This window comes from Enterobacter sp. RIT418 (genome assembly GCF_003057745.1).
Lineage (GTDB): Bacteria > Pseudomonadota > Gammaproteobacteria > Enterobacterales > Enterobacteriaceae > Enterobacter.
On the sequence record NZ_QBJD02000005.1, the window covers coordinates 57,672 to 115,342 of the forward strand.

A 57,671-nucleotide genomic window follows, 5' to 3' on the forward strand; every position below is an offset into this window, starting at 1 on the left:
ACGGCGGACAGCATCATCAACTACGTCAATACCAACCTTTCCACCCTGGTGCTGGCGCGTATTCTTGGGGCGAGCGTCGCGGGGGGCTACAACCTGGCCTATAACGTCGCCGTTGTGCCGCCGATGAAGCTGAACCCGATTATCACCCGCGTGCTGTTCCCGGCGTTCGCCAAGATCCAGGACGACACCGAGAAGCTGCGCGTGAACTTCTACAAGCTGCTCTCGGTGGTGGGGATTATCAACTTCCCGGTGCTGCTGGGGCTGATGGTCGTCTCCAGTAATTTCGTGCCGCTGGTGTTTGGCGAGAAGTGGAACAGCATCATTCCGATCCTGCAGCTGCTGTGCGTGGTGGGGCTGCTGCGCTCCGTGGGTAACCCGATCGGCTCGCTGCTGATGGCGAAGGCCCGCGTGGATATCAGCTTCAAGTTTAACGTCTTTAAAACCTTCCTGTTCATTCCGGCGATTATCGTCGGCGGGCATACGGCGGGCGCCATCGGGGTAACGATCGGCTTCCTGCTGGTGCAAATCATCAATACCGTGCTGAGCTACTTCGTGATGATCAAACCGGTGCTGGGCTCCAGCTACCGGCAGTACATCCTGAGCCTGTGGCTGCCGTTTTATCTTTCGCTGCCCACGCTTGCGGTGAGCTTTGGCCTGGGCATCGTGCTCAACGGCCATCTGCCGCTGGCCGCGCTGCTGGCGGTGCAGGTCGCCGCGGGCGCGCTGGCGTTCGGCGTGATGATTGTGCTCTCGCGCAACGCGCTGGTGGTAGAGATGAAGCGCCAGTTTTGCCGTAACGAAAAAATGAAAACGCTGCTTCGCGCAGGCTAGTTCTTTAAGAGGCCATTATGAAATTACTGATTCTTGGCAACCATACCTGCGGCAACCGTGGCGACAGCGCCATTCTGCGCGGTTTACTGGATGCGATTAACACACTCAATCCTGACACCGAAGTGGACGTGATGAGCCGTTATCCGGTCAGCTCGTCCTGGCTGCTGAACCGCCCGGTGATGGGCGATCCGCTGTACGGCCAGATGAAGCAGCACAACAATGCCGCGGGCGTGATGGGGCGCGTCAAAAAAGTGCTGCGCCGCCGCTACCAGCACCAGGTGCTGCTCTCCCGCGTGACCGACACCGGCAGGCTGCGCAACATCGCGATTGCCCAGGGCTTTACCGACTTCGTTCGCCTGCTGTCCGGCTACGACGCCATTATTCAGGTAGGCGGATCGTTCTTCGTCGACCTCTACGGCGTGCCGCAGTTCGAACACGCGCTCTGCACCTTTATGGCGAAAAAGCCGCTGTTTATGATTGGCCACAGCGTCGGGCCGTTCCAGGACCCGCAGTTTAACCAGCTGGCGAACTACGTGTTTGGCCACTGCGACGCGCTGATCCTGCGCGAGTCCGTGAGCCTCGATCTGATGAAGCGCAGCGACATCGACACCTCCAAAGTGGAGCACGGCGTCGACACGGCGTGGCTGGTGGACCATCAGGACGACAGCTTCCAGGCGAGCTACGCGGTGCAGCACTGGCTGGACGTGGCGGCGAAGCAGAAAACCGTGGCGATTACCCTGCGCGAGCTGGCTCCGTTCGACAAGCGTCTCGGTACCACTCAGGCTGCCTACGAGAAAGCGTTCGCCGAGGTGGTAAACCGCGTGCTGGACAGCGGCTACCAGGTGCTGGCGCTCTCTACCTGCACCGGCATCGACAGCTACAACAAGGATGACCGCATGGTGGCGCTCAACCTTCGCGGCCTGGTCAACGACCCGTCCCGCTATCACGTGGTGATGGACGAGCTGAACGATCTGGAGATGGGCAAGCTGCTTGCAGCCTGCGACCTGACCGTGGGCACGCGCCTGCACTCGGCGATTATCTCCATGAACTTTGGCACCCCCGCCATTGCTATCAACTACGAACACAAGTCTGCGGGCATCATGCAGCAGCTCGGCATGCCGGAAATGGCGGTGGATATTCGCCACCTGCTGGACGGCTCCCTCGGGGCGATGGTCGGCGATACGCTCGGCCAGCTGCCTGCCATCAACGAGCGCCTGGCCGCGGCGGTGAAAGCCGAGCGCGAAAAGGGCATCGCGATGGTGAAATCCGTGCTGGATCGCGTCGGGGAGGGGAAATGAAGGTTGGCTTTTTCCTGCTGAAATTCCCCCTGTCGTCCGAGACCTTCGTGCTGAACCAGATCACCGCGTTTATCGATATGGGATACGACGTGGAGATTGTCGCCCTGCAGAAGGGCGACACGCAAAACACCCATGCGGCGTATACCCAGTATGGGCTGGAGGCGAAAACCCGCTGGCTGCAGGACGAGCCGAGCGGGCGGATAAAGAAGCTGCGCTATCGCGCCGGCCAGACGCTGCGCGGCATCCATCGCCCTTCGACCTGGCGGGCGCTTAACGTCTCTCGCTACGGGGCGGAATCCCGCAACCTTATTCTTTCTGCCATTTGCGGGCAAACCCAGACGCCGTACCGCGCGGACGTGTTTATCGCCCACTTTGGCCCGGCGGGGGTTACGGCGGCCAAGCTGCGCGAGCTGGGCGTGATCGAAGGCAAAATCGCAACCATTTTCCACGGCATCGACATCTCCAGCCGTGAGGTGCTGAACCACTACACGCCGGAGTACCAGCAGCTGTTTCGCCGCGGCGACATGATGCTGCCGATCAGCGACCTGTGGGCCGGACGCCTGAAGACCATGGGCTGCCCGAGCGAGAAGATCGCCGTCTCGAGAATGGGCGTGGATATGGAACGCTTTACCCAGCGTCCGGTGAAGGTGCCGGGCAAGCCGCTGCAGATTATCTCCGTGGCGCGCCTCACTGAGAAAAAGGGGCTGCACGTGGCGATTGAGGCCTGCCGCCAGCTTAAGGCGCGCGGCGTTGATTTTCGCTACCGCATCCTCGGCATTGGCCCGTGGGAACGCCGGCTGCGCACGCTGATCGAGCAGTATCAGCTGGACGACCTGGTCGAGATGCCCGGCTTTAAGCCGAGCCACGAGGTGAAGGCAATGCTTGACGAGGCGGACGTGTTCCTGCTGCCCTCCGTCACGGGAACCGATGGCGATATGGAAGGGATACCGGTGGCGCTGATGGAGGCGATGGCGGTAGGCATTCCGGTGGTGTCGACGCTGCACAGCGGCATTCCCGAGCTGATCACGTCCGAGCATTCCGGCTGGCTGGTGCCTGAAAACAACGCGCTGGCGCTCGCCGACCGCCTGGCCGCATTCAGTGATATTGACCAGCAGACGCTGGTACCCGTGCTGCGCAATGCCCGACAAAAGGTCGAGGCTGATTTTAACCAGCAGGCGATCAATCGCCGGCTCGCGAGCCTGCTTCAAACGCTGTAACGCCGAGGTTGTATGCTGAAAAAGATTACCCGACGCCATTTTGTATCAACGCTGTCCGTTCTTGCAGCCATGCCGCTCCTGCCGCTTCGCACCGCGCGGGCGGCAGGCGGAAAGACCGTCTCCGTTAATCAGTACAATAACAACGACTGGATCGCCGCCTTTAAGCAGGCGTTTAGCGAAGGCGATACCGTTGTTGTCCCCGCCGGGGTGACCTGTGAAAACATCAACACCGGCATTTTTATTCCTGACGGCAAAACGCTGCTGATCCGCGGCGCGCTGACCGGCAACGGCCGCGGACGGTTCGTGCTGCAGGAAGGGAGTAAGGTTATCGGTGAAGGGAAGGGGCGTACCGAGAACATTACGCTCGACGTGCGCGGCTCTGACTGCGTAATAAAGGGGCTGGCGATGAGCGGTTTTGGCCCGGTTACGCAGATTTATATCGGCGGTAAAAAGCCGAAAGTCATGCGCAACCTGCTCATTGATGACATCCACGTAAGCCAGGCCAACTACGCCATCCTGCGCCAGGGGTTTCACAATCAGGTGGACGGCGCACGGATCACCAACAGTACGTTTAGCCACCTGCAGGGCGATGCCATCGAGTGGAACGTCGCCATTAACGATCGCAACATTCTGATTTCCGACCACGTAATCGACAACATTAACTGCACTAACGGCAAGATAAACTGGGGGATTGGCATCGGCCTCGCGGGCAGCACCTACGATAACGACTACCCTGAAAAGCAAACCGTAAAAAACTTTGTGGTGGCAAATATCACGGGAAGTAACTGTCGACAGCTTGTTCACGTTGAGAACGGGAAACATTTTATTATCCGTAATATAAAGGCCGTCAATATCACACCTGACTTCAGTAAAAAAGCGGGAATAGATAACGCAACCGTCGCGATATATGGCTGTGATAATTTCGTTATTGATAATGTGGATATGGTAAACAGCGCCGGAATGCTCATTGGTTATGGCGTCATCAAAGGCGATTACCTGTCGATACCCCAGAACTTTAGGCTCAACGGTATTCGTCTGGACAACCGCAGGCTTGCCTATAAGCTGCGCGGGATACAGATTTCCTCCGGGAACGCGACCTCGTTTGTCGCCATCACCAACGTGGATATGCAGCGCGCAACGCTTGAGCTGCACAACAAGCCGCAGCACCTTTTCTTACGCAATATCAATGTGATGCAGGAGGCTGCGGTAGGCCCTGCGCTGAAGATCAATTTCGATCTGCGTAAGGACGTGCGCGGTAAGTTTATGGCCAAAGACGAGACGCTGCTGTCGCTTGCGAACATCCATGCGGTGAATGAGAAGGGGCAAAGCTCGGTGGATATCGACCGGGTGGACCAGCAGGTGGTGAATACGGAGCGGCTGAATTTTGCGCTTCCGTCCAGCAGAAAATGATGCTTTAGACTTATGGGATCGCGGAACTTTCTGCTATCCCTAAATTTTGTTACTGAACTCAGTGATGTTAGGGTTTATAATCCGTAGCAATATTCTGCCGGATTTGTTTAATCAATAGCTCTACCTCAGGGAAGATCGTGAATACCAGAGGTGTGACAAACACATATAACGCATTGAGTGGTGTATGAACGATAAAGTTTTGTTTATTGGCGCGTCTGGTTTTGTTGGGACCCGTTTGATCGAGATTTCTCAGGCTGAGTTTGATGTCACTAACTTCGACAAACAGCAAAGTCACTTTTACCCAGACATCACCGTTTCAGGTGACGTGCGTAATCAGGACCAACTCGATCGGGCTCTGGCTGGTTTCGATACCGTTGTGTTGCTTGCGGCTGAACACCGAGATGACGTAAGCCCAACGTCTTTGTACTACGATGTAAACGTGCAGGGAACGCGTAACGTTTTGGCTGCAATGGAAAAAAATAATGTGCAAAACATTATTTTTACCAGTTCGGTTGCCGTATATGGCCTCAATAAAGTCAATCCTGATGAAACTCATCCGCATGACCCATTCAACCATTACGGGAAAAGCAAGTGGCAGGCTGAAGAGGTTTTGCGAGAGTGGTACAACAAAGCCCCAGAAGCGCGCTCTTTGACGATCGTTCGACCCACTGTCATTTTCGGTGAGCGCAACCGCGGAAATGTATACAACCTGCTTAAACAGATAGCGGGGGGTAAGTTTGCGATGGTAGGGGCAGGTACTAACTACAAGTCCATGGCGTACGTTGGCAACATCGTTGAGTTTATCAAGTTCAAACTCAGTAACGTCAAGCCCGGTTATGATGTGTACAACTACGTTGATAAACCGGATTTGAACATGAATCAGCTGGTGTCGGAAGTTGAGAAAAGCCTCAATAAGAAGATCCCGTCCGTTCATCTTCCCTATCCTCTCGGCATGTTAGGCGGTTACTGCTTTGATATTCTCAGCAAGGTCACGGGCAAAAAATATGCAATCAGCTCGGTCCGCGTGAAAAAATTCTGTGCCACAACCCAGTTTGACGCCACCAAAGTGCATAGTTCCGGCTTTACGGCTCCTTATACCCTCTCACAGGGGCTGGACCGTACGCTTAAGTATGAATTTGTGCATGAAAAACAGGACGACATTACGTTTGTATCGGAATGACCGCTGGCCGGCTGCGATTTGTCGGAAACAGAGCCTAAATCAGTTTTTAAGTGGGGTTTCCGACAATTCTGGGTCACGCAAACCACGTTTTGCGGTTAAGTTGTATCAGTTACAGCTAAAAACGTGATTTGCATATGGCGCAGTAGAGTTCATTCACCTGTTAATTCGCGGGATCGAGGCTATACTTCGTCAACCATTTTAAGGTGGAAGATATAATGATTAATTTGAAAGCAGTCATTCCGGTAGCGGGTTTAGGTATGCATATGCTGCCAGCCACGAAGGCAATCCCAAAAGAGATGCTGCCGATCGTCGACAAGCCGATGATTCAGTACATTGTCGACGAGATTGTTGCTGCAGGGATCAAAGAAATCGTCCTGGTTACACACTCTTCCAAAAATGCGGTAGAGAACCACTTCGACACCTCTTACGAACTTGAAGCGCTACTTGAGCAGCGCGTCAAACGTCAGCTGCTGGCAGAAGTTCAGTCTATCTGCCCGCCAGGCGTGACCATCATGAACGTGCGTCAGGCGCAGCCGCTGGGTCTGGGCCACTCGATTTTGTGCGCGCGCCCGGTAGTGGGCGATAATCCGTTCATTGTTGTTCTGCCCGATATCATTATTGATACCGCCTCTGCCGATCCACTGCGTTATAACCTGGCGGCAATGGTGGCGCGTTTCAACGAAACGGGCCGCAGCCAGGTGTTGGCGAAACGTATGAAGGGCGACCTTTCCGAGTACTCTGTAATCCAGACGAAAGAAGCGCTGGAGACGGAAGGGCAGGTGAGCCGCATCGTCGAGTTCATTGAAAAACCAGATCAGCCGCAGACGCTGGATTCTGACCTGATGGCAGTAGGCCGCTATGTGCTGAACGCCGACATCTGGGCCGAGCTGGAAAAAACCGAGCCTGGCGCCTGGGATCGTATTCAGCTGACGGATGCTATTGCCGAGCTGGCGAAGAAGCAGTCCGTTGATGCGATGCTGATGACGGGGGACAGCTACGATTGCGGTAAGAAGATGGGATATATGCAGGCGTTTGTGAACTATGGCCTGCGTAACCATAAGGAAGGGGCGAAGTTCAGAAGCAGGATTGAGAAGCTATTGGCTAACGGCTGATACGCACTTACCACCGAAAGCGGCAAACGATCGGTCAGAGCATGCAAGTGATGCCTGATTGGCCTTTGCCGCTTTTGCGTTTTAAAATGGCAATCATAACAATGGGTTATGTACCGTTTTTTGGTAGTCGCGTTTGAAGATTTATGCTTGTTTCTGAAGGCGTTTAGGACGACAATTGGTAGCTGCTTCTGGCGAACGTTTGCTCAAAGATTAACGCATTTTAACTTTACCCAGTGCACTGGTAGCTGTTAAGCCAGGGGCGGTAGCATGGGTTTTTAAAAAGTATTTTGATTTATCTCAGATAAGTTATCTTGAATGGTGCTAAATGAAAACTAAGCTGGTCATTATAGGCGCTGGTGGATTCGCAAAGGCAGTCATTGATAGCCTAGATCACAATCAATATGAGATTATCGGGTTCCTTGATAGTATAAAATCTGGACATCATCAAGGTTATCCAATCCTTGGTGGTTCATTAGATGATCTTACAGTGCCGAATAGTTTTAAATACTTTATAGCAATTGGAGATCCAGATGATAGAGCTTCGTGGTTCGAAAAAATAAAAAATGCCAATTTAAATACTATTAATGTTATTGATAAAACGGCTATTGTTTCATCGCGTGCTACTCTGGGCTCCTGTATATATGTCGGCAAGATGGCAATAATAAACTGCGATTCCTCTCTAGCAGATGGTGTTGTGATTAATACAAGAGCATTAATTGAACACGGGAATCGGATTTCATATTGTTCTAATATTTCAACGAATGTTGTGTTGAATGGAGATGTGGTTGTTGGTGAAAAGACTTTCGTTGGGAGTTGTACCGTTGTAAATGGGCAATTGACTATTGGTAATTCAAGCATCGTGGGTTCAGGTTCAGTTGTTATCCGTGATATACCTGATTGTGTTGTAGTGGCTGGTTCACCTACTAGATTATTGAGAAAGAGAAAAGAAAATGCCTAACGTGTATATTGTTGCAGAAATTGGTTGTAATCACAATGGTGATTTCAAATTAGCTAAACAAATGGTTGATGAGGCAAAAAAAGCAGGCGTTGATGCTGTAAAGTTTCAAACGTTTAAAGCGGACCAATTGATTTCTCGGTATGCACCGAAAGCTGAATATCAAATCAAAGTTACAGGTAATACCGAATCACAGCTAGAAATGACACGTAAACTTGAACTTCCATATGATGAGTTCATAAAATTGGAAGATTATGCAAAAACACTGGGATTGGATGTTTTTTCAACGCCTTTTGATTTCGATTCAATTGATTTTTTAGCATCCAGAAATCAAAAGGTATGGAAAATACCATCTGGTGAGTTGCTCAATCTACCATATTTAGAAAAAATAGCTCAATTACCAATTAATGATAAAAAAATTGTTATTTCAACTGGGATGGCGACAATTGAAGAAATTCAACTGGCATTGAATGTCCTTAGTGATAATGGCATTAACTCTTCTGCAATTACAATTCTTCATTGCAATACAGAATATCCCACTCCTTTCGAAGATGTTAATTTAAACACTATATCAGGTTTTAAAAAGATCTTCAGTGAATATAATATAGGATTTTCCGATCATTCTCCTGGTTATTTTTGCGGTATAGCATCAATACCATTCGGAATTACTTTCATCGAAAAGCATTTCACCTTAAATAAAGACTTTGAGGGGCCTGATCATAAGGCTTCGGTTACTCCAGATGAGCTAGCATTACTATGTGAAGGTATTCGGGCAGTAGAAAAATCTTTAGGTAGTTTTGATAAAAAAGTTACGCCATCAGAACGAAAAAATAAAATTGTGGCAAGAAAATCAATTGTAGCAAAGTGCAACATTAATAAAGGTGATAAGTTTACAATAGATAACATCACAACTAAGCGGCCTGGGAATGGAATTAGTCCAATGTCATGGTATGATATTTTGGGTAAAGAAGCAGAAATGGACTTTGAAGAAGATCAGTTAATCATTCATTCTGGGTTTGTTGGACAAGAGGTTTAAATGGTTAATCGGATCGCGATAATTCCGGCGAGGTCAGGTTCCAAGGGGTTGAAGAACAAAAATATTTTAATGCTCGGAAACAAACCTTTGATAGCCTATACCATAGAAGCCGCATTGGTATCTCAATGCTTTTCGAAGGTCATAGTCTCAACAGACTCTCTTGAATATAAAAATATCGCCGAACAATATGGAGCTCAAGTTGTAATGCGAAGCAAGGAACTTGCATCTGATACAGCAAGTTCTTTCATGGTTGTTGAGGATGTATTGAAGCAGTTCAAACGGTGTGACTATTTTGTTTTATTACAACCCACATCCCCGTTCCGTGATGCAAGACATATTCAGGAATCAATTGATTTATTTGAAGCTTCTGACAACACTAATTTCTTAGTGTCTGTTACAGAAAGTAGTAAAAGTTCTGAATTAGTTAAGCCATTAGATGCATCATTGAAGTTAACAAATTTCAGTTTTGATTTTAGTAATTATAGAAGGCAGGACGCAAAAGAATATAGCCCAAATGGTGCTATATTTATCGGTAAAAAAGATGAGTATCTTCATAAAAAACATTTTTTTGGGGCTGATAGCGTAGCATATATTATGAGTAAAGCAGATTCTATTGATATAGATGATAGATTAGATTTTGAATTTGCTATATCTCAACTTTTGAAAAGAAAAAGAAAAGAAACCATGAGGTTTAGTATTAAAAAAAGGATTAAAGAAAAGTTTGCAAATGAAATTGATAAGAAACCGATTACATTAATAGGTCATTCGATATTTGATGACTGGGATTTGGAAAGACTAAATGATAAAGATGTAAATAATTTTGGTATCTCCGGTATCACAAGTGAAGAATACTATGAACTTATCTTATCGAAAAATTTAATTGATAAAATTGGTGATGCAGTACTGTTGATATCAGGTACAAATGATATTGTTCTTGAAAATTGGACTGCTGAATATACAGTCTTTTGGTCGAAGAAAATAATTGAAAAAATAAAATCAATAAATTCGAATGTAGTAATTTATTTTCTTTCCGTACCACCAGTGTTGGGTAGGCTAGAACGTGATAATTCAGTTATTGAGTATTTGAATAAGGTATTAGAAAAAGAGATAAAAAAGATTCATAATGTAAACTGGGTTCCAATTAATGAGTCTTTTTATGACCAATTCGGGAATCTAAAAGCTGCATACACTTATGATGGTTTACATTTCACTCAAGAAGCGTATGAGCAACTTGAATGTGATTTGAGGGAATTGATCTTATGAAAAAAATTGTTTTCGTTACTGGGTCTCGTGCTGAATACGGTATAATGAAGCGATTGTTATTGCGACTTGCTGAAGAAAAAGAGATTGAACTAACCATTATCGCAACTGGTATGCATTGTGATGAGAGATATGGATTTACATACAAAAATATTGAGAATGATGGCCTTGTTATTGACAAATTAATTGACATTGAAATCAATAATGATACCAATGCGGGTATTCTCGCAACAATGGCTAGATGTCAAACTGAATTTGGCGAATATTTTGAAGATCATAAGTTTGATGCAGTAATGATTCTTGGCGATCGATATGAAATTTTTTCAGTTGCTATTGCAGCAGCTATGCATAATTTGCCTATTATTCATTTGCATGGCGGTGAAAAAACATTAGGTAACTATGATGAATTCATTCGTCATGCAATTACTAAAATGAGCCGCTTACATTTAGCATCAACTGCAGAATATCAGAAACGCATCATTCAAATGGGAGAGAATCCAGAAACTGTTTTTGATGTTGGTGCATTGGGTGCAGAAAATGCGATGCTAATGGATATTCCCACTAAACAAGAAATTGAGAAAAAGTACGGAGCATTGGAGCGTCCATATTTTGTAGTAGTATTTCATCCTGAAACGATGAGTCATAATGATCCAATTCAACAAACAGCGTCTCTCTTATTAGCCTTACGTCAGTTTATCCAAAAGTATGATTTTGTCTTCATTGGTTCCAATTCTGATACTGGCTCAGATGAAATTACTATAAAAATAAAACAGTTCTGTAAGGAGTATGGTTCTAAATTTTTCACGTCACTCCTTCCTGAGGAATATCTTGCACTTAATAAATATTCACAGGGCCTGATTGGTAACTCGTCATCTGGTTTAATAGAAATACCTTCTCTGGCTATTCCAACTATAAATATCGGTGATCGGCAGAAAGGGAGAGTGCGAGGACCCTCTGTTATCGATTGTATTTGTGAAACTGAGAGCATATTCTTAGCAATTGAGAAAAGCCAAACTAATTTTTTCGACAAAAAAAATCAACAAACATTAAATCCTTATTTCAAAAGAAAGGTACTTGATAATATCGTTGGCATAATTAAGAGCTTTTTGGAGAAAAACTCAACTGGCTATAAAGATTTTTATGATCTTAATATCAAGGCTTGAGAAAGTTGATTTTTATTTGGAATTTGAATAAAAAGCTATTAAGGTTCAGGCATGAAAGATAATGCACTGCATGTTTGTATTACACTCAGACAGTTATTAATATCAATTTGTGATGCAGTAATAACAAAAAGAAAAACCACGATCATATTCCTTCTTGATTATCAAGACCTTTCTTTTGAAAGGCAAGAACGATTGATAACTAATTTTGAAACGATTGAATTTTTCTTTATCAAAGAATACGAGTTAATTAACGACTTTTGCCCTATTCAGAAAAATATACCTGGAATTATCAGGCGAAATTTTTCCATTAAAGATGGCCGATTTTATTTCGGTTGTGGTAAATGGGTCCCTCATTTTTTAGCTAAACGAAAATACAATACCACATACATCTATCATTCTGGACCCTTCACATCTAAAGTAGTAAGAAGTGTCAGTCAAAAGATTATACTTAGAGAGGATGGATTATCTAATTATGTTATACAACCCTTACATCCCTTAAAAGCCGCTGTCCGGTTATTTTGGGGGTTATCTCCCTTTGGCCAGGTTTGGGGGGAAGAAAAATGGGTTGCATCCCTTGAAGTAGAATCACCGGAGTTATTACCGAAAAGGGTTAGGAAGAAAGCAGATAAATTAACTATATCTTCGTTACTTATATCGTTGGATGTCACTAATAGAGCGCGGTTGATAGATAGCTTCGAACTTCAGGGGCTTTCATCATTTGACAATAGCAGGTCATGTTTGATTTTAACTCAGCCTATTGATGATGTTGGAATATGTTGTACGAAAGATAAAGTTGAGCTTTATAGTAAGCTTGCGCTGAAGTTTCTGAATAAAGGTTATGAGGTTTATATCAAATTTCACCCTAAAGAGAAAGAATATAAAATTCCTAATGCGCGCGTTATTTCGAAAGATTTTCCTGTTGAATTACTCAAGTATGTTTTGGATGGGCAGTTTATTTATTGTGTTGCCCTTTGTTCGAGTTCAATAAATTCTGAAGAGCATTCTTTAGCATTAAGGCAAAAACAATTAATCCCATTGGAATATTTTAACAAAAGCTACTTCGATGGTTGGGAAGATTTTGTTGAGGCATTTCAAATTGAAGATTAATAAGGCTATTTTAAAGCATACAGGGACATATCTTTTTTTCGATATTATTAATAAGGCTATACCATTTCTGTTTTTGCCCTATCTTACACATATGTTGTCCGTAGTAGATCTTGGTAACTTAGAACTTTTTAATACTTATGTTGGATTGCTTACCCTCCTCATTTTGTTTGGTTTAGATGGTTGGTGTGCTTCTATGTACAATGGTCTGGAGAGGAATGAGTTTTCAAGAAAACTAATATTAGGTATTAAAATATCAGCTATAATTAGTTTGATTGCATTCTTTATTTTAATTCTTTTGAATCAATCTCTCTGGCTTGCAATTGCACCAATATATGCATTCTCAATGTGTATTATTCAAATAAGAACACTAACATTTAGATTGCAACTAAAAACGGTGACCGCATCAATAATATTATTTTTGAATATTTCATTAAGCGTGTTACTCACCATTGGAGCTTTTACGTTTAATGAAAAAAATTTAACTAATCGATTAATTGCCTTACTTTTACCTGCATTAATGCTTTGTTTATGGTCCCTTCGTTCTTTATTAAAAGAGTTTAAATCGGATGCTACTATTTCGAAGCATGAATTTTCTACATTCATTCGGTTTACCATTCCATTACTCCCTAATGGATTGATGAATTTTGTACGATTCGGTGCTGACAGATTTTATGTTGCTCACTTCTTTGGAGTTTCAAGTCTTGCATTATTCGGTGTAAGCTATCAATTCGCAATGATTGCAAACATATTTATGCTTTCGCTAAATCAAGCTATTATGCCTTTTACGATGCGCTTACTAAATGAAAATAAAATAAGGCAATTCCTTAAATTTACTTTGTCAGTGGTTTTATTTTTCACATTTGTTATTGTGATTCTTTCAATTGCGACACCATATATTTTGAATGTCTTTTTTGATTCAAGATATATTTCAGCTCAATATATGTCCAGAATTTACTTCTTTAGCTATCCGCTAGTGTTTTTGAGTATTTTATTGATGAACATAGCTTTTATTAGAGGAAGAACAAAATTAATTCTCTTAATGACAAGTATATCATCGCTTACACATTTGACTTTTTTGTGGTGCATTCTAAATACAAATTCGGCACTATTCAACGTCCCTTATGCACTTATGATTTCGTCTATAGTATCAGTGATTCTTTCAATTTTGACTTTTAGTAGGCTAACTCGCGATGCATAACGAAAGTACCATACATTCATCAAAGTCGAAATATGGTGTGATAATTTTATTTTATTTATTTTTTGCATGCCAGTTTTCCTATGTTTATTCAGGATTGATTGCGTTTCAATTCTTAAATATGCTTTTGGGAGCATTTTCAATTTTCTATATTTATCCATATTTAAGTCGTAACGGTTGGTTTTTTATTATATTATTAGCTGTGTTTTCTACACTAACGACTCTACTAAGTTTAAAGTTTAAATTCGGTGATATCGCTTTTGCTGTGACAATGCCACTCTTTGCTGGACTTATTAGTTTACATAGGCATGAATTAAAATGGCCGGCACTAGCATTTTGTACATTTTCTGTTTGCTACTGTGGTTATGCTATAATCATGGGATGGGATTTAAATACAGCACTTTTTTTATCATCCAGCCGAAACTATATTTCTGTTCTTGGTATTTTCTCTTTTTATTGCGTAGTTATATCTACCGCCAGTAACAAATTAAAAGTAATGTTTCTGGTCCTAGTTTCATTGATTATACTCTTTAGCAATAGTCGTTCAGCATTTATTTCATTTTCTTTGGTTTTAATGTTCTATATATGTTGTAATGCAAACAAGTATAGAAAAACATCTTTCGTACTGGTATCTGGAGTTTTAATTATATTACCTATTGTAATATTAAATTATACTACAGAAATATATGACTATCTGTATAATTCACTCGGGGTTGTTCGTCGTTTATCGGCAGGTGAGTTATCGGACACTGGTCGTTTTGATGTCATCAAATGCTATTATGACAAATTCGATTCTTTTTCTCTATTATTAGGTCTAGATTATTTCGCAAGTAATACTTGTAGTTTTTTAGCTAATGGTACGGATAATCCACATAATAGTTTCATTCGTCTTTATTCAAATTTGGGGCTTTTTTCATTAATAATTTTTTATTTTCTTCTTTGGGCGCTAATAAGACTATTTTGCATGCGAGAATATCTACTTTTCAGTTTTCTACTATGCTTTATCGCCAGAGGTGGTACTGATATTTTATTCTTTTTCCAGTCATGGGATGCATATTTGTACTCTTTAATCTTTTTATCTTTACCTGTGTTTTTTTTCAATGCCAAAGGGCAAGAGAAATCTAAAATTTTCAATATTTAGGAATGTTAATGGACAGCATACAAATTTTAATGGCAACCATGCACAGAAAATCTGTGAGTGAAATTGATTGGGATTATAAAAACACAAATCTACCTGTTCTTTTAATTAATCAAAGTGATTTTATTGGGAAGGAAATTTACAACAACGTCACGATGCTTTCGTGTAATGAAAGAGGCTCTTCTAATAGTCGAAATATGGCTATTGAAAATGCGACGGGCGATATTTGTGTTATCGCGGATGATGACGTTGGCTACGTTGATAATGCTGAAGAGATCATCAGAAATGCATTCCATGAAAACCCTGAGGCCGATATAATTACATTCCAAATAAAAACACCAGACGGAGCATTGTTTAATGATGGATACCTTAAAAATAAACAATGGCATAACTGGCGCTCAATTCTTCGGTGTGCTTCGATAGAAATTGTTTTCAAACGTGATTCGATTCTCAAAAATAACTTGCGGTTAGATACCAATTTTGGGCTCGGTAGTAAGTATAGAGTGCATGATGAAATTATTTTTTTAAAAGATGCTTTAGATAAAGGATTGAAAATACTTTATATTCCAATACCAATTGTTATACATCCGAAGGAAAGTTCCGGTTCTGATTTTAATGATAGCTTAATCAGTTCCAAAGGTGCTGCTTTTGTTAGATTGTTTGGGGTCAAAGGTATGTTTTTAAACCTTGTATTTGCCATGAAAAAAAGAAAAGAATATATTTCTAAATACAGCATTCCAAAATTCACATCAAAGATGTTTACTGGCTCTATAAAGTTTATTCGAGAGGATATGAAATGAAAGTTACAAGCTGTGATTATCTCGTTTTAGGCGGGGGTGTTTCAGGTTTAATGTTTGCTAATAAACATAAGAATGATGATACGTTAATCATTGAAAAAGAGAATGAATTAGGAGGATATTGTAGAACGATTTATCAGGATGGATATATTTGGGATTATGCTGGGCACTTTTTTCACTTTGCAAATTCAGAAATTAAAAAATTCTTTGAAGAAAAAATCTCGGCAGAACAATTAGTAATAAAAGAGAAATGCACGAAAATTTTCTATAAAAAAAATGTACTGGATTTTCCGTTCCAAGCAAACATACATCAATTAGAAAAGCAGGATTTTATTAATTGTCTTTATGATCTCTATTTTAGAGAAGATAAAGATGAATACAATTCTTTTTTAGATATGCTTTATGGTAAGTTTGGGAAGTCGATTACAGATATGTTCCTCAAACCTTACAACGAGAAGTTATATGCATGCAATTTGAATAAATTAGACCAAAATGCAATGGGGCGTTTCTTTCCCTATGCAAACTTTGAACAAATTGTTAAAGGTTTTAAAGAGAATTATCAGGGGAGTTACAATTCTCATTTCTTGTATCCTAAAAAAGGTGCTAAAGTATTTATTGATGCACTAACCCAAGAATTACCAGAAGATATAATCCACCTTGAGGAAAAAGTTCTTTCAATATGTGTCAATGAAAAATATATAATAACTAATAAACGGAGAGTGAATTTTAAGTATCTAATTAATTCAATCCCTTTTAATAAGTTTCTCAGTATGATTACTGATGTTGATTATAGTGGGGTTGTTGCACGGCTTTCATGGAATAAAGTACTGGTGCTTAATCTTGGATTCGACAAGAATACTGATTTCACAGATATTCATTGGGCATACTTCCCTGAAAAAGATTATAACTTTTACCGAGTTGGTTTCTATAACAACATTCTTAACGATGAACGCCTTAGTTTATACGTTGAGATTGGTTATGCAGATCAAGATAAATTCGATGTTGAAGAACAACTTGAAAAAACCCTAGCAGGTTTAAGAGCATCTGGCATAATCAGTGACCATAAGTTAATATCTTATATTCCTATAATGATGAATCCTGCATACGTTCACATTGATAGCGATTTAAATGAAACGAAGCAGGTGATTAAAGAAGAACTTGCAAAAAGTGATATATTTACAATTGGTCGTTATGGCGACTGGAAATATTGTTCTATCGAAGATTCTATGATTGATGCGATTAATCTCGCCGAAAAAATATAATTGGATTTATTATGGATGGATGTGTTTCGGTTATAATGCCTGCATATAATTCAGGCGATTACATTGCTAAATCAATTGATTCAGTATTAGCACAGACCTATGAAAACTTCGAGTTGATCGTTATCAATGATTGTTCCACTGATAATACTTTAAATATTATCAGAACTTACGATGATCATCGAATTATCGCTATTAATATGACTCACAACTCAGGAGTTGCGGAGGCTCGGAACGAAGGAATAAGACGTGCATCTGGCCAGTTTATTGCTTTTTTAGATAGCGACGATATGTGGAAGCCAACGAAGCTGCAGACGCAAATTGATACACTATTGAGGTCGAATTGTCATTGCTGTCACACTGCTTATAACAGGATAACCGAAGATGGTAACATAATCTCAACAGTCAATTGTAAAAAACTAGTTTCGTTAAAAGACATGCTAAAACATAACGAAATTGGAAATTTAACTGGGCTGTATGATGTTTATGCTTTAGGGAAAATATATCAAGAAACAATTGGCCATGAGGATTATTTGATGTGGCTAAATATTATGTCAAATACAGACTCGGTTGGGATTCAGTTACCTCTTGCAGAATATAGGGTGAGAAAGTCTTCTTTATCATCAAATAAATTTAAGTCTTTACGCTGGCATTATGAAATCCTTAAGAAAATAATTGGCTTTAAGCCTGTTAAATTGTCTTATTTGATGATGAGTTATGTTTTTCTTACTATTAATAAAAGATATTAATTTTCAGTGGGTTTGAATGTGGTTTTATTGGAGAAAATATGATTTTGATCACTGGAGGGGCCGGTTATATCGGCTCGCATACTGCAGTTGAACTTTTATCCTCTGGCTATGAAGTTGTTATTATAGATAACTTTGCAAATTCATCATCTGACGTAATTGATAAAATAAAATACTTATCAGGGCAAGATTTTCATTTTTATGAAGGTGATGTGAATAATAAAGATTTGCTTAGAAAAATCTTTTCAAAACACTTAATCTCAGATGTGATTCATTTCGCGGGGTTAAAGTCCGTTAGTGAATCCATCGAAAAGCCAATTGACTATTACACTAACAATGTCATAGGAACTTTGACTCTAGTCGAAGCTATGCTTTGTGCTGGTGTCAATAATATTATATTTAGTTCTTCAGCTACAGTTTATGGAGAGCCTGAAAGCATACCTTTAACAGAAAAATGTACTGTTGGAGGGACAACTAACCCTTATGGAACATCTAAATTTTTTGCTGAGCGTATATTACAGGATATTGCATTTTCTAATAAGGACTTCAATGTTACGCTGTTAAGATATTTTAATCCTGTTGGTGCTCATCCATCCGGATTGATAGGAGAGGCGCCTCAGGGAATACCCAATAATTTAGTTCCATATTTGACTCGTGTTGCATGTGGAGAGTTGAAGGTGTTATCCATCTTTGGTAATGACTACGCAACAAAAGATGGCACAGGTGTCCGTGATTTTATTCACGTAATGGATTTGGCTGATGGACATCTTGCCGCTTTAAAAAACTCTACAACAAAAACGAATATGCGCGTGTATAATTTGGGTACTGGCAATGGCTATTCAGTATTAGAACTAATAAGAACCTTTGAAAAAGTTACCAAGAAAAGTGTCAATTATATAATCTGTGACCGGAGAGCAGGTGATATAGGTGAATGTTGGGCTGATGTTTCTTTAGCCGAGCAAGAGCTAAAATGGAAAGCAAAAAGAACTCTTGAGGATATGATGACTGATGCCTGGAATTGGCAGCTCAAAAAATAACTAATATACTTACAGTACTATTTTCAATAGATGCTTTTATAACGCATCTTCCACTATCCATTAAGCTTCAGACTAGGTTACCATTACAGCAACATTTCAAGCCGCGCACAGTCGCGGCGACCACACCTGACAGGAGTATGTAATGTCCAAGCAACAGATCGGCGTTGTCGGTATGGCAGTGATGGGGCGCAACCTGGCGCTCAACATCGAAAGCCGCGGTTATACCGTCTCCGTTTTCAACCGCTCCCGTGAAAAAACCGAAGAAGTGATTGCTGAGAATCCGGGCAAGAAGCTGGTTCCATTCTACACGGTGAAAGAGTTCGTTGAGTCTCTGGAAACGCCACGCCGTATCCTGTTAATGGTGAAAGCGGGCGCAGGCACCGATGCAGCTATCGACTCCCTGAAGCCTTACCTCGATAAAGGCGACATCATCATCGATGGTGGTAACACCTTCTTCCAGGACACCATTCGTCGTAACCGCGAACTTTCTGCTGAAGGCTTCAACTTCATCGGTACCGGCGTCTCCGGTGGTGAAGAGGGGGCGCTGAAAGGCCCATCCATTATGCCTGGTGGTCAGAAAGAAGCGTATGAGCTGGTCGCACCAATTTTGACCAAAATCGCAGCCGTTGCGGAAGATGGTGAACCTTGTGTGACCTATATCGGTGCTGACGGTGCGGGCCACTACGTGAAGATGGTTCATAACGGTATCGAATACGGCGACATGCAGCTGATCGCTGAAGCGTACTCACTGCTGAAAGGCGGGCTGAACCTCTCCAACGAAGAGCTGGCTGAAACCTTCACCGAGTGGAACAAGGGCGAGCTGAATAGCTACCTGATCGACATCACCAAAGACATCTTCACCAAGAAAGATGAAGACGGTAAATACCTGGTAGATGTGATTCTGGACGAAGCGGCGAACAAAGGCACCGGTAAGTGGACCAGCCAGAGCTCTCTGGATCTGGGGGAGCCGCTGTCTCTGATCACCGAATCCGTATTCGCTCGCTACATCTCTTCCCTGAAAGAGCAGCGCGTTGCGGCCTCCAAAGTGCTCTCCGGCCCGCAGGCTAAACCTGCTGGTGAAAAAGCGGAGTTCGTTGAGAAAGTCCGTCGCGCACTGTACCTGGGTAAAATCGTCTCTTATGCGCAGGGCTTCTCTCAGCTGCGTGCCGCATCAGACGAGAACAACTGGGACCTGAACTACGGCGAAATCGCGAAAATCTTCCGTGCGGGCTGTATCATTCGCGCTCAGTTCCTGCAGAAAATTACCGATGCTTACGCTGAAAACGCAGGCATCGCAAACCTGCTGCTGGCACCGTACTTCAAGAAAATTGCCGACGAATACCAGCAGGCGCTGCGTGATGTGGTAGCTTACGCTGTACAAAATGGTATTCCGGTTCCGACCTTCTCCGCAGCCGTGGCGTACTACGACAGCTACCGTGCTGCCGTTCTGCCTGCCAACCTGATTCAGGCGCAGCGCGACTACTTCGGTGCCCATACCTACAAGCGCACTGATAAAGAAGGCGTGTTCCACACCGAATGGCTGGATTAATCTGATTCTGCCATTCCATAAAGCCCGGTAGCGATACCGGGCTTTTTTATCTTGTAAAATCCACTCAACTCACTTTAACGGAATAGACTGCGTGAAAATTCTAGTTACTGGCGGTGCCGGTTTTATTGGCTCCGCGGTTATACGACATATTATTAGCAATACTCAGGATAGCGTTGTTAACGTTGATAAATTGACCTATGCCGGTAATTTGGAATCATTGAGTGAGGTGAGCGCCAGCGAACGCTATTTTTTTGAACACGCTGATATCTGCGATAAAGCCGCGATGGAACGTATTTTCGCGACGCATCAGCCAGATGCGGTGATGCATCTGGCCGCAGAAAGTCACGTTGATCGATCTATCACTGGCCCCGCAGCGTTTATCGAAACCAATATTGTTGGCACCTATGTTCTTGTGGAGACTAGCCGTGCGTACTGGTCTGCGCTGGACGATGTTGCTAAAGGCGCGTTCCGTTTCCATCATATTTCAACCGATGAAGTCTATGGTGATTTACCTCATCCAGATGACTCCGACGGGACGGAAGCGCTCCCCCTCTTTACGGAGGACACGGCTTATGCGCCAAGCAGCCCATATTCAGCGTCAAAAGCGTCTAGCGACCATTTAGTGCGAGCCTGGATTCGAACATATGGGCTACCGGGCATGGTGACCAACTGTTCAAATAATTACGGGCCTTATCACTTCCCTGAAAAGCTTATTCCGCTTGTCATCTTAAACGCGCTTGATGACAAGCCGCTGCCAATATACGGCAAAGGGGACCAGATCCGCGACTGGCTCTATGTGGAAGATCATGCTCGTGCGCTATATACCGTGTTAACAACGGGCCAGGTTGGCGAAACCTATAATATCGGCGGGTATAATGAGAAAAAGAACATTGAAGTTGTTCACACCATCTGCGATTTGCTTGATGAGATTGTGCCTAAAGCCGGTTCCTATCGAGAACAAATTACCTTTGTGGCCGACAGGCCCGGTCACGATCGCCGCTATGCAATAGATTCCCATAAGATCGGTAGCGAGTTGGGGTGGACGCCGCAGGAAACCTTCGAGAGTGGAATACGTAAAACCGTGGAGTGGTATTTGAACCATTCGGAATGGGTTTCTAATGTCAAAAGTGGCGCCTATAAAAGTTGGATTGAGCAGAATTATGGGGAGCGTGATAAATGACCAAGCGTAAGGGGATTATACTGGCCGGGGGCTCAGGAACGCGGCTCTACCCCGTCACGATGGCGGTCAGCAAGCAGCTGCTGCCAATCTATGACAAGCCCATGATCTATTATCCGCTCTCAACCCTAATGCTTGCTGGGATTCGGGATATCCTGATCATCAGCACGCCGCAGGACACCCCTCGCTTTGAGCAGCTGCTTGGTGATGGCTCCCAGTGGGGGCTGCGCCTGCAGTATAAAGTGCAGCCAAGTCCTGACGGGCTGGCACAGGCCTTTATTCTCGGGGAAGAGTTCATCGGTGAGGACAACTGTGCCCTGGTGCTTGGCGATAACATTTTCTATGGACACGACTTGCCGAGGCTGCTTGAGAGCGCTGCCTGTCAGGAAGAGGGCGCGACGGTTTTCGCTTACCACGTGAGCGATCCTGAACGCTACGGCGTCGTTGAGTTCGACAAAGAAGGCACGGCGATTGGGCTTGAAGAAAAACCAAAGCAGCCCAAAAGCAACTATGCCATTACCGGCCTCTATTTTTATGATAACGACGTGATCGAGATGGCGAAAAGCCTGCGCCCATCAGAACGCGGAGAGCTGGAAATTACCGATATAAACCGCCTCTATATGCAACAGGGCCGATTGTCCGTTGCAATGATGAGGCGCGGCTACGCGTGGCTTGATACCGGGACGCACCAGAGCATGATTGAGGCGAGCAATTTTATTGCTACCATTGAAGAACGTCAGGGCTTAAAGGTCTCTTGTCCCGAAGAGATTGCTTACCGCCGAGGCTTTATTGATGCGGATCAGCTTCGTAAGCTTGCAGAGCCTCTTAGCAAGACGGGATATGGACAATACCTGTTAAATCTGACCAAGGGATTAGTCTGATTTGAACTACAGCAGTGCTATTTCTTTTCGGGGCTACGCTTATTTGCAGAAGCCCCGTAAGACCGCATGGTAGCTTGGTTCGCGCAATCGCTATCGAGTCCGGCAGGTTTATCTTATTAAGTTAAACCACAACTTCGCTTACGGTATTCATCTTGACACCCAATCCTTATAAGCGATAAAAAACCTGCAGTTAATTCTTATGGTGATCTTGTCGGGATCGCCAGACTCTCAAACTCGAAGAAGTTGAACGAATGAAAATAACCATCTCCGGAACGGGCTACGTTGGCCTATCAAACGGCATTCTGATTGCGCAGAACCATGAAGTCGTTGCGCTCGATATCGTGCAGGCCAAAGTGGACATGCTCAACCAGAAGCAATCCCCGATTATTGACAAAGAGATTCAGGAATATCTTTCGAACAAGCCGCTGAATTTCCGCGCAACTACCGATAAAGAAGATGCCTATCGCGATGCGGACTACGTCATCATCGCCACGCCGACCGATTACGACCCGAAAACCAACTACTTCAATACCTCGACCGTTGAAGCGGTTATCAAAGACGTCGTGGCGATCAATCCAAACGCGGTAATGGTGATCAAGTCTACGATTCCCGTCGGTTTCACCAAATCGATCAAAGAAGAGCTGGGTATTGACAATGTCTTCTTCTCGCCGGAGTTTCTGCGCGAGGGCAGGGCGTTATACGATAACCTGCACCCTTCCCGCATCGTAATTGGCGAACGCTCGGCGCGCGCCGAGCGTTTTGCCGCGCTGCTCCAGGAAGGCGCCATCAAGCAGGACATTCCCGTGCTGTTTACGGATTCCACCGAGGCCGAGGCGATTAAGCTTTTCGCCAACACCTATCTGGCCATGCGCGTCGCATACTTTAACGAGCTGGACAGCTATGCGGAAAGCCTGGGCCTGAACACGCGCCAGATCATTGAAGGCGTATGCCTCGATCCGCGCATCGGCAATCACTACAACAACCCGTCCTTCGGCTACGGCGGCTACTGCCTGCCAAAAGACACCAAGCAGCTGCTGGCCAACTATCAGGCGGTGCCAAACAACCTGATCTCCGCGATTGTGGATGCTAACCGCACGCGTAAAGATTTTATCTCCGACTCGATTCTCGCGCGCCAGCCGAAGGTCGTGGGCGTGTACCGTCTGATCATGAAGAGCGGTTCAGATAACTTCCGCGCCTCCTCCATTCAGGGGATCATGAAGCGTATTAAGGCGAAGGGCGTGCAGGTCATCATTTTTGAACCGGCGATGCAGGAAGATGAGTTCTTCCATTCCCGCGTGATTCGCGACCTGGATGCGTTCAAGAAAGAGGCGGACGTCATCATTTCTAACCGCATGGCGGAAGAGCTGGCGGACGTGGCGGACAAAGTGTATACCCGCGATCTGTTTGGCAGCGATTGATACTCGGTTTTAAGTTCATAAAAAACCCGGCTCATTTGCCGGGTTTTTTGTTTTATACCTTGTAGAAATCGCGGTACCAGTCCACGAAGTTCTTCACTCCGTCCTTCACGGTAGTTTGCGGTTTAAACCCGATCACCTCGTAAAGCGCTGACGTATCAGCACTGGTTTCCAGCACGTCGCCCGGCTGAACAGGCATCATATTTTTCTCGGCCTTTTTGCCAAGCGCCTCTTCCAGGGCGGTGATGTAATCCATCAGTTCGACAGGCGAGCTGTTGCCGATGTTGTACACGCGGTACGGCGCAGAGCTGGCAGCGGGTGACCCCGTTTCCACGGTCCAGCTGGCATCCGTCTGGGGAATAACATCCTGCAGGCGAATAATTGCCTCTGCGATATCGTCGATGTAGGTGAAGTCGCGCTTCATCTTGCCGTAGTTATAGACGTCGATGCGCTTGCCTTCAATCATCGCTTTGGTGAATTTAAAAAGCGCCATATCCGGGCGGCCCCACGGACCATACACGGTGAAGAATCGCAGGCCGGTGGTCGGCAGGTTGTAAAGGTGCGAGTAAGTGTGCGACATCAGCTCGTTGGCTTTTTTGGTCGCAGCGTAAAGTGAAACCGGGTGGTCTACGGCGTCATCCGTCGAGAACGGCATCTTGCGGTTCAGGCCGTACACGGAGCTGGAAGAGGCGTACAGCAGGTGCTGAACCTTATTGTGGCGGCAGCCTTCCAGCACGTTGAGGTGACCCACCAAGTTGGCGTCGGCATAGGCATGGGGGTTTTCCAGCGAGTAGCGAACCCCCGCCTGTGCGGCAAGGTGGATCACGCGGTCAAACTTCTCTTCAGCAAACAGCGCGGCCATCCCCTCGCGGTCGGCGAGATCCAGCTTGTGGAAGGTGAAATTGTCGGATTTAAGCAGATCCAGACGTGCCAGCTTAAGATTGACGTCGTAGTAGTCATTCAGATTATCAATCCCAACAACCCTGTGTCCGGCCTCGAGAAGCCGTTTACTAACCTGAGAGCCGATAAAGCCCGCTGCACCTGTAACCAAAAATTTCATATTAATCCTTATCAAATTCTTGCGGGTGCCTCTGCGCACCAGACTGCGTCCATGATAGCGCGACGCGCAACGGTTGCCTAACCCATCTTTCCGATACAACTAATCGGATTCTTATAGAAAAATCCCCAGTAAACGATAAACTGTGCAGATAAATTTTTTTTGCGCTTTTTTTGCTGTTAAGGATTGTATGACGCAGAACGACAATAGCCCGGTCACGCGAAGCAATGACCCGGAGCAGATTGATTTACTTGATTTAGTGCTGCAGCTGTGGCGTGGGAAGTGGGTAATCGGTGCATTTGTCGCCGTGTTTATTGTTCTTGCGGTCGCATACCTGGCGGTTGCCAAAGAGAAGTGGACGTCAACGGCCATCATCGCCCAGCCGGATGCCGCGCAGGTTGCAACGTACAGCAACGCGCTAAATATTTTGTACGGCACTGCTGCGCCGGGCATGCTGGATATTCAAAACCGCGTAATCGGTCGTTTTAATGCGTCGTTCTCGGCGTTATCGCAGGCGCTAGAAAATCAGGACGTTCCGGAAAAGCTGGTGATTGAACCTGCCGTTAAGGGGCAGCCGCTGCCGCTTAACGTCTCCTATACCAGTGAGTCCGCGGAAGCGGCGCAGAAACAGCTCGCGCAATACATTCAGCAGGTTGATGAACAAACGGCAAAAGAGCTGATCGTTGACCTGAAGGACAACATCAAGCAGCAGATAAAGACTCTCGATGACTCGCTGGAAAACCAGGAGAAAGTCGCGCAGGAGCAGAAAGATCTGCGCATCAAGCAAATCACCGAAGCGCTGAAAAATGCCGAGGCTGCGAAAATTACCTCTCCGCGGCTTCAGCAGACGCAGGACGTCACTCAGGAAACCCTGTTCCTGCTCGGAAGCGAAGCGTTGAAATCGATGATTGACAACGAAGCGTCTCGCCCGCTGGTTTTCTCCCCGGCCTATTACCAGACCAAGCAGTCTTTGCTGGATATTCAGAATTTAAACGTTGAGCCCGATACGCTTCACGTTTATCGCTACGTGATGAAGCCGGATTTACCTATTCGTCGCGACAGCCCGAAAAAGGCCATTACGCTGATCCTGGCCGCGCTGCTTGGCGGGATTATCGGTTCTGGCGTCATTCTGGGGCGTAACGCTTTGCGCAACTACACGCCAAAAGCGTAATGCTTAAATAAAAAAAGGGCCGGGTCTCCCCGGCCTTTTTTATTGGTGACGTTTTCGCAAATTCTCAATTACCGCCGTCAGGTCCAGCTCCTGATCCTGCAGCAGCACCAGCAGGTGGTACATCAAATCGGATGCCTCATTCGTCAGCTCTTCCCGGTCGTGCACGGTGGCGGCCAGGGCGGTTTCAACGCCTTCCTCACCCACTTTCTGCGCAATACGCTTGGTGCCGCTGGCGTAAAGCTTCGCCGTATAAGAGCTGGCGGGATCTGCGGTTTTACGCTCGGCCAGCAGCTGTTCCAGCTGATACAGGAACAGCCACTGGTGGCCCGCTTCGCCAAAGCAGCTGCTGGTGCCCTTATGGCACGTTGGGCCAACAGGATTTGCCAGCACGAGCAGGGTGTCGTTATCGCAGTCTGGCGTAATACTGACCGCGTTGAGGAAATGGCCCGAGGTTTCGCCCTTGGTCCACAGGCGCTGCTTCGTGCGTGAGAAGAACGTCACTTTTCCGCTATCAAGGGTTTTCGCCAGCGCGTCCTGATTCATATATCCCAGCATCAGCACCTCGCCGGAAACGGCGTGCTGTACGACCACCGGCAGCAATCCGTCCGTTTTTTCCCAGTCCAGCTGCGCCCGTTGTTGCTCTGTTAACATACCCTGATCTCCACGCCCTGGTCGGCCAGGAACGTTTTTAACTCACCAATATTGATAATCTGCTTGTGGAACACGGACGCCGCCAGCGCGCCGTCAACGTTCGCGTCCCGGAAGGCTTCAAGAAAGTGTTCCATCGTGCCCGCGCCGCCGGAGGCAATCAGCGGCACGCTGCACGCCGCGCGCACCTTCTTCAACTGTTCGAGATCGTAGCCATTACGCACGCCGTCCTGGTTCATCATGTTCAATACGATCTCCCCCGCGCCGCGCTTTTGCACTTCTTTTACCCAGTCCAGCGTTTCCCACTGGGTGACGCGGGTACGGCTCTCATCGCCGGTGTACTGATTGACGTGGTATTTGCCGGTTGCGTCGTCAAACCAGGTGTCGATACCGACCACGATGCACTGTACGCCGAAGCGATCCGCCAGACGGGTAATCAGCTCCGGGTCGGCGAGGGCGGGCGAGTTGATGGAAATTTTGTCAGCGCCAAATGAGAGTATTTTGGCCGCGTCTTCGGCGGATTTGATCCCGCCCGCCACGCAGAAGGGAATATCAATCACCTCGGCGACGCGCGCCACCCAGCTTTTGTCCACCACGCGCCCGTCGCTGGAGGCGGTGATATCATAAAATACCAGCTCGTCTGCGCCCTCATCGGCATAGCGCTTTGCCAGCGGAACGATGTCGCCGATGATTTCATGGTTGCGGAACTGCACGCCTTTCACCACCTGGCCGTCACGCACGTCCAGACACGGGATTATCCGTTTTGCCAGCATTGAATCGCCTCCGTCACCGTAAATTTTTCTTCAAGTAAAGCGCGCCCAACGATCACGCCGCGCACGCCGGTTCCGCGCAGGGCGGCAATATCCGCCAGTCCGCCGATGCCCCCGGACGACTGAAACGACACCTGCGGATAGCGCGCGCAGACTTCTTCATATAACGAAACGTTCGAACCGGCCAGCGTCCCGTCTCGCGAAATATCGGTGCACAGCACGTGCTTCAGGCCAACCGGCAGGTAAATATCAACCAGCGCCTCAAGGGTTACGCCGGAGTTTTCCTGCCAGCCGCTGACGGCAACCTGCTTGTTGCCCAGTTCGTCAATACGTACGTCCAGCGCCAGCACCAGCGCGTCTGCGCCAAAGCGGCGGAACCAGCCTTTTACCGTTTCAGGATCTTTTACGGCGGTAGAACCTACCACCACGCGCGCCACGCCCGCGTCCAGCAGGGCCGCAACGTCCTCTTCCGTCCGTACGCCGCCCCCAACCTGGACGGGAACATTCACGCCGGCGACCAGTTTTTTGAGCAGCGGGATCTGGCGCTTCGCCGGATCTTTTGCCCCCGTGAGGTCGACCAGGTGCAGAACGTCCGCACCCTGGGCCGCGTAATCCTGCAGGCGCGGCAGCGGATCATTGCCGTAGTCGCGCTGCTGGCCGTAATCGCCCTGATGGAGACGAACAACCGTGCCGTCAATTAAATCCAGTGCGGGAATAATCATCACATCTCCAGGAAGTTTTTCAGCAGCTGCGCGCCTGCGGCGCCGGAGCGTTCCGGGTGAAACTGCACGCCAAAGAAGTTATCTTTCTGTACCGCCGCGGTAAACGCTTCACCGTAGTTGCACTGGGCGATGGTGTACGCGTTAACCGGCATGGCATAGCTGTGCACAAAGTAAAAATAGCTGCCGTCCTCAATGCCGCGAAACAGGCGGTCGCCCGCCTTCGGGTAGACGCGGTTCCAGCCCATGTGCGGCAGCGGCAGGCCGTGGTCCGTCATTTTCGGCACGTCCTCTTCAATAATGCCAAGCAGGTCGACGCCGTTAGATTCTTCGCTGCGGCGGCCAAGAAGCTGCATGCCGAGGCAAATTCCCAGCACCGGCTGGGTGCAGGCCTTGATTAAATCGACCAGCTCGCGCTCGCGAATTTGGTCCATCGCCGCCTGCGCCGTTCCTACGCCCGGCAGAAAGAGCTTATCCGCGCGCAGCACCACGTCCGGGTCGCGGCTCACCGCGGGCTCGTAGCCGTGGCGGGCAATGGCCGATTTCACCGAGTTGAGGTTGGCGCATCCGGTATCCAGAATCACCACGTTCATCACAGCACTCCTTTTGACGAGGGCAGGGCGTCACCTTCCACGCGAATCGCCTGGCGCAGGGTGCGGCCGAAGGCTTTAAACAGGCTCTCCACGCGGTGGTGATCGTTTTTGCCTTTGGTTTTCAGGTGCAGCGTCAGGCCCATGGTATAGGTCAACGAGCGGAAGAAGTGCTCCACCATTTCGGTACTCAGATCGCCTACGCGCTGGTAGGTAAAATCGGCTTTGTATTCCAGGTGCGGACGCCCGGAGATATCCATCGCGCAGCGCGCCAGGCATTCGTCCATCGGCAGAACGAAGCCAAAGCGGTTAATGCCGCGCTTGTCGCCCAGCGCCAGCTTGAGCGCCTCGCCCAGCGCCAGGCCGGTATCTTCCACGGTGTGGTGGTCGTCAATGTAGAGATCGCCTTTCACCGTAATCTCCATGCGGAAGCCGCCGTGGGTGGCGATTTGGTCCAGCATGTGGTCGAAGAAGCCCACGCCGGTGTGGATCTTGCTGCCGCCTTCGCGGTCCAGCCAGACCTTCACGTCAATCTGCGTCTCTTTGGTATTACGCTCCACGTGGGAGTAGCGGTCGCGCCTGGTGAGCTGCTCGCCGATTTTCGCCCAGTTCAGATCGCGTGCGTCGTAGCGCAGGCCCGCAATGCCCATATTTTCTGCGAGCGTCATGTCGGTGGCGCGGTCGCCGATGACGTAGCTGTTGGCTTTGTCCAGCGCCTCGTCGGCAAGATAGCGCTCAACGAGCTTCACCTTCGGCTTGCGGCAGTCGCACTCGTCGGCAGGCATATGCGGGCAAATCAGTACCTCGTCAAACTTCACGCCCTGAGAGGTGAGGATCTGCATCATCAGGTTGTGCGGACCGTCAAAGTCCGCCTGCGGGAAGCTCGCCGTGCCGAGGCCGTCCTGGTTGGTGATCATCACCAGCTTAAAGCCCGCTTTCTGCAGCTTCAGCAATACCGGGATCGCGTCCGCTTCAAACGCCAGCTTGTCGAAGCGATCGACCTGAAAATCGCTGGGTGGCTCCGAAATAATCGTGCCGTCACGATCGATAAAGAGGTACTTCTGGCTCATACTTTCTCCGCTTTCAGGGCGTCAATCACGCGCTGGCTCTCTTCGCGCGTGCCTACGGTAATGCGCAGGCAGCCGCTTAAGGATGGTTGTTTATTCTGGTCTCGTAAGATAATGCCCTGATCCCACAAAGATTTAAATACGGCGCTGGAGGCCGTAAAGCGCGCCAGGATGTAGTTGGTTTCGGAATCAAACACCTGCTCCACGCAGGGAATCGCCTTCAGCGCGCTGACCAGGTACTGGCGTTCCTGCAGAATGTTTGCCACGCGCTCGCGCATCGCGTTGATCCCCTGAGGTGTCAGCGCCTGTGCCGCAATGTCCGCAACCGGCGTTGAGAGCGGGTAGGGGGCGATCACCTTCAGCAGCAGGTCAATGACCTCTTTATTCGCCAGCGTAAAGCCGCAGCGCAGGCCGGCGAGCGCAAAGGCTTTGGACAGCGTGCGTAAAATCACCAGGTGCGGGTATTCCTCAAGCCAGCCCGCCAGCGTGGCCTGAGGGCAAAATTCGATATAGGCTTCGTCGGCCACCACCAGCGCCTTGCCGCGCGTCATCTCCAGCAGCGTGCGAATATCCTGCGGATTGATAATTTGCCCGGTCGGGTTGTTGGGGCTACAGACGAAGACAACCTTCACGCCGTCAAGGCTGTCGGCAATGCCCTGTAAATCCAGCTGCCAGTCGTCCAGCGCCTGCACGTTGCGGCAGGCAACGCCGAAGGTTTCCGCGCTGACGCTGTACATGCCGTAGGTTGGCTGGCAGTACATCACCGCATCTTTGCCCGGCTCGCAGAACGCGCGGATCAGCAACTCGATCCCTTCATCCGCGCCGCGGCTGACCAGCACCTGCTCCGGCTTCACGCCCGCATACTGCGCATAGTTTTCGATCACCGCTTTCGGCTGACACTCCGGATAGCGGTTCAGCGTCTGCTGCGAAAGCTCAAACTGCACCGCGGTGGGGTATTCGTTGGCGTTTAGCCAGACGTCGCCGCTGCCGCCGAGACGGCGAGCTGACTGATACGGAGTCAGTCGACGAACGTTTTCGCGGGCTAATTCTTCAATGTTCATGCTTGCTCCTTCAGGGCGGCGACGCGCAGCGTCACGGCGTTTTTGTGGGCGGTCAGGCGCTCGGCGGCGGCCAGCGTTTCAATGGTGGCCGCGAGCGAGGCAAAGCCTTCACGGGAAAGCTCCTGCACGGTCATGCGTTTCTGGAAATCGGCCAGCCCCAGGCTCGAACAGGTCGCGGTGTAGCCGTAGGTCGGCAGAACGTGGTTTGTGCCGGAGGCGTAATCTCCCGCAGACTCCGGCGACCAGTCGCCGAGGAACACCGAGCCCGCGCTGGTGATGCTATCCACCAGATCCCGCGCGCGGCGGGTCTGAATAATCAGGTGTTCAGGACCGTACTGATTAGAGATGGCAATACACTGCTCAAGGTCGCGGGTCACGATCAGGCGGCTGGCAGAGAGCGCCTGGCGCGCCGTCTCTGCACGGGGCAAATCGGCAAGCTGCCGCTCGACCGCTTCGCCCACGCGCTTTGCCATTGCGGCGTCCGGCGTCAGCAAAATCACCTGCGAGTCCGGGCCGTGCTCCGCCTGTGAAAGCAGGTCGGAGGCCACGAAGTCGGGGGTTGCGCCGCTGTCGGCAATCACCAGCACTTCGGACGGCCCGGCGGGCATATCGATCGCCGCGCCGTCCAGCCGCTGGCTGACCTGACGCTTTGCTTCGGTAACAAAGGCATTGCCCGGCCCAAAGATTTTATCTACCTTCGGCACGGACTCGGTGCCGAAGGCCAGCGCCGAGATGGCCTGCGCGCCGCCAACATTGAATATCTCCTGCACGCCGCAGAGCTTCGCGGCATAGAGGATCTCATCGGCAATCGGCGGCGGTGAGCAGAGCACCACTTTCTGACAGCCGGCAATGCGCGCCGGAGTCGCCAGCATTAATACGGTAGAGAAAAGCGGGGCCGACCCGCCCGGAATGTAAAGGCCGACGGAAGCCACCGGACGCGTCACCTGCTGGCAGCGCACGCCGGGCATCGTCTCCACGTCTACCGCGGGCAGTTGCTGCGCGGTGTGGAAGGTTTCAATATTTTTAACCGCCACGGCCATCGCCCGCTTGATCTCATCGCCGAGGCGGCCTTCCGCTTCGGCAATCTCCCGCTCGGTGACCCTTAACGCGTCGACCTCGGTTTTATCAAACTTTGCGCTGTATTCGCGCAGCGCGTCATCGCCGCGGCGCTTAACGTTCTCCATAATTTCGGCGACGGTGCGGGTGATGCTTTCCGAGGCTGAAATTGCCGGGCGCATCAGTAATTCACGCTGCTGCTCTTCGGTGCAGCTATTCCAGTCGATGAGGGTGTTAAAGGTCATGGCGATTACTCCATCATCTTCTCAATGGGCAGCACCAGAATGGAGCTGGCGCCCAGCTCCTTGAGCTTTTCCATGGTTTCCCAGAACAGGGTTTCGCTGCTGACCATGTGCATCGCCACGCGCTGCTGATCGCCCGCCAGCGGCAGAATGGTCGGGCGCTCGGCGCCCGGCAGCAGGGCAATCACTTCGTCCAGGCGTTCGGTTGGCGCGTGCATCATGATGTATTTGGATTCGCGCGCCTGAATCACGCCCTGAATGCGGGTCAACAGGCGGTCAATAAGCTGCTGTTTGGCATCGTCCATCTCACCGTCGCGCTGAATCAGGCACGCTTTTGAGCGATAAATAACTTCTACTTCGCGCAGGCCGTTGGCTTCCAGCGTTGCGCCGGTTGACACCAGATCGCAGATGGCGTCAGCCAGCCCTGCGCGCGGTGCCACTTCAACGGAGCCGTTAAGCAGGCAGGATTTGAACTGCACGCCTTTCTGATCGAGGTAACGCTTCAGCAGGTGGGGGTAGGAGGTGGCGATTCGCTTGCCGTTCAGCGCTGCCGGGCCGTCCCAGGCTTCGTCTGCCGGGGTGGCAAGCGACAGGCGGCAGCCGCCGAAATCGAGACGGCGCAGGGTAAAATAGCGCGGGTCTTCGCCCTGGGCCCGGCGGGTCAGCAGCTCTTCTTCCAGCACGTTTTCGCCGATGATGCCAAGGTCAACCACGCCGTCCATCACCAGGCCCGGGATATCGTCATCACGAACGCGCAGAATATCGATAGGCATGTTTTCCGCCAGCGCAATCAGGCGCTGGGTGTGCAGGTTGATTTTAATCCCGCAGCGGGCCAGCAGCTCGCGTGAATCGTCACTCAGACGGCCTGATTTTTGAATAGCTATGCGCAAACGTGAGTTATCTAACATTCTTTATTCCTCGTTAACCTGTTTTAACCTGTCTGAATACGGTCCAAAAAAAAGCCCCCGGAAGAAGATCTTCCGGGGGCTTTCTCATGCGTTCATGCACCACTGGAAGATCCAAACGTCTTCCAGCACACATCGCCTGAAAGACTAGTCAGGATGATGGTGATGATGGTGGAGTTTAAATTGAACGCGTGTCATATAAATTCTCGTTGAATGCTTATGCATCAGATGTCTTTTAACCTAAACCACTTAGGCGACAGAAAGCAAGGGCTTTTTTTAATCATTAATTCATTTCATATTGATGCAATGAATTGTGTGTTTGTCAGCGCTGGCGTAGCCTTATGAAAGACAGGTGAGAGCCAGGAGAATTTGTATGAAAAAGGTCGCGATTGTCGGTTTAGGATGGTTAGGGATGCCGCTGGCGATGTCGCTCGCCGCGAAAGGCTGGCAGGTAACCGGCAGTAAAACCACGGCAGACGGGGTGGAAGCCGCACGCATGTGTGGCATTGAAGGGGTTGAGCTGCGCCTCGAACCGGAGCTGGTCTGTGATGCTGATGACCTCGATGCGCTGATGGATGTCGATGCGCTGGTCATCACCTTACCCGCACGTCGCAGCGGGCCGGGAGAAATGTTCTACCTGCAGGCCGTGCAGGAAATTGTCGACAGCGCGCTGGCCCACCATATCCCGCGCATTCTCTTCACCAGCTCGACGTCGGTTTACGGCGACGCTGACGGGACGGTGAAGGAAAATACCGAACGCCAGCCGGTGACCGCCAGCGGACGGGTGCTGAAAGAGCTGGAGGACTGGCTGCATAACCTGCCGGGCACCCAGGTGGATATTCTGCGCCTTGCCGGGCTGGTGGGGCCGGGGCGTCATCCCGGGCGTTTCTTCGCCGGGAAATCGGCGCCGGACGGGCAGCACGGCGTTAATCTGGTGCATCTTGAGGATGTTATCGCCGCCATCGAGCTGTTGTTGCAGGCTCCAAAAGGCGGTCACATCTATAATATATGTGCACCTTCCCATCCGGCACGCAGCGAGTTTTATCCGCTGATGGCGCGCCAGCTTGGCCTGACGCCGCCTGTCTTTAGCGAGGCGCGGGGGGAAGGTAAAGGCAAAGTCGTTGATGGTAATCGTATTTGTCGTGAGCTGGGATTTGAATATCAGTATCCCGATCCGCGGGTCATGCCAATGGAATAAATCCGTCAGCGGAAATTCTCGCACACCGTAAGGGGGCGAACATGAAGCCGCTGCTGGATGTTCTGATTATTCTGGATGCGCTGGAGAAAGAGGGGAGCTTCGCGGCGGCGTCGGCGAAACTCTATAAAACGCCATCAGCACTCAGCTATACGGTGCACAAGCTGGAGAGCGATCTCAATATTCAGATCCTCGACCGCACCGGCCATCGCGCGCGTTTTACCCGTACCGGCCAAATGCTGCTGGAAAAGGGGCACGACGTCCTTCACGCGGTTCGGGTGTTAGAAAAACAGGCCGTGAAGCTCCATCAGGGATGGGAAAACGAGCTGGTCATCGGCGTTGACGATACGTTTCCCTTTTCCCTGCTGGCGCCGCTTATCGAAGCGTTCTATCAACACCACAGCGTCACCCGGCTGATCTTCATCAACGGCGTGCTGGGCGGCTCCTGGGACGCCCTGACGCAGGGACGGGCGGACATTATCGTCGGTGCGCTCCACGAGCCTCCCCAGCTCAGCGATTTCGCTTTTGCCCGGCTCGGCACGCTTGAGCAGGTCTTTGCCGTCGCGCCGCATCACCCGCTGGCCAGCGAACCCGAGCCGCTCAATCGGCGCATGATTAAAAACTTCCGCGCGATTGCGGTGGGGGACAGCTCCCGGCCGGGCTGCGCCGTCTCTTCCCAGCTGCTAGACGAACAGGAAGCCATTACCGTATTTGATTTCAAAACCAAGCTGGAGCTGCAGATAAGCGGATTAGGCTGCGGCTACTTGCCGCGTTATCTTGCGCAGCGGTTTATTGAAAGCGGCGCGCTGGTGGAAAAACAGGTTTTAGCCCAAAGCAGCAACGAACCGGTATGGATTGGCTGGAATGAACAAACCGCAGGGCTTGCCAGCGCCTGGTGGCGGGAGCAAATTTTAGCAAATAGTGCTATTGCCGCGGTTTACGCGCAGGCGGATGCCGGTAAATCAGACGGTTAGTAAAATTAATTTATTGATGCGTTTCTCAATCTATTGCGTTTTGTGTCTGGAATAGGGCAAAATGCCGCCGCTGCAAACAAATGAATAATCGACGATATAAAAGGCGTCGGTTATTTTTTTTTGCATGTACGAAACGAAACTAAAACCAAGAGGCCGGGCTTCGTACCGGATAGATACTTACTAAAATCCGACAGTTGTTGTCGCTGAGGAATACAGAAATGGGGCAATTTTTCGCTTACGCGGCGGTATTCACCGTAAAGGAGAATAATCATGTCGCTTAATGCAACTCCAAACACCTCTCGCGTGGAATTACGTAAAACGCTTACGTTAGTTCCGGTTGTTATGATGGGCCTTGCCTATATGCAACCAATGACGCTGTTCGATACGTTCGGTATCGTATCAGGCCTCACGGACGGTCACGTGCCGACGGCGTACGCCTTCGCGCTGATTGCGATCCTGTTTACCGCGCTTAGCTACGGTAAGCTCGTGCGTCGCTATCCGTCTGCCGGTTCTGCCTATACCTATGCCCAGAAATCTATCAGCCCGACCGTTGGCTTTATGGTTGGCTGGTCATCGCTGCTGGACTATCTGTTCGCGCCGATGATCAACATTCTGCTGGCAAAAATCTATTTCGAAGCGCTGGTGCCGTCGATACCGTCCTGGGTATTTGTGATAGCGCTCGTGGCGTTTATGACCGCCTTTAACCTGCGCAGCATCAAATCTGTCGCCAACTTTAACTCCGTTATCGTGGTGCTTCAGGTTGTGCTGATTGCCGTTATCCTTGGCATGGTCATTTACGGCGTGTTCCACGGTGAAGGGGCGGGAACGCTGGCGAGCAGCAAACCGTTCTGGTCCGGTGATGCGCACGTGATCCCGATGATTACCGGGGCGACGATTCTGTGCTTCTCCTTTACCGGCTTTGACGGGATCAGCAATCTGTCTGAAGAGACCAAAGACGCGGAGCGCGTGATTCCGCGTGCGATCTTCCTGACGGCGCTGATCGGTGGCCTGATCTTTATCTTTGCCACCTACTTCCTGCAGCTGTACTTCCCGGATATCTCTCGCTTTAAGGATCCGGATGCGTCGCAGCCAGAAATCATGCTCTACGTGGCGGGCAAAGCGTTCCAGGTTGGCGCGCTGATTTTCTCTACCATCACCGTTCTGGCGTCCGGCATGGCGGCACACGCAGGCGTTGCGCGTTTGATGTACGTGATGGGTCGCGATGGCGTCTTCCCGAAAAGCTTCTTCGGCTACGTCCATCCGAAATGGCGTACCCCGGCGATGAACATTATCCTGGTAGGCGCAATTGCGCTGCTGGCGATTAACTTTGACCTGGTCATGGCAACGGCGCTGATTAACTTCGGTGCGCTGGTGGCGTTCACCTTTGTGAACCTGTCGGTTATCTCTCAGTTCTGGATCCGCGAGAAGCGCAACAAAACGCTGAAAGATCACTTCCAGTATCTGTTCCTGCCGATGTGCGGCGCGCTGACCGTCGGTGCCCTGTGGGTGAACCTGGAAGAGAGCTCCATGGTGCTGGGCCTGATTTGGGCCGGTATCGGCCTGATTTACCTGGCCTGCGTAACCAAAAGCTTCCGTAACCCGGTACCTCAGTACGAAGACGTCGCGTAAGACGGTGTCGGGTGGCGGTTAAGCGTACCCGACACGCTCGTTCGTAGCCCCCTCGTCAGAGGGCAAAAAAAAGCCGGAGACATCGTCTCCGGCTTTTTTGTATCCATCACTCAGACTATCTCTTGCGCGTACTGGAACAGGGATTTTAACAGCGCCTGTTTCTCTGCGTTTCCTTCGTACTGTCCATAGAGCATTTCCAGCTCCTGGGCATAGCTATTAAGAAACTCCGGCGTAAAGACGTTGCGTCGATGCTGTAGCCAGCGCTCCTGCTCTGCTTCATCCAGCGTGCCGGGGAAGTTACGCGCCCGGTAGTTAAATATCAGCTTTTCAACGCGTTTATCGGCGAAGGTGATATCCAGCGCGGGGAGATTGCGCGGCTCGGTCTGCAGCACGATATTCATGGCCGCGCGATCGGCGTCGCTAAAGAAGCCGTTGTAGAGCTGCGCATCGACGTTCTCGGAGGGGACAAACGGCTCGGCTTCGGCAAAGATTGCTACCACCTTCTCGCGCACCTGCGGGTTTTCGCGCAGCACTTTCAGGTTATCCAGGCAGCGCTGACGGTTAATCCCCAGCCTGTCCGCGTCTTCAGGGCGCAGCGTATTGGCCTGCGCCAGAACCGGGCATTTATTGATATGCACCAGCTTGACCGGCACGGCGGGCAGATCGCCCAGCTCGGCTTTTGGGGTGTACAGCCGCTCGCGCAGCGCGTCGCTGTCGAGCTCAAGCAGCGGGGAAATGTCACCGGCTAAATCCACCATAATCACGGCGTTGCGGTTGTCCGGATGCCAGGCCAGCGGCGCAACCCAGCTGGTATTCCCGCGCCACGCGCCAAACATCCCGGAAATATGCACCAGCGGTTTCATCTGCGGGACGTCGATAAGCGTTGTGAGCTTCTGCTTGCTGCGGTGGCTGAGCAGGTATTCAAAAAGACGCGGCTGCGCGGCCTTCACCAGCTTCGCCATAGCAATGGTGGCATACACGTCGGCCATCGCGTCGTGCGCGTTACTGTGCTCAATGCCGTTGGCGCGCGTCAGGTGTTCCAGGCGGAAGCTCGGCAGGCCATCTTCATTTTCCGGCCAGTTAATGCCTTCCGGGCGCAGGGCATAGCAGGCGCGCATGATGTCCAGCAGGTCCCAGCGTGAATTGCGGTTTTGCCAGCTCCAGGCGTAGGGATCGTAAAAGTTACGGTAAAAGATATTGCGCGTCACTTCGTCATCAAAGCGAATGTTGTTATAACCCACCACGCAGGTATTGGGCACGGTGAAGATATCGTGAATACGGCGTGCAAACTCCGCTTCATTGACGCCTTTTTCTCGTGCTTCCTGCGGCGTGATGCCCGTTACCATCACGGCGCCGGGCTGGGGCAGATAATCATCCGCCGGACGGCAATAAAAGACTTCCGGCTCGCCGATAATATTGAAATTGTCGTCGGTACGGATGGCGGCAAACTGCGCCGGACGGTCCAGCGCCGGATGGGTGCCAAAGGTTTCGTAGTCGTGGAATAAAAACGTGAGCGCGGCAGAATCAGACACCAGTAATACCATCCTGTTAAAAAATGACGCCTCTATGGTAAACGATCGCGGTGGGCAGGCCGAATAAAAAGCGACGTCAGAGGCGATTTTTGCGAGCCGCCTTCAGGCGAAAATAAGATATTTGTCACATTTTTTTGCAATTAAACAAGGTAAGGACACGCGAACTCCCGTAAAAAGGTCAACGATTTTTACTGACCTGAGGATATACCGTTGAAACGCCGTTTGTTTATTGCTGTTTCTTTACTCGCTTCGAGCATTTCTTCCGCGTGGGCCGTTCAACCGCTGGATTTTGCACCTCAGCCTCCGGCTATTCAGGCGGGGTCCTGGGTGTTGATGGATTATACGACCGGGCAAATTTTAACGGCGGGCAATGAACATCAACAGCGTAATCCTGCAAGCCTGACCAAGTTAATGACGGGCTACGTCGTCGATCGCGCTATTGATAGCCACCGCATTAGCCCTGACGACATCGTCACCGTTGGCCGCGACGCGTGGGCAAAAGGGAACCCCGTTTTTGACGGCTCGTCGCTCATGTTCCTGAAAGAGGGCGACCGCGTTTCGGTGCGCGACCTCAGCCGCGGGCTGATCGTCGATTCAGGCAACGACGCCTGCGTGGCGCTGGCGGACCACGTTGCGGGCGGCCAGCCGCAGTTCGTCAAGATGATGAATGACTACGTTGAAAAGCTGAATCTGCGCGATACCCACTTTGAAACGGTACACGGTCTTGATGCGCCGGGCCAGCACAGCTCGGCCTACGATCTGGCCGTGCTCTCCCGCGCGATTATTCACGGCGAACCTGAGTTCTACCATATGTACATCGAGAAGAGCCTCACCTGGAACGGGATCACTCAGCAAAACCGCAACGGCCTGCTGTGGGATAAAACCATGAACGTCGACGGCCTCAAAACCGGCCATACCTCAGGTGCCGGTTTTAACCTGATTGCCTCGGCGGTAGATGGCCAGCGTCGTTTAATTGCGGTGGTAATGGGGGCTGACAGCCCGAAAGGGCGTGAGGAGCAGGCCCGCAGGCTGCTGCACTGGGGACAACAGAATTTCGACACGGTGCAGATTCTGCATAGCGGCAAAAAAGTGGGCACGGAGCGCATCTGGTACGGTGATAAAGAGCAGATCACGCTGGGTACTGACCAGGACTTCTGGCTGGCGCTGCCGAAAGCGGAATTGCCGAACATCAAAGCGAAATACGTGCTGGATAAAAAAGAGCTGGAAGCGCCCATTGCGGCCCATCAGCGTGTGGGTGAAATAGAGCTGTACGATCGCGACAGGGTGGTTGCACACTGGCCGCTGGTCACGCTCGAAAGCGTCGGTAAGGGCGGTCTTTTCTCGCGGCTGGGTGATTATCTACACCATAAAATCTAGCGCTGTTTCACCTCTTTCGAGCAGACTGGCAGGGTTGCGAGTCTGCTCGCATAATCAACACATCCCGTTTGTCGGTAATCTCAATCCTGATTTATAGTGTATATACATACAGTAATGGGTGGAGGCAGCATGGACTACAGCATCACACAGCAGCAGAAACGTAAGATAGCGGGTTTTCATATGGTAGGGCCGTGGGAAAACACGGTAAAGCAGGGCTTTGAACAGCTGGCAATGTGGGTCACAGGGCGTCACATTCAGCCGCTGGAGTGGGTTGCCGTTTACTATGATAACCCGGATGAAGTTCCGGCAGAAAAACTGCGCTGCGACACGGCGGTGACGGTACCGGACGATTTCGTGATTCCTGAAAACAGCGAAGGCGTCATGCTGACTGAAATCGGAGCGGGGGATTACGCGCTTGCCACCGCGCGGGTGGAAAATCACGATTTCGCTATGCCGTGGAATCAGTTTTTCAACTCCCTGCTGGAGGACGTCAACTACCGGATCGCCCCCAAACCCTGCTTTGAACGCTATCTGAACGATGGCAATGCCGACGGCTACTGGGATATTGAAATGTATATTCCGGTTGAACATAAAGTGTCTTAGTCACGGTAAAGGCAGGGTTTTTCAGTCGGGTGCATTTCGCCCGGCTGAAAACGCAGTACAATTACGGTCTGCCGTGTAGCTGGAGAGCGGGTGTGCGTCCCGACAAATCATTAACCCCTTTTGAAATTCGTCTGTATAAACATTACCGCGTGGTGCATGGGTGCCGTATCGCGCTCGCGTTTGTGCTGACCTTCGTGCTCGTGCGCTTGCTCGATATTCCTGAAGGAACCTGGCCGCTGATTACGCTGGTGGTTGTCATGGGGCCGATCTCTTTTTGGGGAAACGTCGTTCCGCGCGCCCTGGAGCGTATTGGCGGCACCGTGCTCGGTTCCGCGCTGGGGCTGATCGCCCTGAAGCTCGAGCTAATCTCATTTCCCGTTATGCTGCTGTGGTGCGCTGCAGCGATGTTTCTCTGCGGGTGGCTGGCGCTGGGGAAAAAACCGTATCAGGCTCTGCTGATTGGCATCACGCTCGCGGTGGTTGTTGGCGCTCCGGCGGGGGACATGACGACCGCATTGTGGCGAAGCGGGGATGTGATCCTCGGCTCGCTGCTCGCGATGCTGTTTACGGGCGTCTGGCCGCAGCGTGCGTTCCTGCACTGGCGGATACAGATGGCAAATTACGTGACCGCATTTAACCGGGTTTACCAGGCCGGCTTTTCGCCAAACCTGGTCGAACGGCCGCGGCTGGAGAAGCATTTGCAGAAGATCCTCACTGACGTGGTCAAAATGCGCGGGCTGATTACGCCCGCCAGCAAAGAGACGCATATCCATAAAGGCATTTTCGAGGCAATTCAAACGGTGAGCCGCAACCTGGTCTGTATGCTGGAGCTGCAAATTAACGCCCACTGGGCCTCGCGCCCGAGCCATTTGCTGATGCTTAACGCGCACACCCTCAAAGAGACGCAGCAAATGACGCAGCAGACGCTGCTCACCATCGCCCATGCGCTCTATGAAGGCAATCCTCAGCCGATACTGGCAAACAGCGAGCGGCTCAATGAGATCGTGGCCGAACTGAAGCAGCTGATGAACGAGCGTCAAAGCGACAACGTGGCGGAAACGCCGATTCACGGCTACGTCTGGTTGAGCATGGAACTGGCTCGCCAGCTTGAGCTGTTATCGCAACTTATCTGCCGGGCGCTGCGCAAATAAAAGCCTTATGTGACGGCTGCTGCTTCGATTCAGCAGCAATTGGGGTTATGATAGCCTTAAACGTTATACTGATTGTCATTAGCCGCCGCTGTCAGTAAGGTTACTGTTACAATGGCTGCCTTAACGAATCCGAATCTCACATTATCAGGGGTGTAAAAATGGAAACTATCAAGCCTTCGTTCCAGGATGTTCTGGAATTTGTCCGCCTGTTCCGCCGCAAAAACAAGCTGCAGCGTGAAATCCAGGACGTTGAGAAGAAGATCCGTGACAACCAAAAGCGCGTTCTGCTGCTGGATAACCTGAGCGACTATATCAAGCCGGGTATGAGCGTAGAAGCGATTCAGGGCATCATCGCCAGCATGAAAAGCGATTATGAAGATCGCGTAGATGACTACATCATCAAAAATGCCGAGCTGTCCAAAGAGCGTCGCGACATCTCTAAGAAGCTGAAAGTGATGGGCGAAATTAAAAACGCCGAAGCGAAAAGCGAGTAATCAGCTTCAGATATGAAAAAAGCTCCCGGCAACAGGGAGCTTTTTTTTCGCCGTTTTTGCAGGTCGTCGCCCCCGCCCGGCCTGCGATACGCGCTTTTGGTAGGCCCGATAAGCGCAGCGCCGCCGGCTATTTTTACCGGGCTTAGAAAAGCAAAAAGCCTGCTGTAAAAGCAGGCTTCTTAAATGTGGCTCCTCTGACTGGACTCGAACCAGTGACATACGGATTAACAGTCCGCCGTTCTACCGACTGAACTACAGAGGAATCGTTGTGGAGGCTTATCTTAGCGGCGAAAAAACTTTTGTCAAACACGATTATAGACGAATGCGATTGATTGCCGATTCTGTCGACAGTTTGTTGTAATTCCATACAACTTTTTCTGGAAATACTTTGCAGGATAGCCATTTCTACATCATCATTTGAAATGGAGTTTCAACTTTCTCGCTAAGGTCCATTTTGAACGTCACCGCCCCTCTGCGCCAGGCGATCGCGCGCACGCCATGGTATGCAAAACGTAAAAGCTATCGAGTTCTGTTCTGGCGAGAAATTACCCCGCTTGCAGTACCCATCTTTCTGGAGAACACCTGCGTCCTGCTGATGGGGGTGCTAAGCACCTTCCTGGTCAGTTGGCTCGGTAAAGAGGCGATGGCCGGCGTCGGGCTCGCGGACAGCTTCAATATGGTGGTGATGTCGTTTTTCGCCGCTATCGATCTGGGCACCACGGTGGTGGTGGCGTTTAGCCTTGGGAAACTCGATCCCAAACGCGCACGCGAGGCGGCCAGACAGTCGCTGATGATCATGACCGTTTTTTCCATCATCCTGGCGGCGGTGATCCACTACTACGGCAGGGAAATCATCAATATTGTCGCAGGCGAAGCCAACGCTGAGGTGAAGGACCTGGCGCTAACCTATCTTGAAATGACCGTGCTCAGCTATCCGGCTGCGGCGATTGCGCTCATCGGCAGCGGCGCGCTGCGGGGTGCGGGCAACACCAAGATTCCGCTGTTGATAAACGGCGGCATGAATATCCTGAATATCATCATCAGCAGCATATTGATCTACGGCGTCTTTTCCTGGGAGGGCTTAGGGTTTGTCGGTGCAGGGCTTGGGCTGACGATTTCGCGCTATATCGGGGCGGCCGCTATCGTCGGGGTGCTGGTGGCAGGCGTCACGCCTTCGCTGCGCATCTCCTTGAAAAGCTATTTTCGTCCATTCAATTTCGCCATTATCTGGGAAGTGATGGGGATTGGTATTCCTGCCAGCGTTGAATCGGTGCTGTTTAACGGCGGCAAGCTGCTGACGCAGATGTTTGTCGCAGGGATGGGGACGGACGTGATCGCCGGTAACTTTATTGCGTTCTCCATCGCCTCGCTTATCAACCTGCCGGGCAACGCCCTCGGCTCCGCGTCGACCATTATTACCGGAAAACGCCTTGGCAAGGGGCAAATAGGTCAGGCGGAGCGCCAGCTGCGCCACGTTTTCTGGCTGTCGACCATCGGCCTGACGGCTATCGCCTGGGGAACCGCGCCCTTTGCCGGGCTCATGGCGTCCTTCTACACCCACGAGCAGGATGTGAAAGAGGTGGTTAAGATCCTGATTTGGCTCAACGCTGCGTTTATGCCGATCTGGGCCGCCTCCTGGGTGCTGCCCGCAGGGCTTAAGGGCGCGCGCGATGCCCGTTTTGCGATGTGGGTAACGATGCTCGGCATGTGGGGCTGCCGCGTGGTTGCGGGGTATACGCTCGGTATTGTTCTGGGGATGGGCGTCGTCGGCGTCTGGCTGGGGATGTTCCTCGACTGGGCCGTGCGCGGCGCGCTGTTCTACTGGCGAATGGTGAGCGGCCGCTGGCTATGGAAATATCCCCGCGTAAAGCCTCAGCCGATCGTCCCGGAAGCTGAAGAGTGCCTGCCAAATGCGCGAAGTGGAGAATAAATCAGCAAACGAACGGAAATCTGCATTATGCCTTTGACATCACGGGGGAGCATCGATAATATGCGCCCCGTTCACACGATTCCTCTGTAGTTCAGTCGGTAGAACGGCGGACTGTTAATCCGTATGTCACTGGTTCGAGTCCAGTCAGAGGAGCCAAATTTGAAAAGCCTGCTTTTACAGCAGGCTTTTTGCTTTTCTGCGTTCCGGAAAATTGCCGGCTGGCGGCTTCGCCTTACCCGGCCTGCGGGACAGCAGGCCGGGAAGTCAACGGATCGCGCTAGCGGCTCACGCGAATCGGCGCGGTTGCCTCAACCAGCCAGGGCCGCGCATCGCTGTTTACCCGCGGCGACAGGGCGTCCCGCACCTGCTGATGATAATCATCCAGCCACTGTTTCTCCTGCTCGGTTAACAGCTGCAGTTCAACCTGGCTAAGGTCAATTGGGACCAGCGTCAGCGAGGCGAACCGGCAAAATCCCGGACGGCTCTCGACAATCTCCACCTGGTTTTCGATACGAATGCCGTGGCTGCCGCCCAGGTAGTACCCCGGCTCGATGGTCATGATATTGCCCGCCGCCAGCGGCCACGAATTAACCTTTTTCGCAATGCGGTGCGGGTTTTCGTGGATCAACAGCTGGTGACCGACGCCGTGCCCGGTGCCGTGATCGTAATCCAGCCCCATTTCCCACAGCGGACGGCGCGCAAACGCATCCAGCTGGTGACCGTAGCTGCCGGACGGGAATTGCAGCGTAATCAGCGATAAAAAGCCTCTCAGCACGGCGGTGTAGTGCAGGCGCTGCTGCGGGTCAACCTTGCCCCAGGCCAGCGTGCGCGTGGCGTCGGTCGTGCCGTTACGATACTGGCCGCCAGAATCATTGAGGTAAAAATGGTTGTGGCCGATCGGTTTATTGCTGGCCTCGCTCGAATGATAGTGGCACATCGCCGCGTTGCTGGACGAGGCCGAAATAGTGGCAAAGCTCTGCTCGATAAATCCCGGCTGCTGCTGGCGGAAGGCGAGCTGCTGCGCCTGAACCTCAAGCTCGGTCAGCGGCTGGCCGGAGGCGACGCGCTTAGGCACTTCCCGGCTCAGCCAGGCAAGAAAATTGACCCACGCCGCGCCGTCCTGGTGATGGCATTCGCGATAGCCCGCCAGCTCCACCGGGTTTTTACCGGCCTTGAGCAGCGTAATAGGGTCAGTCAGCCAGAGAATGTCGCCCTGCGGCTCAATTGCGAAGCGCAGCGCGACGGGCGCAGAGTCCGGGTCGACCACGATCCGCTTGCCCTTCGCAAGCTGCTTGCAGCGAGGGATGAACGCATCCTGCGGTGAGAGGGTAAACTGCCCGGCGACGGACGGCGGAAGGTCCGCCAGCTTGTCGTCATTCACGAACCACTCAACGGCGCCGTCGCGTCCCAGCAGGGCAAAGGAGAGGGGAACCGGGCTGGTTGGAATATCCGAGCCCCGCACGTTCAGCAGCCACGCAATGTTATCCGGTAGCGTAAGCGCCAGGTAATCGGCCTGGCTGTCGTTGAGAAGCGTCGCCACGCGCTGCCGCTTGCTGGCGCTGCTTTCGCCGGCAATCTCATCCGGCATGGCGCGAATAACCCCCGCAGGCGCGGCGGGCCGCCCGGCCCAGAGCGTATCAAACGGCGAATCGTCCAGCGCCACCGGCTCGCACGGCGTTGAAGAGAGCTGCGCGTAGTCCACGTTGGTCATCAGCATCGCCTCGAAGCCAATGCGCGCGCCGGGCGCCACGTTTGTCGCCAGCCATTGCGCCAGCGGCTCGTTGTGCAGGTGATGGATCGAAAATTCGTCCATGTTCACCTGCATGCGCGCCTGCACCTGATAGCGGCCGTCAACGAACAGCAGGGCCCGATCCTGCAGTATTAGCGCCAGCCCGGCCGAGCCGTCAAAGCCCGTCAGCCAGGCGAGCTTTTCATCGTACGGCGCGCAGTACTCGCTTTGCCAGGCGTCGGCCCGCGGGACGATCATGCCGTCCAGGCCGTTTTCACGCAGCCTGTTTCGCAGGGCGGCAAGCGGTGATGTGGTGTGCATGGTGTTTCCTTTTGATTAGCGGAAAGGCGGCTCGTTAAAGGTGCGCAGCTTGCGGGAGTGCAGCTTATCGCCCTCGGCGCGCAGTAAATCGATCGCCCGGATGCCGATCTGCAGATGCTCCGAAATCGCCCCTTCGTAGAAGCGGTTGGCCTGGCCCGGGAGCTTGATTTCACCGTGCAGCGGCTTATCGGACACGCAAAGCAAGGTGCCGTACGGCACGCGGAAGCGATAGCCCTGCGCGGCGATGGTGGCGCTCTCCATATCAATAGCGACCGCGCGGCTGAGGTTGAAGCGCAGCGCCGAAGCCGAGTAGCGCAGCTCCCAGTTGCGGTCGTCGGTTGTCACTACCGTGCCGGTGCGCAGGCGCTGCTTAACCTCTTCGCCGGGCATGCCGCTCACCTCTTTAGTGGCGTCATACAGCGCGCGCTGGACCTCGGCGATGCTCGGGATAGGGATATCCGGCGGAAGTACCGCATCCAGCACGTGGTCGTCGCGCAGGTAGGCGTGGGCCAGCACGTAGTCGCCAATCAGCTGGCTTTCGCGCAGGCCGCCGCAGTGGCCGATCATCAGCCAGACGTCCGGGCGCAGAACCGCCAGATGGTCGCAGATGGTTTTAGCGTTCGACGGCCCAACGCCAATGTTAATTAAGGTGATCCCCTGGCCGTCCGCGGTGATCAGGTGCCAGGCGGGCATCTGGTGTTTTTTCCACGCCAGGTCGGAAATCGCCTGCTCGGGCGCCTCGGTTTCGGCGGTGATCCAGATCCCGCCCGCGCAGGAGAGGGCAATATACGGGCTTTCCGGGTCCAGAATTTGGCTGCAGCCCCAGCGAACAAACTCGTCTACGTAGCGGGTGTAGTTGGTAAACAGCACGAACGGCTGAAAATGCTCGGCGGGCGTGCCGGTGTAGTGGCGCAGGCGGGCGAGGGAGAAATCGACGCGGCGGGCGTCAAAGTGCGACAGCGGTGAAAACTCTGCCGGGTGGAAAATGCCGTCTGCGGTTTCATCGCCAATCTGCGACAGTTCGGTGGTTGGGAAGTGGCGCGTCAGCCCCGCGCTCATCGAGCGGTCAAGCGTCAGCGCCGAACCGTCGATCACGTAAGGATAGGGGATTTCGTGCTGTGAAGGCTCAACGGAAATGCGGGCGTCGTAATCCTGATACAGCAGGGTGAGCTGCTCTTCAAGATAGGGCCGAAACAGCGTCGGGCGGGTCACCGTGGTGCTGTAGCAGCCCGAATGGGTAAAGCGCGCGTAGGCGCGGGTTTTAGGCGTATTGGTCGCGCGGCCATCCCAGGTGACGGACAGCGAAGGATAAACAAAAAGGCCACGACTTCTGGCCTTTTCGTCGGGAAGCGTCCCGTTTTCAATGTAGTCTGCGATCGCGCTGCGCAGCGCGTTGACGGACTGCTCGTACAGCGCGTCGAGTTTTTCCAGCGCCTGAGCCGGGGTCAGGCTGGAGCCCTTATTATTCATCTCTGTCTCCTTGTTCCACAGGTGTTTCACCGTTGTGTGGCGATACCCGATAGTATGTCACACGCCTGTGAAACAAAAGGGAGGAGATCAGCGGCGGGATGACTCTTTCATAAACAGCGCCGTGGCGGCAGAGAGCAGGCAGCCTGCCAGCAGGTAAATGGCCACGCTGTGCCAGTTTCCGCCGGAGAAGGTTACCAGCGCGGCGGCGATGAACGGCGTAAAGCCGCCCCCGACCACGCTTGCCACCTGATAGCCTACGCCCGCGCCGCTGTAGCGATAGCTGGCGCCAAACAGCTCGGTAAACATCGGCTGCTGTACGCACACCACCATGTCATGCGCAACGTTTGCGAGCATGATGGCAAAGAAGACGATCCAGAAGACCGACTGCGCCTCCAGCGCCATAAAGAACGGCCAGGCGCTCAGGGTGCCGATGAGCGCCCCGGTGATATAGACGCGGCGGCGGCCAAACCGATCCGCCAGCCAGGCGAAGCAGGGAATGGTCAGGCAGCTGATCCCGCCCACCACCAGCCCGATGTTCAGGAACAGCTCGCGCGGCAGGCCAAGATTTTGCGTCGAATAGTTCAGGGCAAACGCCGTGACGATATACATCGTCAGCAGCTCGCACAGGCGCAGGGCGATGATTTTCAGAAAAGCGCCAGGGTGCTGGATCAGGGCTTCCATCACCGGCAGCCGCTTTTTCCCCGCTGGCGTTTCGCATTGCTGCTGTTGCTCAAACTCGGCGGACTCTTCCATCCCGTTGCGCACCCACAGGGCGGCAATGACCAGCACGATGCTGAAAATGAACGGGATGCGCCAGCCCCAGCTCAGGAACTGTTCGTCGGTGGTTAGCTGGCTTATCAGCGACACCAGCCCGGTAGAGAGCAGCAGGCCAACGCCGTAGCCCACCTGCACGCCGCTGCTGTAAAACGCCTTCTTGTTTTTCGGCGCGCTTTCGACGGAGAGCAGCGCCGCGCCGCCCCATTCGCCGCCGACGGCGAAGCCCTGAATAGCGCGCAGGGTAACCAGCAGCGCCGGGGCCCACCAGCCGATGGCCTCGAACGATGGCAAGATGCCGATCAGCGCGGTGGCGATGCCCATCATCCAGACGGTGAGCATCAGCATGCGCTTGCGCCCCAGCCGGTCGCCGAAGTGGCCAAAGATCACGCCGCCGAGAGGGCGGAACAGGAAGCCCACGCCAAAGGTCGCAAAGGCGGCGAGCGTGCCCATTGCGGGGCTAATCTGCGGGAAAAAATCCCGGTTAAACACCAGCGCGGCGGTAATGCCGTAGAGCAGAAAGTCATACCAGTCGACGACGGCCCCGGCGAAGCTGCCGAGCGCTGCCCGCCGGGCGCGGCTGAGAGAAGGCGTCTCCTCGTGGGAACGATCTGAGGTGAGGGTGGAGTCCATAGTTGTCCTGTCCGTACTGATTTTTAATTATTGGTATAAGAAAAGGTCACTCACATTGCGGCCGTTCTATAAACGGAACGTATGAGACTACCGCGAGAGCGAGCGGGAGGAAACAGATTTTATTTCCTGATGGAAAGCCTTTGAGCGTTAGTGTTAACGGCACTAAAACCGCTATGCTTATTTGCAACGGGAGCCACTGAGGAAGGGATGATGCGTTCTGTTTATGTGTTCGGCTATGTAGCCGCGTTATTAATGAGCCACAGCGCCGGGGCGGTGAGCTACCCGCTGCCGCCCGACGGCAGCCGTCTCATCGGCAGCGTGCAGACCATCACCGTTCCCCAGGGTAACACCCTGCCGCTGGAAGCGTTTGCCGCGCGGTACGGGCAGGGGCTAAGCAATATGCTTGAGGCCAACCCGGGCGTCGATCCGTTCTTACCCAAAGCGGGCACGCAGCTGGTGGTGCCGCAGCAGATCATTTTACCGCCAACGGTGCGAGAGGGGATTGTGGTGAACGTGGCGGAGATGCGCCTCTACTATTATCCTCCCGGCAGCAATTCGGTTGAAGTGCTGCCCATCGGTATTGGCCAGGCCGGGCGTGAAACGCCGCGTAACTGGGTAACGACCGTGCAGCGCAAGCAGATGGGGCCAACCTGGTCACCCACGCCAAATACGCGCCGCGCCTATGCGGCAGAGGGGAAAACGCTTCCGGCGTTCGTGCCTGCTGGGCCGGACAACCCGATGGGGCTCTATGCCATTTACATCGGCAGGCTTTATGCCATTCACGGCACTAATTCCAATTTCGGCATTGGGTTGCGCGTGAGCCAGGGCTGTATCCGTTTGCGCAACGACGATATTAAATACCTGTTTGACCGCGTGCCGGAAGGGACGCGCGTTGAGCTTATCGATCGACCGATAAAAATGACCACGGAACCGGACGGTAGCCGCTGGGTAGAGGTGCATGAGCCGTTGTCACGCAACCGCGCGGAATTTGAATCGACGAATAAGGTGCCGCTGCCGATATCCGCCGCGCAGCGCATGCAGTTGATAAACGAGGGGGCGGGCGCGGAGCTGGAACGGCGGTCGGGGATGCCGGTGAAGCTTGGCAACTGAGGGCATTTTTACCGGCTTCAGAAAAGCAAAAAGCCTGCTGTAAAAGCAGGCTTTTCAAATTTGGCTCCTCTGACTGGACTCGAACCAGTGACATACGGATTAACAGTCCGCCGTTCTACCGACTGAACTACAGAGGAATCGTGTGAACGGGGCGCATATTATCGACCCGGGTCGCCGTTGTCAAAGGGCGAAATGCGGCATTACGTTCGTTTGCTGACAAATTGGGCAAAGTGCTGCTTTTCGCGCCGCCGCTGCACCGTTGCAGTGCGCCTGTACCTCTTATGGGGCAGATCGTTATCTGCTGTCCCGGTGATAAAACGGGCGATGGCAAATAGATTTGCTTATTTTCAGGCGGTTAGCGTCAAAATCCATCCCCCTCAAAAAGCTGGCATTCATATTGCAAAACCTGTTTATCAACAAAATTTGTTATGGCACACCGTTTCGAACAGGGGGCAATATGAACTTAAGACGACTGAAATACTTTGTGAAAATCGTCGACATCGGCAGCCTTACTCAGGCAGCAGAAGTGCTGCACATCGCCCAGCCTGCGCTGAGCCAGCAGGTGGCGACGCTGGAAGGTGAAATGGACCAACAGCTGTTGATCCGCACCAAGCGCGGCGTCACCCCAACGGAAGCAGGAAAAATCCTCTACACCCATGCGCGCACTATCCTTCGCCAGTGCGAGCAGGCGCAGCTGGCGGTGAACAACGTCGGCCAGACCTTAAGCGGCCAGGTGTCTATCGGGCTGGCGCCGGGCACGGCGGCATCCTCCGTGACCATGCCGCTGCTGCAGGCGGTCCGCGCCGAGCTTCCGGACGTGCTGGTTTATCTTCACGAAAACAGCGGCACCGTGCTTAACGACAAGCTGCTGAACGGACAGCTAGATATGGCCGTGCTTTACGATCGCTCGCCAATCGCCGGGATCGCCAGCCAGCCGCTGCTCAAAGAGGATCTCTACCTGGTGGGCACCCGCGACTGTCCGGGGCAAAGCGTTGATTTAACCGCCGTCGCCGAGATGAACTTATACCTGCCGAGAGATTACAGCGCGGTGCGTGCCCGGGTGGACGAAGCGTTCTCCCTGCGCCGCCTGACGGCCAAAATCATCGGTGAAATTGATTCCATCTCAACCCTCACCGCGGCCATTGCCAGCGGAATGGGCGTGACGGTTCTGCCGGAGTCGGCGGCTCGCTCGCTGTCGGGAGCCGCAAACGGCTGGATGGCGCGCATCACCACCCCGTCCATGAGCCTGCCGCTCTCCCTGAATATCTCTGCCCGGGGTTCGCTGTCGCCGCAGGCGATGGCGGTGAAAGAGATTTTAATGTCGCTGGTCAGCAAGCCGTCGCTGGAGAACCGCGAGCTGCAGCTCGTCAGCTGATATTCCATAAAAGCATAAGATGCTGGTTTTTATTATTTGTTCTGCAGGTCCGGTGACTCTAACAATAGCGCTATGTCAGATGCGCCGGAGTGAATCGTGAATTTCCAGCAGCTTAAAATTATCCGTGAGGCGGCCAGGCGGGACTTTAACCTGACCGAAGTCGCCAACATGCTTTATACCTCCCAGTCGGGCGTCAGCCGCCACATCCGCGAGCTTGAAGAAGAGCTGGGGATTGAGATCTTCATCCGTCGCGGCAAGCGGCTTCTGGGCATGACGGAGCCCGGCAAAGCGCTGTTAACCATTGCGGAGCGGATACTCAACGAGGCCAGCAACGTACGCCGGCTGGCCGATCTCTTCACCAACGATGCCTCGGGCGTGTTAACCATCGCCACCACCCATACGCAGGCGCGCTACAGCCTGCCGCCGGTGATTAAAGCCTTCCGCGAGCTGTTTCCGGACGTTCGCCTGGAGCTGATTCAGGGAACGCCCCAGGAGATCGACGCGCTGCTGCAAAACGGCGGGGCGGATATTGGCATCGCCAGCGAGCGGCTGAGCAACGACCCGCTGCTGGTGGCCTTCCCGTGGTTTCGCTGGCACCACAGCCTGCTGCTCCCCGCCGATCACCCCCTGCACCAGGTTTCCCCGCTGACGCTGGACGACATTAGCAAGTGGCCGCTGATCACCTACCGGCAGGGCATTACGGGGCGCTCTCGCATCGACGAAGCCTTCAGCCGCCGGGGATTGACGCCGGATATCGTGCTAAGCGCGCAGGATTCCGACGTGATTAAAACCTACGTCGAGCTTGGGCTGGGCATTGGCCTGGTGGCGGAGCAGTCCGGCGGTGAACGTGAGGACGGCGAACTGGTGCGGCTCGATACCCGCCACCTGTTCGATGCGAATACCGTCTGGCTTGGGCTTAAGCGCGGCCAGCTGCAGCGCAACTACGTGTGGCGCTTTATTGAGCTGTGCAACGCCGGGCTGTCGGTGGACGACATTAAGCGTCAGGTAATGGAGCCGGAGGAGGTGGAAATTGATTACCAGATTTAAATCGACCCACAAGGTTATTCCCGACAGGTTTATCACTACCCTGGTAAAACATCGGTCTCTAACGCGTTGATATAAGGATTTTCACATCCTTCGCACGTGCTGATGCTTTTAGCGTTGCGGCCAGGCAAAACATAACCAGGCTTAGCGCTTTATGTCCTCATAATGAGTTCATTCGAAAAACGTTATATCCCGCCCAAGGGTTCATGCAGATGCATAAACCCTTGGGCCACATGCCGTTGAATCTATTACGACTGTAATAATCGATTTTCAATGGATGTTATTTCATGGCTTTATTTTTTCACATCCGCAACGCGCTTGTCGTTGAGTTGTTCATCTGTAATGATGTTGCCCGCTTTGAAGTAATCGATCACCGCGTTAGAAACGTTGTAACCGCCTGTCGTATTGCGCGCTTTACCTTCTGTAAACGTGGTAAAACCGTCTCCACCGTCAGCAAGGAAGCTCTGGGTGGCAATGTGGTAGACGGTGGCATCCTCAATCGGTTTTCCATTAAGTGTCAATACGACAACCCGCTGACCGATCGGTTTGCTGCTGTCATATTTCATCTCAACGCCTTTTGATACCTGCAGAACGCCATTACTTAAACTTGCGGAATGTTCCATCAACGCGCGTAATTGTTTACCCGTGAGGTCCATCGTGGCCAGTTCGTTAGGGAACGGGAATGCGCTAATGATGCTGCCCATCGTAATCGCACCAGACGGGATCTCATCACGTATACCGCCTGAGTTGGTTAAGGCTAGCTGTGTATCTTTACCCGCAGCGGCCAGCAAAGCGTCCGCAGCCAGATTCCCCAGCGAGGCTGATTCACCATATGCACGCGTCAATTCAACCGGCGACTGCGCCACCGTTTGTTGAACCTCTTCGTCCAGTTTCTTATTCCAGCCATCAATAACCCGTTTCGTTTGCGGGTCGGGCTTCCACTCATCCGCGTAAAGGGTTTTAAGCTCGAAATTCTTTATCGTAAACTGATGCGGCTGCGTGTAGTCCAGTACCAGTTTCCCTACATCAATCCCGCCGCTGTCGGTTGAGAGGATCAGCGTATTACCGACTTTAATCGGTTCCGGTGTACCAACATGCGCATGCCCCGTAATCAGGATATCCAGGCCTTTCACCTGGCTTGCAGTTTGAATATCTTTATCCAGAGCACGGCGCACGTCCGTCCCTCCCATGCTGGACTGGCGCGCAGGCGTGCCTTCATGAACCAGCAATACGGTAAGGTCAACTTTTCCTTTCATTTCATCAAGATAGCTTTGTAGCCACTTAATTTCATCGCGCGCTTCAATACCTACGCGCGTTGCCGCGGAGACGGTATCATTGAAGGCAAACACGCCATGCAAACCAATGACGCCAATTTTCACGCCATCTTTTTCGATAATGGTATAGGGTTTGTCCCAGAATAATTTGCTGCTGTTCTGATAGAATATATTGCCCTGTACAACAGGGAATTTTGCCTGGCTTAGCTGTAATAACGTATTATCCCAGCCGTGATCAAATTCATGGTTACCTATCGTGACGGCATCGAACGGCATGGTATTCATAATATCAATAATTGCTTTTCCCTTCGTCAAGCTACTGATATAAGGCCCGGTAAAATAGTCACCCGCATCAAAAAACCATGTTGCTTTACTTTTACTTTTTTCCTCTTTTACCAGAGTGGTGATATTAGCCCAACCACCAACATCTCGTTTACCATCAGCAATCCACGGTACTTTATAAGGTTCCACATGAGCGTGGAGATCGTTGGTGTAAATAAGGGTGACATCCTTGGCGCTGGCCCAAAATGGTAATGCCAACAGAATACCTACGGTGACCGCTTTAATATTCACAATCAGTTCCTTTCAGTCATATAAAGATTCGCTACTTTACGTTCTGAAAGGGTTTTTTATGCGAGTCTGCTCACACAATTAACCAAGAGTTATGATGCAAAATCAGCGACCTTTTGAAATCGTTGGTGACTATATTGACTCTATTTACGATTAATACCTGCAAATCGTTTGGTTGCCGCAATTTGGGGTTACCCGTATCGGCATGTGCAGATTATAGTTGGCCCGACTACAGGCTGGGATATCCGGCATTACACTGCCGAGCATGCGGGAGTTATCCTCCGCTGTTTGATGAACTGCAATTTAATGAATGGCTGTCTGCCTACTTAAGTGACTATGCTTCAGAATATGGTCATTTTTGTCCAGAATGTTATCGCAAAGAAATAATTTGTTATGGTCATAACCCACGGGGGACGCAGCGCGTTCAGTGCCGAGCCTGTAGAAAAGTCTGGACACCTAAACGGCAAAAGCAAAGAAAAGTTGTCCCTCCTGAGAGCATTGAAACCGTTTCATTAATTGTGCCTTTCCAGGGGAACAGCTCAGAACAGAAGCTGTATGTTTTAATCAGTTTCGATGCCGTTAGCGGTAGTGTTCTTCATATCTCAACGAATTTTACTCAGCATCTTGTCGGTGAAACGCTACGGTATCGCTGGCGGGGGATTATTGAGCCTGATTTGCATCACAGTGATATCGTAAACCGCGTTGATATGCGCGAGATCCAATTTCTACGCCGAAGCCAGTTTGATGAAATTCAGTACGGGAGTGCGATGCTTAAGCGTAACGCCAGAGGTGCAATTTTGCGTCCCGTTATTGCGGCGCACGGGCATTTTCGGGTTCTGAACATCCTTTTCCCTCAGGTAAAGACGCACGTTATTTCACACGAGTGTTTTCTTCGAGGAGCCGTTATTACCGCCTGGGCAGATCTTTTTCGCCAGCGGGAAGGTGGGCTTTGGTATATAGAAGAAGAAATGAATGAAAGTGAAAGTGATATACCCTGGACTTTTTTGAGCAAAACACAGCACGGCTGGTGGCAAACTCAGTGGCAGCTATGGGGGCAGGGGGAAAACCGCAGGATGGTATGTCCGTTAACAGGGGGCGATAAGTGTAACGCTAAAATGCTCTCATTAAGGGCCAGCAGGTATTTTCGTCGCTGGCTTAATGGGCAAGATGAATTTTCGCACAGTGCCAAACTATCTGCTGGGCGCCTAATGCAAATTTTTATTTCCCTGGCACATAAATATAACGATAAACTCCCACAAACGTCAGGAGAATAAGGGGCGCTAAATCTCTTCAGTAAACAATTTTGATTTACGCCTCTGGGATATAACGTCAAGGGTTCATGCAGATACATGAACCCTTTTAACATTTGCAGTGAGATCAGGGGGTAATTAGAACCTGCTGACCGGTTGCTTCTGTCTTTAATTACATAACGTTATTAATTTGCATGAATGGATGCCGCAGTGATTACGTCATTCAGCTCCGTTTCGTTAAATAATCTTGCGCGATAGCCCTCGGCTGGGAATTGAGGTGCTCCATCAGGAAGTGCGATGACATCATAGATGCTGGCAATCATATTGCCGTTCACATCGGAGATAAAGAATGAACGGGCATGGTTGGTGAAAATAGAGAAGTAATCATCATGGTCAAAAACATTACCCATGAAATCAGTCCACTGGACGATGGGTTTTGTTGGTAACTCAATAGGTGCGTTAATTTCCACAGCCGTTTTGGCGGCCAGGTCTACAGCATAGAACAGAATGCGAGCCGGAGGCGTCGAATAGGCATCGGTCGTCGCGTTGTCATTGATCGGGCGAACAACAGGGTTTTCATTCGCATCAAGGCAGGATCTGTTATCAAAGATGGATAAAACAAATTTCCCCACGGTCGGATCGATATATTCTGCAAACGCACTGTTGTTAGTGATGCATGCAGTGTGAGCACCGTTCTCAAAGTTGGTAATTCCTGAGATATCAATATGAATCGTGTCTGGATTTACCGGGAACTGCGGGTTGAAATTACCTGTGTTGATTGCCCACAAAATACTACCATCAACGATAGAGATACCAAAAGTCGTACTTGTTGAACGGGAGTGAACAATAACGGCCTCTTCATTGTTTGGACTGCTTGCAATCCATGAAAGGGAGTTTAAATGAATGTCATTAGGCGTACTATTATTCAAGATTTGAGAGCCACTATACTCACTGGTATAATTTTTTGCCCAAATCATTTTCCCGGTCCGATCGTTGAATTTAAGTACCAGGGCATCTTGTCCTCGCGTATTGGTTATCCGATTTGGGATGTCGTTACCAAACATATACAGATCGCCTGCAGAATCCCAGACTAAATCGTGAGTGTTTGAGTAGTGGTTGCCATCTGAGTCACGCATGTCGAATTCAAAGACGACATTACCCATGATGTCAATTTTGAAAAAGCGACGACCATACCACGACATATCTTCATCGCTACCGGTATAGAGGTAGCCATTGTGGATCCGCAACGGCTGGAGATGATAAATCGATAAGAAGTTAAAGCGCAGGTCACCATTCTTGTCGTAACCGCGGCCTGTGGATTCCATTAACCAGCTGTTTCCCCAGACGGAAGTAAAGAGTGCAGGGTCTGTTTGTTCAATGTCGAGGTGGAAAATAACAGATTTATCATAAACCTGATCTTCGGTGCTAACGGTAAATGCTTGATTGAAAACTTCAGCTCCAGTTTCATCCTTAAACACGACCTGCACGCTGTTTGCATATTGCGCATAAAGGCCAATAACAGGGATTTTGATGGTTTGAGAAACACCATAAATCAGATCTGATGCATAGGTAAAATCTACGCTGGTTGGGCTGGTCGTCCGTTTTGAGACAGTGTAAGAGTAGCTTACTGGCGTATCGGAAGTAAAATAAAGATATGCAGCGAGCTGGTTGTCGGATGGTGCAAGTTCAGTTTTCACATAAGTAATAGTCATGATTAAATTCCTTTAGGTTTTTTCAATAAAATATGGATACGTTTTTTGTCATGGCAGCAAAGCGTCGCTAATAGAAATAGCGAGCAAATAAATACCTGACCTATAATTTAGTGCTGTGGTAGTTAAAAATGTATTTGTAGTATAATGCTCCTTTAAAATAAATAGATGGATAAATGTGGGGGTGTTTAATCATCCCGCAATTGCTGGTATATCATATTATCTACAGTAATATATCTGTTAAATATTTTAGATGCTATTATGGATACATCTTTCGCGAAAGTTGAAAATGAACGCCATCCTTTATTTCGATCCAGTTTCCTCCCCATTCAACATCAACAGCTAACTCCTTAGCTGCCTGAAAAACAGCCGTTGCAATAGTCTGGTAATGCTTAAACTCCCATGATGCCGTGCCGTTGATGACGGCGAATACATCGACGGCGTGTCCCGTATAATGCCTGCTTTTTGACGTTAAAGA

At 50.9% G+C, this 57,671-nt stretch carries 52 protein-coding genes, 3 tRNA genes and 1 other annotated feature (2 of these 56 cut by a window edge); of the genes, 36 read left to right on the top strand and 19 right to left on the bottom strand.

Annotation, left to right across the window (positions count from 1 at the left end; all coding sequences use genetic code 11):
- From wzxC to ugd, 21 genes are all read left to right on the top strand, one after another.
- A protein-coding gene (gene wzxC / locus DBY73_RS06995) for a colanic acid undecaprenyl disphosphate flippase WzxC (RefSeq protein WP_112010460.1) crosses the window boundary here: on the top strand, positions 1–831 show its 3' portion. It extends 648 nt beyond the left edge of the window; 831 of the gene's 1,479 nt are visible here — the last part of the coding sequence; its start codon lies off the left edge, out of view; it ends in the stop codon at positions 829–831.
- A gap of 17 nt (positions 832–848) precedes the next feature.
- The gene (wcaK, locus tag DBY73_RS07000) at positions 849–2,129 is read left to right on the top strand and encodes a colanic acid biosynthesis pyruvyl transferase WcaK (protein ID WP_112010461.1); all 1,281 of its coding nucleotides are present in this window, start codon (positions 849–851) and stop codon (positions 2,127–2,129) included.
- The gene (gene wcaL, locus DBY73_RS07005) at positions 2,126–3,346 is read left to right on the top strand and encodes a colanic acid biosynthesis glycosyltransferase WcaL (protein WP_112010462.1); all 1,221 of its coding nucleotides are present in this window, start codon (positions 2,126–2,128) and stop codon (positions 3,344–3,346) included. The genes wcaK and wcaL overlap by 4 nt, the downstream gene beginning before the upstream one ends.
- A gap of 12 nt (positions 3,347–3,358) precedes the next feature.
- Entirely contained in the window at positions 3,359–4,756 is a 1,398-nt protein-coding gene (gene wcaM, locus DBY73_RS07010; protein WP_112010463.1) for a colanic acid biosynthesis protein WcaM, read from the top strand.
- Between the two features lie 184 nt (positions 4,757–4,940).
- Positions 4,941–5,936 (top strand): NAD-dependent epimerase/dehydratase family protein, encoded by a 996-nt coding sequence (locus DBY73_RS07015; protein WP_112010464.1) that lies wholly within the window; start codon positions 4,941–4,943, stop codon positions 5,934–5,936.
- 215 nt (positions 5,937–6,151) lie between these two features.
- Positions 6,152–7,048 (top strand): GalU regulator GalF, encoded by an 897-nt coding sequence (gene galF, locus DBY73_RS07020; RefSeq protein WP_112010465.1) that lies wholly within the window; start codon positions 6,152–6,154, stop codon positions 7,046–7,048.
- A 325-nt stretch (positions 7,049–7,373) separates the two neighbouring features.
- Positions 7,374–8,006, top strand: coding sequence for an acetyltransferase (locus DBY73_RS07025; protein WP_112010466.1), 633 nt, complete (start codon positions 7,374–7,376; stop codon positions 8,004–8,006).
- Entirely contained in the window at positions 7,999–9,039 is a 1,041-nt protein-coding gene (gene neuB, locus DBY73_RS07030) for an N-acetylneuraminate synthase (protein ID WP_112010467.1), read from the top strand. Before DBY73_RS07025 ends, neuB begins: the two co-directional genes overlap by 8 nt.
- Positions 9,040–10,302, top strand: coding sequence for a GDSL-type esterase/lipase family protein (locus DBY73_RS07035; protein WP_112010468.1), 1,263 nt, complete (start codon positions 9,040–9,042; stop codon positions 10,300–10,302). It abuts the gene before it with no gap.
- The gene (neuC, locus tag DBY73_RS07040; RefSeq protein ID WP_112010469.1) at positions 10,299–11,462 is read left to right on the top strand and encodes a UDP-N-acetylglucosamine 2-epimerase; all 1,164 of its coding nucleotides are present in this window, start codon (positions 10,299–10,301) and stop codon (positions 11,460–11,462) included. Before DBY73_RS07035 ends, neuC begins: the two co-directional genes overlap by 4 nt.
- Before the next feature lie 51 nt (positions 11,463–11,513).
- The gene (locus tag DBY73_RS07045; RefSeq protein WP_112010470.1) at positions 11,514–12,569 is read left to right on the top strand and encodes a polysialyltransferase family glycosyltransferase; all 1,056 of its coding nucleotides are present in this window, start codon (positions 11,514–11,516) and stop codon (positions 12,567–12,569) included.
- Positions 12,559–13,767, top strand: a complete 1,209-nt coding sequence (locus DBY73_RS07050) for an oligosaccharide flippase family protein (protein ID WP_181573202.1) — start codon at positions 12,559–12,561, stop codon at positions 13,765–13,767. The genes DBY73_RS07045 and DBY73_RS07050 overlap by 11 nt, the downstream gene beginning before the upstream one ends.
- A 37-nt stretch (positions 13,768–13,804) precedes the next feature.
- The gene (locus DBY73_RS07055; protein ID WP_181573203.1) at positions 13,805–14,905 is read left to right on the top strand and encodes an O-antigen ligase family protein; all 1,101 of its coding nucleotides are present in this window, start codon (positions 13,805–13,807) and stop codon (positions 14,903–14,905) included.
- An 8-nt stretch (positions 14,906–14,913) separates the two neighbouring features.
- The gene (locus tag DBY73_RS07060; protein WP_181573204.1) at positions 14,914–15,702 is read left to right on the top strand and encodes a glycosyltransferase family A protein; all 789 of its coding nucleotides are present in this window, start codon (positions 14,914–14,916) and stop codon (positions 15,700–15,702) included.
- Positions 15,699–16,961 (top strand): FAD-dependent oxidoreductase, encoded by a 1,263-nt coding sequence (locus DBY73_RS07065; RefSeq protein WP_112010474.1) that lies wholly within the window; start codon positions 15,699–15,701, stop codon positions 16,959–16,961. The genes DBY73_RS07060 and DBY73_RS07065 overlap by 4 nt, the downstream gene beginning before the upstream one ends.
- Positions 16,962–16,972: 11 nt before the next feature.
- Positions 16,973–17,707: a glycosyltransferase family 2 protein gene (locus DBY73_RS07070; RefSeq protein ID WP_112010475.1), complete on the top strand. Its 735-nt coding sequence runs from the start codon at positions 16,973–16,975 to the stop codon at positions 17,705–17,707.
- A 38-nt stretch (positions 17,708–17,745) separates the two neighbouring features.
- Positions 17,746–18,741, top strand: a complete 996-nt coding sequence (galE, locus tag DBY73_RS07075) for a UDP-glucose 4-epimerase GalE (RefSeq protein ID WP_112010476.1) — start codon at positions 17,746–17,748, stop codon at positions 18,739–18,741.
- Between the two features lie 142 nt (positions 18,742–18,883).
- Positions 18,884–20,290: an NADP-dependent phosphogluconate dehydrogenase gene (gene gndA, locus DBY73_RS07080; RefSeq protein WP_112010477.1), complete on the top strand. Its 1,407-nt coding sequence runs from the start codon at positions 18,884–18,886 to the stop codon at positions 20,288–20,290.
- A gap of 91 nt (positions 20,291–20,381) precedes the next feature.
- Entirely contained in the window at positions 20,382–21,470 is a 1,089-nt protein-coding gene (gene rfbB / locus DBY73_RS07085; protein ID WP_112010478.1) for a dTDP-glucose 4,6-dehydratase, read from the top strand.
- Positions 21,467–22,348, top strand: coding sequence for a glucose-1-phosphate thymidylyltransferase RfbA (gene rfbA / locus DBY73_RS07090; protein WP_112010479.1), 882 nt, complete (start codon positions 21,467–21,469; stop codon positions 22,346–22,348). Before rfbB ends, rfbA begins: the two co-directional genes overlap by 4 nt.
- 251 nt (positions 22,349–22,599) lie before the next feature.
- Positions 22,600–23,766, top strand: a complete 1,167-nt coding sequence (gene ugd / locus DBY73_RS07095; protein ID WP_112010480.1) for a UDP-glucose 6-dehydrogenase — start codon at positions 22,600–22,602, stop codon at positions 23,764–23,766.
- Between the two features lie 52 nt (positions 23,767–23,818).
- Here ugd and DBY73_RS07100 read toward each other — a convergent pair whose 3' ends face one another.
- Positions 23,819–24,823: an NAD-dependent epimerase gene (locus DBY73_RS07100; RefSeq protein WP_112010481.1), complete on the bottom strand. Its 1,005-nt coding sequence runs from the start codon at positions 24,821–24,823 to the stop codon at positions 23,819–23,821.
- 187 nt (positions 24,824–25,010) lie between these two features.
- Here DBY73_RS07100 and wzzB point away from each other — a divergent pair, with 187 nt between their 5' ends.
- A complete protein-coding gene (gene wzzB, locus DBY73_RS07105) occupies positions 25,011–25,991 on the top strand; it encodes an LPS O-antigen chain length determinant protein WzzB (protein ID WP_112010482.1) in 981 nt (326 codons plus the stop codon).
- Positions 25,992–26,030: 39 nt separating this feature from the next.
- Here the strand turns inward: wzzB and hisIE are convergent, their stop codons facing one another.
- The 9 genes from hisIE to hisL form a co-directional block, all read right to left on the bottom strand.
- Positions 26,031–26,642, bottom strand: a complete 612-nt coding sequence (hisIE, locus tag DBY73_RS07110) for a bifunctional phosphoribosyl-AMP cyclohydrolase/phosphoribosyl-ATP diphosphatase HisIE (RefSeq protein ID WP_112010483.1) — start codon at positions 26,640–26,642, stop codon at positions 26,031–26,033.
- Complete coding sequence (gene hisF / locus DBY73_RS07115) at positions 26,636–27,412, bottom strand: imidazole glycerol phosphate synthase subunit HisF (protein WP_112010484.1); 777 nt, start codon at positions 27,410–27,412, stop codon at positions 26,636–26,638. The genes hisIE and hisF overlap by 7 nt, the downstream gene beginning before the upstream one ends.
- Positions 27,394–28,131, bottom strand: coding sequence for a 1-(5-phosphoribosyl)-5-[(5-phosphoribosylamino)methylideneamino]imidazole-4-carboxamide isomerase (gene hisA, locus DBY73_RS07120; RefSeq protein ID WP_112010485.1), 738 nt, complete (start codon positions 28,129–28,131; stop codon positions 27,394–27,396). The genes hisF and hisA overlap by 19 nt, the downstream gene beginning before the upstream one ends.
- Entirely contained in the window at positions 28,131–28,721 is a 591-nt protein-coding gene (gene hisH, locus DBY73_RS07125; RefSeq protein WP_112010486.1) for an imidazole glycerol phosphate synthase subunit HisH, read from the bottom strand. Before hisH ends, hisA begins: the two co-directional genes overlap by 1 nt.
- Positions 28,721–29,788: a bifunctional histidinol-phosphatase/imidazoleglycerol-phosphate dehydratase HisB gene (gene hisB / locus DBY73_RS07130; protein WP_112010487.1), complete on the bottom strand. Its 1,068-nt coding sequence runs from the start codon at positions 29,786–29,788 to the stop codon at positions 28,721–28,723. The genes hisH and hisB overlap by 1 nt, the downstream gene beginning before the upstream one ends.
- Complete coding sequence (hisC, locus tag DBY73_RS07135) at positions 29,785–30,846, bottom strand: histidinol-phosphate transaminase (protein WP_112010488.1); 1,062 nt, start codon at positions 30,844–30,846, stop codon at positions 29,785–29,787. The genes hisB and hisC overlap by 4 nt, the downstream gene beginning before the upstream one ends.
- A complete protein-coding gene (hisD, locus tag DBY73_RS07140; RefSeq protein ID WP_112010489.1) occupies positions 30,843–32,147 on the bottom strand; it encodes a histidinol dehydrogenase in 1,305 nt (434 codons plus the stop codon). Before hisD ends, hisC begins: the two co-directional genes overlap by 4 nt.
- A 5-nt stretch (positions 32,148–32,152) precedes the next feature.
- Positions 32,153–33,052: an ATP phosphoribosyltransferase gene (gene hisG, locus DBY73_RS07145; RefSeq protein WP_112010490.1), complete on the bottom strand. Its 900-nt coding sequence runs from the start codon at positions 33,050–33,052 to the stop codon at positions 32,153–32,155.
- A gap of 45 nt (positions 33,053–33,097) precedes the next feature.
- Positions 33,098–33,221, bottom strand: a sequence feature (His leader region).
- The gene (gene hisL, locus DBY73_RS07150; protein ID WP_112010712.1) at positions 33,197–33,247 is read right to left on the bottom strand and encodes a his operon leader peptide; all 51 of its coding nucleotides are present in this window, start codon (positions 33,245–33,247) and stop codon (positions 33,197–33,199) included. It overlaps the preceding feature by 25 nt.
- A gap of 175 nt (positions 33,248–33,422) precedes the next feature.
- On the opposite strand from hisL, the gene DBY73_RS07155 reads away from it, so the two are divergent.
- The 4 genes from DBY73_RS07155 (at position 33,423) to plaP (ending at position 36,847) form a co-directional block, all read left to right on the top strand.
- Positions 33,423–34,247 (top strand): SDR family oxidoreductase, encoded by an 825-nt coding sequence (locus DBY73_RS07155; RefSeq protein ID WP_112010491.1) that lies wholly within the window; start codon positions 33,423–33,425, stop codon positions 34,245–34,247.
- Positions 34,248–34,288: 41 nt separating this feature from the next.
- Positions 34,289–35,218 (top strand): LysR substrate-binding domain-containing protein, encoded by a 930-nt coding sequence (locus DBY73_RS07160; RefSeq protein ID WP_112010492.1) that lies wholly within the window; start codon positions 34,289–34,291, stop codon positions 35,216–35,218.
- 218 nt (positions 35,219–35,436) lie between these two features.
- Positions 35,437–35,499, top strand: coding sequence for a membrane protein YoeI (gene yoeI, locus DBY73_RS07165; protein ID WP_112010713.1), 63 nt, complete (start codon positions 35,437–35,439; stop codon positions 35,497–35,499).
- On the top strand, positions 35,489–36,847 hold the full coding sequence (gene plaP / locus DBY73_RS07170) for a putrescine/proton symporter PlaP (protein ID WP_112010493.1): 1,359 nt from the start codon (positions 35,489–35,491) through the stop codon (positions 36,845–36,847). Before yoeI ends, plaP begins: the two co-directional genes overlap by 11 nt.
- Before the next feature lie 110 nt (positions 36,848–36,957).
- Here plaP and sbcB read toward each other — a convergent pair whose 3' ends face one another.
- Complete coding sequence (sbcB, locus tag DBY73_RS07175) at positions 36,958–38,391, bottom strand: exodeoxyribonuclease I (protein WP_181573205.1); 1,434 nt, start codon at positions 38,389–38,391, stop codon at positions 36,958–36,960.
- Between the two features lie 192 nt (positions 38,392–38,583).
- On the opposite strand from sbcB, the gene dacD reads away from it, so the two are divergent.
- The 4 genes from dacD (at position 38,584) to DBY73_RS07195 (ending at position 42,004) form a co-directional block, all read left to right on the top strand.
- A complete protein-coding gene (gene dacD / locus DBY73_RS07180) occupies positions 38,584–39,756 on the top strand; it encodes a serine-type D-Ala-D-Ala carboxypeptidase DacD (protein ID WP_146745754.1) in 1,173 nt (390 codons plus the stop codon).
- A 129-nt stretch (positions 39,757–39,885) separates the two neighbouring features.
- Positions 39,886–40,359: a DNA gyrase inhibitor SbmC gene (gene sbmC, locus DBY73_RS07185; RefSeq protein WP_112010495.1), complete on the top strand. Its 474-nt coding sequence runs from the start codon at positions 39,886–39,888 to the stop codon at positions 40,357–40,359.
- Between the two features lie 92 nt (positions 40,360–40,451).
- A complete protein-coding gene (locus DBY73_RS07190; protein WP_112010496.1) occupies positions 40,452–41,510 on the top strand; it encodes an FUSC family protein in 1,059 nt (352 codons plus the stop codon).
- Positions 41,511–41,668: 158 nt separating this feature from the next.
- The gene (locus DBY73_RS07195) at positions 41,669–42,004 is read left to right on the top strand and encodes a DUF496 family protein (protein WP_028013754.1); all 336 of its coding nucleotides are present in this window, start codon (positions 41,669–41,671) and stop codon (positions 42,002–42,004) included.
- 186 nt (positions 42,005–42,190) lie between these two features.
- Here the strand turns inward: DBY73_RS07195 and DBY73_RS07200 are convergent.
- A tRNA-Asn gene (locus DBY73_RS07200) sits at positions 42,191–42,266 on the bottom strand.
- A gap of 192 nt (positions 42,267–42,458) precedes the next feature.
- Between DBY73_RS07200 and emmdR the strand changes: the two genes are divergently transcribed.
- Positions 42,459–43,934, top strand: a complete 1,476-nt coding sequence (emmdR, locus tag DBY73_RS07205; protein WP_112010497.1) for a multidrug efflux MATE transporter EmmdR — start codon at positions 42,459–42,461, stop codon at positions 43,932–43,934.
- An 80-nt stretch (positions 43,935–44,014) separates the two neighbouring features.
- Positions 44,015–44,090, top strand: a tRNA-Asn gene (locus DBY73_RS07210).
- A 121-nt stretch (positions 44,091–44,211) separates the two neighbouring features.
- On the opposite strand, the gene DBY73_RS07215 is transcribed toward DBY73_RS07210, so the two are convergent.
- The 3 genes from DBY73_RS07215 to shiA all read right to left on the bottom strand — a co-directional run bounded on the left by DBY73_RS07215 (position 44,212) and on the right by shiA (position 48,861).
- The gene (locus DBY73_RS07215; RefSeq protein WP_112010498.1) at positions 44,212–45,984 is read right to left on the bottom strand and encodes an aminopeptidase P family protein; all 1,773 of its coding nucleotides are present in this window, start codon (positions 45,982–45,984) and stop codon (positions 44,212–44,214) included.
- Positions 45,985–45,999: 15 nt separating this feature from the next.
- The gene (locus DBY73_RS07220; protein ID WP_112010499.1) at positions 46,000–47,454 is read right to left on the bottom strand and encodes an AMP nucleosidase; all 1,455 of its coding nucleotides are present in this window, start codon (positions 47,452–47,454) and stop codon (positions 46,000–46,002) included.
- A gap of 87 nt (positions 47,455–47,541) precedes the next feature.
- Positions 47,542–48,861: a shikimate transporter gene (gene shiA, locus DBY73_RS07225; protein WP_112010500.1), complete on the bottom strand. Its 1,320-nt coding sequence runs from the start codon at positions 48,859–48,861 to the stop codon at positions 47,542–47,544.
- A 210-nt stretch (positions 48,862–49,071) separates the two neighbouring features.
- Here shiA and ldtA point away from each other — a divergent pair, with 210 nt between their 5' ends.
- The gene (gene ldtA, locus DBY73_RS07230) at positions 49,072–49,971 is read left to right on the top strand and encodes a L,D-transpeptidase (protein ID WP_112010501.1); all 900 of its coding nucleotides are present in this window, start codon (positions 49,072–49,074) and stop codon (positions 49,969–49,971) included.
- Positions 49,972–50,032: 61 nt separating this feature from the next.
- On the opposite strand, the gene DBY73_RS07235 is transcribed toward ldtA, so the two are convergent.
- Positions 50,033–50,108, bottom strand: a tRNA-Asn gene (locus tag DBY73_RS07235).
- Between the two features lie 320 nt (positions 50,109–50,428).
- On the opposite strand from DBY73_RS07235, the gene nac reads away from it, so the two are divergent.
- A complete protein-coding gene (gene nac, locus DBY73_RS07240; RefSeq protein ID WP_112010502.1) occupies positions 50,429–51,346 on the top strand; it encodes a nitrogen assimilation transcriptional regulator NAC in 918 nt (305 codons plus the stop codon).
- A 96-nt stretch (positions 51,347–51,442) separates the two neighbouring features.
- Positions 51,443–52,393 carry an HTH-type transcriptional regulator Cbl gene (gene cbl, locus DBY73_RS07245; RefSeq protein WP_112010503.1) on the top strand — a complete coding sequence of 317 codons (951 nt, stop codon included), beginning with the start codon at positions 51,443–51,445 and terminating at the stop codon, positions 52,391–52,393.
- A 290-nt stretch (positions 52,394–52,683) separates the two neighbouring features.
- Here the strand turns inward: cbl and DBY73_RS07250 are convergent, their stop codons facing one another.
- Positions 52,684–54,237 carry a bifunctional UDP-sugar hydrolase/5'-nucleotidase gene (locus DBY73_RS07250; RefSeq protein ID WP_112010504.1) on the bottom strand — a complete coding sequence of 518 codons (1,554 nt, stop codon included), beginning with the start codon at positions 54,235–54,237 and terminating at the stop codon, positions 52,684–52,686.
- A 131-nt stretch (positions 54,238–54,368) separates the two neighbouring features.
- Here DBY73_RS07250 and DBY73_RS07255 point away from each other — a divergent pair, with 131 nt between their 5' ends.
- The gene (locus DBY73_RS07255; protein WP_112010715.1) at positions 54,369–55,508 is read left to right on the top strand and encodes a cytoplasmic protein; all 1,140 of its coding nucleotides are present in this window, start codon (positions 54,369–54,371) and stop codon (positions 55,506–55,508) included.
- 161 nt (positions 55,509–55,669) lie between these two features.
- Here DBY73_RS07255 and DBY73_RS07260 read toward each other — a convergent pair whose 3' ends face one another.
- Entirely contained in the window at positions 55,670–57,196 is a 1,527-nt protein-coding gene (locus DBY73_RS07260; protein WP_112010505.1) for an aryl-sulfate sulfotransferase, read from the bottom strand.
- Between the two features lie 256 nt (positions 57,197–57,452).
- A protein-coding gene (locus tag DBY73_RS07265; RefSeq protein WP_112010506.1) for a M15 family metallopeptidase crosses the window boundary here: on the bottom strand, positions 57,453–57,671 show its 3' portion. It continues 168 nt past the right edge of the window; 219 of the gene's 387 nt are visible here — the last part of the coding sequence; its start codon lies beyond the right edge, outside the window; it ends in the stop codon at positions 57,453–57,455.

Excerpts from the sequence above, each read along its gene's own strand:
- wcaK (WP_112010461.1), top strand. The coding sequence starts at position 849 with ATGAAATTACTGATTCTTGGCAACCATACCTGCGGCAACCGTGGCGAC.
- wcaL (WP_112010462.1), top strand. The coding sequence starts at position 2,126 with ATGAAGGTTGGCTTTTTCCTGCTGAAATTCCCCCTGTCGTCCGAGACC.
- wcaM (WP_112010463.1), top strand. The coding sequence starts at position 3,359 with ATGCTGAAAAAGATTACCCGACGCCATTTTGTATCAACGCTGTCCGTT.
- DBY73_RS07015 (WP_112010464.1), top strand. The coding sequence starts at position 4,941 with ATGAACGATAAAGTTTTGTTTATTGGCGCGTCTGGTTTTGTTGGGACC.
- galF (WP_112010465.1), top strand. The coding sequence starts at position 6,152 with ATGATTAATTTGAAAGCAGTCATTCCGGTAGCGGGTTTAGGTATGCAT.
- DBY73_RS07025 (WP_112010466.1), top strand. The coding sequence starts at position 7,374 with ATGAAAACTAAGCTGGTCATTATAGGCGCTGGTGGATTCGCAAAGGCA.
- neuB (WP_112010467.1), top strand. The coding sequence starts at position 7,999 with ATGCCTAACGTGTATATTGTTGCAGAAATTGGTTGTAATCACAATGGT.
- DBY73_RS07035 (WP_112010468.1), top strand. The coding sequence starts at position 9,040 with ATGGTTAATCGGATCGCGATAATTCCGGCGAGGTCAGGTTCCAAGGGG.
- neuC (WP_112010469.1), top strand. The coding sequence starts at position 10,299 with ATGAAAAAAATTGTTTTCGTTACTGGGTCTCGTGCTGAATACGGTATA.
- DBY73_RS07045 (WP_112010470.1), top strand. The coding sequence starts at position 11,514 with ATGAAAGATAATGCACTGCATGTTTGTATTACACTCAGACAGTTATTA.
- DBY73_RS07060 (WP_181573204.1), top strand. The coding sequence starts at position 14,914 with ATGGACAGCATACAAATTTTAATGGCAACCATGCACAGAAAATCTGTG.
- DBY73_RS07065 (WP_112010474.1), top strand. The coding sequence starts at position 15,699 with ATGAAAGTTACAAGCTGTGATTATCTCGTTTTAGGCGGGGGTGTTTCA.
- DBY73_RS07070 (WP_112010475.1), top strand. The coding sequence starts at position 16,973 with ATGGATGGATGTGTTTCGGTTATAATGCCTGCATATAATTCAGGCGAT.
- galE (WP_112010476.1), top strand. The coding sequence starts at position 17,746 with ATGATTTTGATCACTGGAGGGGCCGGTTATATCGGCTCGCATACTGCA.
- gndA (WP_112010477.1), top strand. The coding sequence starts at position 18,884 with ATGTCCAAGCAACAGATCGGCGTTGTCGGTATGGCAGTGATGGGGCGC.
- rfbA (WP_112010479.1), top strand. The coding sequence starts at position 21,467 with ATGACCAAGCGTAAGGGGATTATACTGGCCGGGGGCTCAGGAACGCGG.
- ugd (WP_112010480.1), top strand. The coding sequence starts at position 22,600 with ATGAAAATAACCATCTCCGGAACGGGCTACGTTGGCCTATCAAACGGC.
- DBY73_RS07100 (WP_112010481.1), bottom strand. The coding sequence starts at position 24,823 with ATGAAATTTTTGGTTACAGGTGCAGCGGGCTTTATCGGCTCTCAGGTT.
- wzzB (WP_112010482.1), top strand. The coding sequence starts at position 25,011 with ATGACGCAGAACGACAATAGCCCGGTCACGCGAAGCAATGACCCGGAG.
- hisIE (WP_112010483.1), bottom strand. The coding sequence starts at position 26,642 with ATGTTAACAGAGCAACAACGGGCGCAGCTGGACTGGGAAAAAACGGAC.
- hisF (WP_112010484.1), bottom strand. The coding sequence starts at position 27,412 with ATGCTGGCAAAACGGATAATCCCGTGTCTGGACGTGCGTGACGGCCAG.
- hisA (WP_112010485.1), bottom strand. The coding sequence starts at position 28,131 with ATGATTATTCCCGCACTGGATTTAATTGACGGCACGGTTGTTCGTCTC.
- hisH (WP_112010486.1), bottom strand. The coding sequence starts at position 28,721 with ATGAACGTGGTGATTCTGGATACCGGATGCGCCAACCTCAACTCGGTG.
- hisB (WP_112010487.1), bottom strand. The coding sequence starts at position 29,788 with ATGAGCCAGAAGTACCTCTTTATCGATCGTGACGGCACGATTATTTCG.
- hisC (WP_112010488.1), bottom strand. The coding sequence starts at position 30,846 with ATGAACATTGAAGAATTAGCCCGCGAAAACGTTCGTCGACTGACTCCG.
- hisD (WP_112010489.1), bottom strand. The coding sequence starts at position 32,147 with ATGACCTTTAACACCCTCATCGACTGGAATAGCTGCACCGAAGAGCAG.
- hisG (WP_112010490.1), bottom strand. The coding sequence starts at position 33,052 with ATGTTAGATAACTCACGTTTGCGCATAGCTATTCAAAAATCAGGCCGT.
- DBY73_RS07155 (WP_112010491.1), top strand. The coding sequence starts at position 33,423 with ATGAAAAAGGTCGCGATTGTCGGTTTAGGATGGTTAGGGATGCCGCTG.
- DBY73_RS07160 (WP_112010492.1), top strand. The coding sequence starts at position 34,289 with ATGAAGCCGCTGCTGGATGTTCTGATTATTCTGGATGCGCTGGAGAAA.
- plaP (WP_112010493.1), top strand. The coding sequence starts at position 35,489 with ATGTCGCTTAATGCAACTCCAAACACCTCTCGCGTGGAATTACGTAAA.
- sbcB (WP_181573205.1), bottom strand. The coding sequence starts at position 38,391 with ATGGTATTACTGGTGTCTGATTCTGCCGCGCTCACGTTTTTATTCCAC.
- sbmC (WP_112010495.1), top strand. The coding sequence starts at position 39,886 with ATGGACTACAGCATCACACAGCAGCAGAAACGTAAGATAGCGGGTTTT.
- DBY73_RS07195 (WP_028013754.1), top strand. The coding sequence starts at position 41,669 with ATGGAAACTATCAAGCCTTCGTTCCAGGATGTTCTGGAATTTGTCCGC.
- DBY73_RS07215 (WP_112010498.1), bottom strand. The coding sequence starts at position 45,984 with ATGCACACCACATCACCGCTTGCCGCCCTGCGAAACAGGCTGCGTGAA.
- DBY73_RS07220 (WP_112010499.1), bottom strand. The coding sequence starts at position 47,454 with ATGAATAATAAGGGCTCCAGCCTGACCCCGGCTCAGGCGCTGGAAAAA.
- shiA (WP_112010500.1), bottom strand. The coding sequence starts at position 48,861 with ATGGACTCCACCCTCACCTCAGATCGTTCCCACGAGGAGACGCCTTCT.
- ldtA (WP_112010501.1), top strand. The coding sequence starts at position 49,072 with ATGCGTTCTGTTTATGTGTTCGGCTATGTAGCCGCGTTATTAATGAGC.
- nac (WP_112010502.1), top strand. The coding sequence starts at position 50,429 with ATGAACTTAAGACGACTGAAATACTTTGTGAAAATCGTCGACATCGGC.
- DBY73_RS07260 (WP_112010505.1), bottom strand. The coding sequence starts at position 57,196 with ATGACTATTACTTATGTGAAAACTGAACTTGCACCATCCGACAACCAG.